Origin of the sequence: Roseovarius nitratireducens (assembly GCF_002925845.1) — a bacterium.
Taxonomy (GTDB): Bacteria; Pseudomonadota; Alphaproteobacteria; order Rhodobacterales; family Rhodobacteraceae; genus Roseovarius; species Roseovarius nitratireducens.
In genome coordinates, this window is the sequence record NZ_PDNI01000030.1 from 5,001 (window position 1) to 60,702 (window position 55,702).

Consider the following 55,702-nt stretch of genomic DNA (forward strand, 5'->3'; position numbering starts at 1 on the left):
GTAGCCGGGATCGAGCAGGCCGCGCACCGGCACCGGCACGAAATCGCTGTCGGCGAGGTAACGCCCCCGGTCGGCGAAGGCGAGGCGGCTGGCATCGCCGATGAGCCGCCACGCCTCCGGGCTATCGGGACCGAGCGCGGCGAGGTCGAACGGGGCGAGCAGGCCGAGTATCTGCCCCACGGTGACGCCGCCCGAGGAGGGCGGCCCCATGCCGCAGACATCGTAGCCACGATAGGGCACGCAGGCCGCGTCGCGCTCGCGCACCTGGTAGATGGCGAGATCGGTCGCACTCAACTGTCCGGGATTGCCCTTCGCCCCCTGCACTGCCGCCGCAATGTCCTCGGCGATGGCCCCGGTATAGAACGGCTCCGGCCCCTCCGTCGCCAGTATGCGCAGCGTGTCGGCATAGGCCGGGTTGCGCAGGCTGTCGCCCTCGCGCAGCGGCGTGCCGCCGGGGAAGAAATAGGCGCGGGTGGTGTCAAAGCGCGACAACCGGTCGGCATCGCGCGCCACCAGTCCCGCCAGCCGGGGGCTGACCGAGAACCCCTTCTCCGCCAGCCGGATCGCATCGTCGAAGAGCCCCGCCCAGTCCGCGCGGCCCCAGCGGCCATGCGCCTCTGCCATCAGCGCGGGCGTCCCCGGCACGCCCACCGAGCGCCCGCCCACCACCGCCTCGAAAAAGCCGAGCGGCTGGCCGTCCTCGTCCTGAAAGAGCGTTGGCGTGGCAGCGAGCGGCGCGGTCTCGCGCCCGTCCAGCGTGGTGATATCGCCGGTGGCCCCGTCATGCCAGACGAGGAACGCACCGCCGCCGAGGCCAGAGCTTTGCGGCTCGACCAGCCCCAGCACCGCCTGCGCCGCCACCATCGCATCCGCCGCCGTGCCGCCCAGCGAGAGCACTTTTGCCCCGGCCTCGACCGCGAGCGGGTGCGCAGCGGCGATCATCCAGTCCTCGGCCACCGCCGGGCGGCCCGCCGCCTTGGCCTCTGCCGCGCCATGCAGCATGGCCGGCACGTGCAGCGCCCCGGCCCCCGCGCCCTCGGGCGCGACCGTGTCGGCGGCCTGTTGCGCCGCCACGGGCAGCGCGAGGCAGAGAAGGGTTGCAAGGATCGTGCGCATCGCCGTCTCCTTTCGTCACAACGGGTCGGTGCGCCACAGCGTCACCTTGAGCCCACCATGCGCCACCGGCGGACCCGGAGGCAAGAACGGCAACCCGGTCGCGCGGGCCAGCCCGCCATCGCTCGTGACCAGCCCCACGCGCCAGCCGCGCATCTCGCGGCGCAAGACCTCGCCAAGGCTGCCATAGAGACCGAACAGCAGCTTGCGGTTGCCGATGCGCGCGCCGTAGGGCGGGTTGACCATCACGAGGCCCGGCGGCCCCGCGGGGCGGGAAAGCGCCGAGACCGGCTGGCACGCGAAGGACACAAGCCCCGCCACGCCCGCGCGCGCGGCATTCTCAGCCGCCATGCGCACCGCGCCTGCGTCGCGGTCGAAACCGGCGAATCGCACGCCCGTCTCGCAGGGCGCAATGCCGCCGCGCATCGCCTGCCACGCGGGCGCGTCGAACGTTGCCAGGTCCTCGAAGGCAAATCGCCGGTCGCGCCCCGGCGCGAGCCCCGCCGCGATCTCCGCCGCTTCGATCGGAAAGGTGCCCGAGCCGCACATCGGATCGAGCACCGGCTCGGTCCCGTCATAGCCGCATTGCCGCAGGAACAGCGCCGCCAGCGTCTCGCGCAAGGGGGCCTTGCCGGTGGCCAGCTTGTGGCCGCGCCGGTGCAGTGGCTCGCCCGAGGTATCGACGCTCAGACTCACGAGGTCGTCATCGATCCGGGCCATGACCCGGACGGCCCCCTCGCCCCCCTCCGGCGCGCCGAAGGTCTCGGTGATCGCGCGCGCGATTCGCTGCGACGCGGCCCCGGCGTGGTAGATTTTCGAGCGGCGGCAGGTGGCCTCGACCTTGACCGGCACGTCGGGGCGCAGCACCGATCCCCAGTCGAATTTCCGCGCCCGTTTGTCGAGCTGCGCGAGGTGCATCGCACGGAATTCGCCTATACGGGCAAGCACACGGTTCGCGCCGCGAACCGTGAGGTTCGCGCGCCAGACCTCGGGCCAGCCACCAGTGATCTCGACACCGCCGGGCATGGCCCGTGCCGGGCCGAGGCCCAGTGCCGCGACCTCCTCGGCGAGCGCCGCCTCCAGCCCCGGCGCGGTGGCAAGGAATATCGCGAAATCCACCGCCGCTCAGAGCATCGCTGGCACGACCTGGTCGGGCGGGCGGTGGCCGTCCTCGAAGGTCTTGATGTTGATGATGACCTTCTCGCCCATCTCGACCCGCGCCTCGCGCGTGGCCGACCCCATGTGCGGCAACAGCACCACATTTGGCAACTCGCGCAGGCGCGGGTTGATGTCGGCTCCGCGCTCGTAGACGTCCAGACCGGCGCCTGCGATCTCTCCGGCGCGCAGCATCCGGGTCAGCGCGTTCTCGTCGATCACCTCGCCGCGGCTGGTATTCACGATCACGGCGCCAGGCTTCATCAGCTTGAGCCGCCGGGCGTTCATCAGGTGAAAGGTCGAGGGTGTGTGCGGGCAGTTGATGCTCAGCACGTCCATGCGCGCCACCATCTGGTCGAGGCTCTCCCAGTAGGTCGCACCGCATTCCTCCTCGATCTCGGGGCGCAGGCGGCGACGGTTGTGGTAATGCACCTGCATCCCGAAGGCAGCGGCGCGATGCGCCACCGCCTGCCCGATCCGCCCCATGCCGAGAATCCCCAGCCGCCGACCTGCGATGCGCCCGCCCAGGAACGCCGTCGGCGACCAGCCGCGCCAGTCACCCGTCTGCATCACCGCCAGCCCCTCGGGCAGGCGGCGCGTCACCGCGAGCATGAGCGCCATGGTCATGTCGGCGGTGTCGTCGGTCAGCACGCCAGGCGTGTTCGAGACGAGGATGCCGCGCTGCCGCGCCGTCTCGACGTCGATGTGATCGACGCCCGCGCCATAATTGGCAATGAGCTTGAGCCGTTCACCCGCTTGCCCGATCATGCCCGCGTCGATCCGGTCGGTGATGACCGGCACCAGTACATCCGCCTCCTGCATCGCCGCCGCCAGCTCCTCGCGGCTCATCGGCGTGTCGTCTTCGCGCAGCCGCACATCGAACAGCTCCTGCATCCGCCGCTCGACCGGCTCGGGCAGGCGTCGCGTAACGACAACACTCAGGGTTTCTGACGGCATGGCGGCCCTCCTCCGGCTTTTCTTTCCCGCGCGGTGCTGGCAGAGTGGCGCAGGATAAGGCGGGGCACAAGAACCCTTGCCAGCGGACCGCGCAGAAATCGGAGAGCAAACATGCGGCGGCTTGTCATGGCCCTTCTCGTCGCGGCCCTCGGCGCGGGCGCAGGTGCCGCACAGGAGCGCGGGCCCGTGACCGGGCTGCCGATGCCGCGCTACGTCTCACTCAAGGCATCCAAGGCCAATGTCCGGCGCGGCCCCAGCCTCACCCACCGCATCGACTGGGTCTACAAGCGCCGCGGCATGCCCTTGCGCATCACCGCCGAGTTCGGCCACTGGCGGCGTGTCGAAGATGTCGACGGGGCCGGCGGATGGGTGCATTACTCGCTGCTGTCGGGGGTACGCACGGTCCTCGTCGCGCAGGACCTGCTGGACATGCGCGCACGCCCCGACCCCGGCTCGATGGTCACCGCGCGGCTTGAGGCCGGGGTGATCGCGCGGCTCTCGGAATGCGGCCCCGAGTGGTGCGCGCTCTCGACCGGGGGGCATGACGGCTGGGCGCAAAAGACCACGCTGTGGGGCGTGGGCGCCCAGGAAATCGTCGAGTAGACGGCCTGAGCCGACGTATCGTCGCGGCCCGCACATGGCGCTCACATTTTTTTCCGCTGCGCTCTTGATCCGGCCAAACCGCCGGAGTAATGACCGCAGCACGCTGGGGTGTAGCCAAGTGGTAAGGCAGCGGTTTTTGGTACCGTGTACCGTAGGTTCGAATCCTACCACCCCAGCCAGAGCTTCTAAATCCATATTTTTCAATGAGTTACGCGGGAACCGGTTTCCGCCTCCGGAACACTTTTCCGGATCACGGATATGTCTCATCTTCGGCTCTTTTCACATCGACGAGTCGATCAGGGCAGAAAGGTTGCAACGCCTGACCTTCAGAACGGTATAAACAGGACAGCACACCCCACCCTCACCATCACTGCAGCTTGTAGAATCGGCACAGGACCCTTCATCGTCTGGCTATGTGCGGACGTTTCATAGACCCCAACCTGCGCGGCACCGAGTTCGAGTTCTCCGAGCTCAAGGTCACGCCCTTCCCGCGCCGGTTCAACATCAAGCCGACGCAGGAGGTCTATGTGCTCGTGGGCCAGGAGCTGACCTGTGCGCGATGGGGCCTGATCCCGAGCTGGCACAAGGGCGATCTGAAGGACTGGCGCGCCAGCACGATCAACGCCCGGATTGAGGATGCGGCGACCAAGCCCAGTTTTCGCGGGGCATGGCGCTATGGCCGCTGCCTGATCCCTGCTGGCGGCTATTACGAGTGGACCGGCACCAAGAGCCCCAAGCAGCCGCATTTCTTCTCCAGCGTCGGCAACGAGGAGACACTGTGGTTCGCGGGCCTCCTGTCGGTCTGGAACGATCTGCGCACCAGCGCGATCCTGACGCGTGCGGCGAATGACACCGTAATCCCGATCCATGACCGCATGCCGGTGATCCTCGACAGCGCTGAGCGCGAAGACTGGCTGTCAGGGTCCGACCGGACCGATCTTGGTGAAGGCTACCGCGTCAAGCATCACGCGGTTGCGCGGTTCGGGATCAGGGATGAAGGAGAGGCGCTGATCGAGCCGATAAGTGGGATTTAAGTGGGATTTAAGTGGGATTTTAACTAAAGAACGTCCGCCAAGAATTCTGATACAGGTGTCACACCAGACATCCACAGGTGATCGCGAGCCCGGGACGCGGCAACGTAAAGCAGATGTCTTTCTGTATTCATGATCTCATCGAGCCGCGCCTCGTCGGTCGCGGATATCAGACGCTCCTCAAGCGGGACGATATCCTGATCGAGCGCCAGCACGGCGACAGCGCGGTGAGCCGGGAGAGGCTGTCGGCGATGCGGAAGGTCAAGGCTCACTGCGCTCTTTCATGGATTTAACTAAGTTGGCAAATGCTGTCCGGCGCTTCTCCTCCTCGTCTTTCAGCCGTGCGCGTTCACGGTCCTTTGACTGTTGCCGCGAGCGGGAAACCTTTTGCATAACCTTTCGACGCTCTTCGGTTGACAACACATGCAAACCTGGCGCGTCGTCGCCAAAAGCCGCCTTTTTCTTTTTCCTTTTGCCCCCAGGTTTCACTCCCGCCCTACGGTCGTCAATGACGTCTTCGATCCGATCACTTCGGCCTTTGGGAGAACTCTTCGAGCCCTTGCCCGCGCGAAACACTGTAGATCCGCCGCGATAGCCACCACCGCTCATGCGCTAAACCCCCATCACCTTCATCACTTCATCTCCCAAATGGTTGATCACCTTCACCGCGATCCGCCCTGATTTCGGACGCGCAAACGGGCGCGACACCGTCCGTTTCAGGCTGTCCCATGCCTCCTGATCGATCTCGCCTTTCAGGGTCGTCTTGAGCTGTTTATACGGCACTTCGGCACCCGGGAAATAGGCGTGGCGGACGAAGAATGACTCCTCGTTGTAGTCGGTGTCGATGAACCAGCAGGCGATGTCATCGGGTTCCGAGGCCACCACTTCGCCGGTGGCGGGGCGGAAAATATCCACGCCTTTCAGTTGGATACGATACATGCCGCCCTCTTCGCGCAGCTCGATATCGGGCTCGCCGAAGACCACGAAGAGGTTGCCGCCGCCCGCCTTCAGGTCGCTGGCCATGTGGAGGTCGGGGTTCATGCGGGCTTGGAGGATGGGGACCCGGCCGAGCTTGCGGAACTCTGCCGTATGGGCGTCGAAATTGAAGGCGCAGGCGATGACGATGTCGAAGCCTGCATCGGCCGCCTCGCGGGCGCAGGCGACGAGGTCGGCGCGTTGGACGGTGCCGTATTCGGGGCCGATGAAGATGGCGGCGCGGCGCTCGGCCTCGCCTTCCATGTAGCGGCCTTCGGCGCTGATCCATTCGCCGGGCCAGGGGGTCAAGCTGTTGAAAACGATGGCGTCTTCGCGCCCCGATTGCTGCACGCCGGCCTTGGAGAGGTTCTCCAGCATCGCCTCGCGGTAATTCGCGGCCTCTTGTGCACCGGGGTCGCGATTGCCGTGGGCGGCGTCGTGTTCGTCGATCAATTCTCCATATTCATCAACGGCTTGGGTTCGGTGGGGCGAGAGGCTCTCGACGGTAAACGGCCCGGCGACGCGGATGCGTTTCTTGTCCTCAAAAGGCTTGTCATAGAGGTATTCGTGATCGGCCTTGGCGGCGATGGAGGCGTCGATTTCGCGCTGCCGGTCGATGCGCGCCTGCCAGAATTGGGCGAGGGCCTCAACCGCCGCGTCGGGCCATTTTGGCACGTCGGTATTCTGTCGGTATTGCGTCGGTATCGCGTCGGTGGCGTCGGGGGCTTCGCGCGGGACCTCCCATTCCATGAAACCGTTCGCCGGGGCCATCTCTCCGCTTGGCAATTCGACCTCTCCGCGGGCGGTGAAGTCGATGACCTGCCCCTTGCGCCCGCCGCTCGTGACCTCGTATGGCACGGGGTGCCCGGCGAGGGCGGTGTTGAGCGCGGCGAGGGCGGCCTCGACGGAGGGTTGCCTTGCCTCCCAGATCTCGTCGATCTCGGTGTTGTTGGCGATGCTCTTGAGCGTGATATGCGGCACGCGGGCGTAGACGAAGCCGTGGCGGATGTCGTCATAGGTGGCGTGGGTGGCGGGGCTGCTGCGCGTGACCTCGGCCTCTTTGCGCTGCCCTTCCTCGGAATCCTTGAGCAGATACCAGGGGTATTTGGCGCCCATGATGCGGGCGCGGGCGAGGACGAGGGCCACGCGCGAGGTGTCGATTGTGATCCAGCGGCGGCCCCATTGCTCGGCCACGTAAGCGGTGGTGCCGGAGCCGCAGGTGGGATTAGCCGATGAAGCGTTGTTCACGGTGCCACGTCAGGAACTCTTTTGACGGCTGCCAAAGTTCATTGTCCGGCTTTCGCATTTCCTTGCCGTGCAACTTTCGGTACTCGTGCCCATTGTTAAAAATTGTCTTCACTTGCGGGCTGACTATAAATCGGCCCGCCTCATCAAAGGTGGCGAACCCGGCATCAAAAACGCTGTGGATGTCTTTGCGCAATAATATTCCGTTCTGTATGGAATGATCCCCGCCTTCGGAAAATGGCTTGATGTGGGCAGCGTCCAGAGCCGGTGCTACGCGCGTGCCGGAAATCGCACATTCGTTCTGGTAAGCGCGTGTCACATTGATCCGAAAGGTGCCTTGGCCAATGCGGGGCTTGATTGGAATGGGCAGACCGTACCCGCCTTGCGGTGTCGTCATGAGACCCGGAAAGTCATAGCGCGGGGCGACCGCTTCGGGAAATCCTCCGGCACGAGTTTCAAGTTCGTTCAAGAGGTGGGCGCCTGCCTGAGTGTCTGTTGAGTAAGTCTTGCCGGTTACGATGTTGTCTGCCCAGTCTGACGGCGGATCAAACCAAAGATTTTCGGGAAAAAAGACCTGATGAACCAGAACCCGCACGCCTATGAACGAATACTCGTTCACGTCCGGATTCTTTCGGATCGTCGCGATTTTTCTTACGAAAGTCGCGAGATCGGGCACTCCGTTTCCCTCTCCGAAGGCTTGCCATGCATGATACAACTGCGCGTCGGCGCTTACCGTCAGAACGCCGAAACCGGCGATCTTGCTGCGCGGGGCCTTGAGCTTGAAAGCGAAAATCCCACCTTCCCCAACCGCTTTGAAGGTTTGGGGTGTCGGTTTCCAAAAGTTGATTTCCGGCAAGTCAGGCCTGACCCTGAGGAAGTCGAACCAATCGTTGTCAGTTACGGCACAGTATATCTGTCTCATTGTTTCAGACTAGCCCTTACCGTAGGGCGGGTCGATATAGATCGCCTGCACGCTCCCCTTTAGCCCCTCGCGCTCGGCCAATGAGGCCATCACCTGTAGCCCGTCGCCCAGGATCATCCGGTTCGACCAGCGGGTGGCGTGGCGGTAGAACTCCACCTCGGCCTCGGCATCCTCGTCCGTCACCCCGAAATGATCGAAGAGATCCGCGCCCGCGCCCTCGCCATTGCGCTGCCCGCCGCGGCGCAGATCCTCGATGATCGCCTTGGGGTGCACCTGTTCCTGCAGGTAGATGGGGGGCGCGTCGGCGGTGACGTGGGTGGCGTCGATATCCTTGCCCCGCCAGATCAGTTGCGGATCGAGATCGGGGTTGCGCCGCGCATAGGCGGTGCGGATCGGGGCGGCGTCAGACGGGTCCATCATCGGGGCGAGTTCCGGCGTGGGAATGTTCACGCGGTCGTCGGGGTGGGTGATGGGGTCGATCGGGGTGCGCCCCTTTGGGACGACGGGGGTGCGTTTGTCGGTCATTGGTCGGTCTCCTTGGTGTCCGGCAGGCGCAGCACGTCTTGCGTGCCGGTCAGGAACTTCTGATTGAGTGTCACAAGGGCGTTCGGCTCCATCTCGTCGAGCAGCTGGAGCGTGTCGCGCACCAGTGCGATGCGGTTGCGCAGGTTTTCCAGCGCCATCGCCTCATGCTCCAGTTCCGATTTGCGGGCCTTGACGGCGCGATCCTGACGCAGGCTCTGGACCTCTTCGAGAAGTTTGAGGATTTCGGCCTCCAGCTTTTCATTCTCGAGCCCCTTGCGCCGCAGCCGCGCCTTGAGATCGTCGTAGAGCGTGGCCCCGAGCGAGGAGATTTCATCGCGCACGGTGCGCCCGCCCGGGTCGATCTCTGTCTGCATGAGGGTGTCGATCTGATCGAGGAGGCGGGATTTTAGCTGGGTGATCCGGGCCGCGATATCGGCCTTTGGCAGCAGGCGACCGGGATTGGCGATCTGCACGTTGTTGCGGCCTTGTGCGATCTGGACATAGACCTCGGTGAACAGGTCGATGATGAGGTCTGTCGCCTCGAGTGCCTTGGGCGATTTCAGAACCGTGGCCAGCCGGGCAACGCCCTTTTGTGTGTAGACCATCGGCGGCATCTGCGATCCGCCGCGCCCTTTCGGCTTCGGGATCACGCCCTGTGATCTGAGAAAGTCGCGCTGTTGCTTGCTCAGGCGAAAGGCGTGACGATCATCGAATTTCTCGGGGTTGCGCGAAACGGCCTGATTGATCACACGCACGTCTTCCTCGAAGGCGCGGGCGACCCATGTGTCGAGCAGGACCGGCGCGCCCTCGAACATGAGCACGCCGGGATGGTCTAGCGGATCGTCCTGCGTCATGCAGCGCCCCCGCTGTTCGAGATCACACTGTGTGATCTGGAAAGGCGTCTCATGCGGGCTCTCCTTGCAGCATGGCGGTGATCGCGGCGTCGAGGTCCGGGCCGAAATCATGCACGGAGCGCAGTTCGGCAAAGCCCCAGTGGCCGTAGGTGCCCAGACGGTTGACGGCGGGCACCCATTTGTTGCGGATGGTGTCGGCCTTGAGCATGGCGTCGTGGCCGCGGTAGCCCTTGACCTCGATGATGAGGGTCGTGGGCTCGGGCGTGTCCAGCCGGATCAGGAAATCGGGCAGGTAGGTGTGCGGCTCGCCCTCCACCAGGTAGGGGATTTCGAGCCCGAGATTGTGGTTCTTGGCGAAAGCGAGGACACGGGGGTGATCCTCGATCTGGGCGGCGAGTTTATCCTCCCAGTCGCTGTCGGTGATGATCCAGTTGATGTGGGATTTGTCGGGGCGCGGATGGTAGCGGGTGGCTTTCGAGGTGTTGAAGTTGACGCCCGAGGTGGAGCCGGTGGGGTTGTAGGGATCGAGCACGGCGCGCAGGATTTTCTCGCCGCCGGGCCGGTCGATCAGCGCGCCGAAGATGATGTCGCAGACCTCGTCGGCCAGTTCGCGGTAGAGAAGCTGGGCGGGGACGGTATCGCCCTTGCAGACGAGGTGGCCCTCGGTCAGCCATTGGTTGACGATGCGCTTGGCCGCCGGGAAGAGGTGCATGCGCGGGGCCTCGTTCGCATCACGCAGCTTCTCGAAGATCATGTGCTTGGCGATATGGGTGGCGATGGTGGAGAGGCGCTGCGCCTTGAGGTAGTCGAGCGTGAGTTTCTCTGACGCACCGACGATGCCCTGCATGGTGACGACGGTGGCGGAGACCTTTTCGGGGGTGAGCACGTAAGGCTCCAGCCCCGAGAAATCGGCGGTGAGCCGGTCGGGGGGCAGATCGGCGGTATAGCCCTGCACGCGGGGGAAGGTGATTTCCAGCGCGTCGCGCTCTGGGCTGATGGCGCGGACATTGACCACGTCGCGCGGCGGCTGCGGCGGGGCGACGCGCGGCCCGTCGGAGAAGTTTAGCCCGTCGATGCCGAGGATATCGGCATATTCGGTGCGGAACAGGCCGTCCTCATCGGTGTCATAGGACAGGCGGCGCAGGGCGCGACCGATGACCTGCTCGCAGATCAGCTTGGTACCGAAGGCGCGCAGGCCGAGGATATGGGTGACGTTGTTGGCGTCCCATCCCTCGGTCAGCATCGAGACCGAGACGACGCAGCGCACCTGCTCGCCGAGGCGGTCCTTCTTGCCCACGGTGTTCATCACCTCGCGCAGGATGTCGGCATCGGTCAGGTCGCTGGCGATGTTGCGCTCGGCCTGTTCGCGGCGGAATGCCTCGATCTCGTCGGCATTGGCATCGCGGAAGGATTTGTCGATATCGCCGCCCGCCTCGAGCGTGGCGCTGTCGATGAGGACGGTGCGCGGGCGCGGCAGCCGTTCGAGATCGGTCGAGAAGTTGGAGAAGAGAGGGCATTTGCCGGGGACGGTTTCGATATTGCCCTCGGCATCCTCGCGCTCATAGCCCGCCATGTAGTCGCGCAGAAGCTGGGAGTTGGCGGTGTTGTTGCACACCACGATGAAGACCGGCGGAATGCCCACCCGCTCGTCCTGCCACAGCTTGAAGGTCTTCTCGTAATGGCCGTAGAGCGCGTCGATGGCGGATTTCAACTCGATGGGGAGCTTCTGCGGATCGGGCGGCGTTCCCCTGGCCTTCTTGGGCATCTTCTTCCCGATGGCCTTCCACAGATTGCGATAGAGCGGTTCCGGCTGTCCCGGCACGTTGTCGGCCACCGGCACGCGCGGCAGCTTGACGATACCGCATTCGATGGCGTCCATCAGTGAGAAGTCGGAAACCACCCATGGAAAAAGCACGCCCTCGGGCCAACCCGAACCAGACAGGAAGAACGGCGTGGCCGATAGGTCATAGACGGCTTGCAGCCCGAGTTTGCGCTTGGCGGCCTCGATCCCGGAAATCCAGAGCCGGGCCGCCTCGCGGTTTTCCTCGGCCTCCTTGCGGTCGTCGCCCGTGAGCTTTTCAACCTCGGCGGCCGGTCTTTCGCGGTAGCAATGGTGGGCCTCGTCATTGATGACCATGATCCGGCCCAGCCCCATCAATTCGGGCATGACGCGCTGGATCATCTGTCCTTCGGTCTCGAGCGTGACGAGGTCCTCGCCATGGCCTTCCAGCGCGGCGCGCGTGCCCTTGGCAAGCTGCACCTTCTCGCGCAGCTTGAACGCGTGATAATTCGTCAGCACGATCTGGGCGCGCTGCATGTCCTGCATCAGATCGCCAGGGACCAGGTTGATCCGGCGGTAATAATTGTCTGCATCGTTGGGCAGCAGCACGCGCAGGCGGTCGCGGATCGTGATGCCTGGCGTGACGATCAGGAAGCCACGGGTGAAGGTCTTGGAGTTCGCGCTGCGCACGGCGTTGAGCGTCTGCCAAGCGATCAGCATGGCCATGACGGTCGTCTTGCCCGCGCCGGTAGCCAGTTTCAACGCGATGCGGAAGAGATCCGGATTGGCGGCATCGTTCGCCGCCTCCAGACGGGCCTTGAACCGCTTGCCGCGTGCGCCCAGCTTCGGCGCGACCTCGGCAAGCCAGATCGCCACCTCGACGGCTTCGAGCTGACAAAAGAACGGGCGGATGGTCTGGCTCTCGTCGGTTTGCAGGGCGCGCCAGTGCTGCAAGAGCCGCTGCGTTGTGGGCGAAACCTGCCATTGCGCCGGGTTCGGCAGCGAGCGCCAGACATCCACCTCGCGCCGGATTTCGTTGACGAACTCGGTGACGTTGAAGTCGATGCCAAGGCCGCCCAGTCCCTCGGTGCTCAGGTCCAGCTCATCCTGCTGGAGCCCCTTGCGGCTTTTCGATTGTGGCATCGCCGAGATGAGATCTGAGCGTCGGCGTGAGTCGATGACCCTGTCCGTCGGTCGCCCATCGTCATCCAGCTCCCAATGGCGGGTTGGCATGGCATAGGGGGTGTTGAGAACGGGTTTTTCGAAGAAAGACATGGGGGTATCCGATCTCTCAGTAGCCGTGAGTGACGGCTCGCGACACGGCAGCATTCGCTAAGGGTCCAAGCATGCGGTCGGCACGGTGGACCGTCGCAACCCTGATGGATCGCGGGAACAAAAGCCGCCACGAAACCTTGCCATATTCCGATTGCTTGAAGTCACCCCTGAGGAGTTCCGCGAGCGACCAGACGAAACTCCCGAGGTTCTTGATATCGTTAATGCTCATGACCGTCCCTGATTTTCCCGTTCAGGATGTGCGGTGAACGACCGGAGCGCAAGTGTCAGCGAATAAGTTGTCGTGACAGGTCAGGACTGCTCCCGCTGTTGCGCATTTCGACCAAAATCATCAGCGACCGGTCCTCAAGGGCTGAATATTTTCGAATAGGGTGCCCGCAAGAGAACAAGAAGTTACCTCCAGCTGCGCTAGAATTTCGACCTATCAAGCTTGCGTGCGACGTTCTACGCGGTCCGCGCGCAATTCGTCCAGCTGTGCCGCCAGATCGGTCAACCCGGCGCTGGCCTGGAACAACAGTTCGCCCAGGTCGCCCTTGCTGGCCAGTATGCTTTCACCGCCATCATCCAGAGTCTGGCGATTGAGCGAGAACATCGCCGCATAGGACGACCGGTCGAGCCCACGCAGCCCACCGTGCAGCAGCGCCTCGCCCAGTGGCGCGCCACTCCCGTCGAGCAGCGAGTTGTCGCGTTTCTTGATCCGGAGGAGATCATGCGTCTGGCCGTCGATGTCCAGCGCAGCCCCCAGCTGCATTGTCTGATAGGAGTGAATGAACGCCATTCTACTTTGCACGGGGATCTGGAACAACAAATCCAGCCAGCCTTCCAGCAGCGTGGATTTCCCGGCCTCGTTGGCACCATAAATCACATGCAGGTCGGGGGCGCCCGGCGCAGGGGCAGGAAAGCCAAGGCTCGCGTCGGTGAACTTGCCATAGCGGGTAAGGTCGAGCCGGTTCAGTCGCATCGCTCAGGCATCATTCTCTTCCAGGCGCGCAAGCACCTCCATGGCACCCTGCTGCATCGCCTCGGCGACAGCGGCGGCGGTCTGCTCTTCGCTCTCGCCCAGAAGCCCCCGCAACTCGCGCGGGAGATGCTTCAGCAGTCGCTCTACTTCGTCCTGAACGATGGGATCATCCGGGGGTAGGCTTGCCTCTTTGATGATCCGCGCCAGTTCCCCCACCGCGCCACCGGGAGACGCGATGGATCCAGTGTCTAACGCGACCTCGATCTTGTCTATCCAAAGCGTGCCGATCTGTTCGGCGACGTTCTGTGCCTCGGCGTGCAGCAGGTCGACATCACGACCCACCCTCCAGGCTAGCGACGTCGCTCCGGTCAGCACAGGCCGAACGATCAGGTGTTCGCCATTGTGTTCCCGTCGCGCCGTGCGAATGGCTTGCCTCAGTGCATCTACAAGTTCGCGCCAGTCGGACAGTTGACGGCATTCGACCGGGAGCCGTTCGAACTGCGCCACCGCGAGATGCCGTTCGTCCATTTCGACAGCATCATCATCGGCTACCGAAACAAGCGTGACCGACTTGGCTCCGGCTTCGCCTATGTCGCGCCCTTGCGGAATGCCCGGCATGACCACGGTCGTGGTGCCAGGATAAGCTGCGCGCTGGTGGATATGTCCGAGGGCCCAGTAGTCGAACCCGGTAGCCTGCAAATCGGACAATGTGCAGGGGGCGTATGGGTCATGGCCCTGAGCTCCACCCAGAGAGGTATGCAGCAACCCGATGTTGAATGCCCCCTGCACCGGGGGCTGGAAACGGTCCAGAAGAGTCTCGGGGGCGTGCGGGTCGCGAAACGAAATGCCGTGAACAGCGACCGCATGATCGCCCCAAGTTGTTTCGATGACGCTGGCCTTCCCGGTAAACACCGTAACACTGTCTGGCAGCGTCAATTCGCGCGTGATTCTTGAAGCGGCGTCGTGGTTTCCACGGATTACGAATGCCGGAATGTCTGCGGCAGCCAAGCGTTCCATCTCTTGCGCTAGAAAGCGGGCCGTCTTCATCGAGGTCTGACTGCCATCGTAAAGGTCGCCGGCGACCAGGAGGGCCTGCACATCCTCGGCCATGCAAAGATCAACTATCCGGGTAAATGTGGCACGGGTCGCATTGCCGACCAGTTCGGCCAGTCCCTCATCGCGCAGGGCAAGGGACTTCAATGGGGAGTCCAGGTGAATGTCCGCCGTGTGAACGAACTTGAATGCCACCCCGACCCCTCGTGCAGATTAAACCTATGGGAGAACTTGGGACTACGGTCCATTAACCGTCAAGGGAGAAATCTTGAGTCTGCCGCCGGACGTTCACGCGCTGTTCAAGTTCGCGGCGGATTACACAGATGTGAAGAAGCGTGCTCAGGCTTCGGGAGGTCCGGGGCGGTGTGCGGCGGACGAGAATGGATGGGCGCGAACCCGGTCCTCCCTTAGCCGTCCTTCTCCACATGGACCTCTCTCGGACATCATTGCGGTCACGGGCACGAACACGGCCCGGCCCGGTCTTGTCGCTCGCTCTCGCTGTCGCTTGTTTCTCTGCTCGTTGCCAGTCTATCTTCGGTATGTGCAGGGCATGTCGCTGTGCCTGGCTGTGTGCGTCACCTGATGCTGTCCGCGTTCTTTTCGCTGTCGGTGTTCATCTGGGTTGCTTGCGCGCATCAGGTGAGCTTCTGGGCGTCTTTTTCCTGCGGGGTGATATGCCGTTGTTTGCCCCCGTCTGTTCAAGCGTTACAGGTAAAAAAGGGTCTTTGGAGGGGTCACGCAAATCTAAGTGCCTGATTTTACGGAATCTGGATGTTTACATAGGGAAACATGGGCGTCTGAAAAATCGGCTGATGTAAACATTGTCACCGGCTCACAGCACGATCCAGATTCGATATGAGCAAATGCGCAGTCGTGCCATATGGGAGCTTGGGATCGGGGATGATGATGGCACCAGATCGCATCCCCATGGCCCAATCTCGATTTCCCTAGGACTTCGTATGCGCGCCGGGATCCGGCGGGCTGTGTGTTCCTAAAAAGCGAGCCATTCCTATCCCCGGCGGACACGTGGCCCGTCCCTTGGCATGCTAAAAGTATTCGATCTCACCGGCAGCCACGGGCCATGGATCGTCGATCTGCTCAAGGAAGGCAGACTGACCGTAAATTCAGGTGGCATACTTGGCGCGACGTATGCCTCAGGGCGCGGGAATGCCGCGCAATCCGCTGCTTGCCTCGATGAAGAGCCAGTGATCCGGCGGAAGGAAGGTGAAGAGGCTGTAGGCGAGTATCTGCAGGCCCAGAAGCCCGAGACCCGCACGCAGGACGATTCCACGTAGAAACGCACCCTGGGCCAGCAAAGCGGCGGACAGGGTTTGTCCGATCAGGATAGCAGCAACGAATGTGCCGATATCGAGCGCAAGGACGTTGTGGCCGAGGATCGTGACATAGGCGGTAAAGACCACGACGATCAGGACCGCCGTGATGAGCAATCCAGGCCCCTTCACCGCCAGCACGTCGCGGCGGCGCAGCCCGGCCGGGAGCGGTGCGGTGGCGGCCCAGAACAGCCCTGGCCAGAAGGCGAGTTTCAGGTGCTCCCAGATCGACTCGTTGACCGCAGCGATCAGCGCAAGCGGCGGCCATCCCCCGGCAAACTCGAACAGGAAGTGCAACGCCGAGCCGACCACGACCATGAACACGGCGCCGCCAAGCTCGAAGAGGAAGATGCTGCGAGTACTGCTGCTCATACCCTGATGTCTATCGCACTTCCCGCTCCTCGCGTAGCCAATGATCGCATCGGTCTGAGAAATATGCGGTATCAATGGCTTTCAGGTTTTCTCATCCCGCCACGCATCCCCAAGCATCTGTTTTCTATAATGAAAGCAAGCAGCGTGTGCTGCGACACAGATGAGAGAAGCAGAGATGACCAAGAAACCGTATCAGGACACCGTGCTGGCCCAGTATCTGGAACGCCGCATTCTGGAGCTGAAGCCGCGCAAGACGCAGTCCAAGATTGCCGCGCAGGCGGGCTTTGTGAACCCGAACATGATCACGATGATCAAGCAGGGAAAGTCCAAGGCGGCGCTCGATCGCGTCCCGGCACTTGCGCGTGCCCTGGAGGTGGACCTGGCTTACCTGATGCGCCTCGCCCTGGAGCAGGCGGTCGGGAGGACGGCGGCAGCGGCGATTGTCGAGATATTCGGCACGCCGGTCACCGCGAACGAGCTGGGCTGGATCGAGGCGATCCGCGCGGCCTCGGGCAACAGCGATCCGCGTCTGACCAGCCGCGCACAGGCGTCGGTCAACTTGATCTTCGGGAAGTGAGAGAGATGGAGCAGGTGGAGGATATCACCTCTGTCAAACCTGCTGAAAACCTTTAGGCCGCTATGAAGCAAATTTACGCTGCATGGCAAAGGGGCTTAGGCCCAACCATTTTTGCATGGTTTCGGCTACGTCACGGCGGCCATCAAGCTCGAACTTGCCGGACGAGGCCGCAACTGTCGTCAGTCCCATCCAAACTGATGTCATCGTCCGGAGGTCTGTGGAGATGAACAGGTCAACATCAAAGCCGGGATCGGTCAGGCAAAGGTCGGTCTTTCCAGAGGGCTCGACCACCAGCCACCAGTCTCCTTGAGACTTTGGGAGGTCGTGGAAATGCAACTGCAGAACTACACGTTCGTCTGGTAGCGGGCTCGGGTCAATATTACGCCGCATGTCCCACATCAGCAGCGACACGTCCAGATTCTCGAGTGATGGGTTAGTTTCAACCCATTTCTGCCCCCACAGACCGAACGCCTCGACCACCGGGAACAGGTCGCGCCCGGCCTGGGTGAGCACATAATCGACATTTTGCGACCCGGCGACGGGACGGCGCTCGACAATGCCAGCGGCCTCAAGCTCCCGCAGCCGCTGTGCAAGCAGTGTCCGGGACATTTTCGGAACACCGCGCCGCAGGTCATTGAATCGTGTCGATCCGGCGACGAGCTCTCGTATGAGCACCATCGTCCACCTTGTGCAAAGTATCTCTGCCGCCATAGCGACCGGGCAGAACTGGCGGTAGCTGGCATTGGTCATGCACATGTCCCTGATTATATTGCTCTCGCGCATGATAGCGCCCAAGAGCCCTACGCATCCAGTCCATTTTCTGAACTGCCCTGGTCCAGTCTGAACACTAGATGCGACAGAAGAGAATCAGCATCCTGATCCATAGGACCCGGCACACCACCGAACGTCCACAAGCTTACAAATGTCGGCAGGCAATTTCGCCGTGCCGTCAGTAATGACATGGAGGATAACATGGGATCCGTGATTGAACTCAAACGTCTGAATGGCCGCACAAAGACGATCGAATCGGAAACGCGCGAATTGCTTGACAGTGCGCTGCGAGGATACACCGCCACCCGGGGTGAAGACGGCTTTGAAGAGGCCCGCACCATTTGGAACGGAATGATCGACAGGAGTCCGGGCCTTGTCGTCAGAGCCCTCGGCACCAGCGACATCTGCGCGGCCGTCAACTTTGCCCGCGACAATGGCATCCTGATGTCGGTGCGCGCCGGCGGTCACCAGATCGCGGGACTTGCCGTGGAAGACGGCGCGATGATGCTGGACCTATCGCTGATGCGCTCGGTCCATGTCGATCCGGTTGCTCAAACCGCCCGAGTGGAGGCCGGCGCCCTGCTGGCCGACGTAGACCGTGAAACGCAGCTTCACGGACTGGCTCTTCCGGTCGGTGTGAATTCCACCACCGGAATTGCCGGCCTGACGCTCGGTGGCGGTTTCGGCTGGATCACGCGAAAATACGGGATGACGATCGACAACCTCGTCTCCGCCGATGTTGTCACTGCCGACGGAAGCGTCGTCCGTGCAAGTGAGGCTGAGCACCCGGATCTCTTTTGGGCGATCCGGGGCGGCGGGGGTAACTTCGGAGTCGTTTCATCATTCGAGTTCCGCCTCCATCCGGTGGGACCGGAGGTGCTGTCGGGTCTCATTGTTCATCCGATCGCCGAGGCCCCTGCCTTGCTCAAGGAATTCCGCGCGATCTGTGATGCAGCCCCCGATGAACTCACGGTCTGGTCGGTCATACGCAAGGCCCCGCCTCTGCCGTTTCTACCCGAGGAATGGCACGGCGAGAAGGTGCTGATCTTTGCTGCCTGCTATTCCGGCGACATGAAAGAGGGCGAGGCCGCAATGGCTGGGCTTCGCGAACTCGGCTCGCCAATCGTTGACGTGATTGGCCCGCATCCCTTCGTCGGCTGGCAGGCCGCGTTCGACCCGCTGCTGACGCCTGGAGAACGCAACTACTGGAAAAGCCGCGACTTCATCGAACTGACAGATCGCACCATTGACGCGATCCTCAAATCGATCGATGCCTTGCCCGATCCGCAGTGCGAAGTCTTCATCGCGCATGTGGGGGGTGCGATGGCACGCGTTGCCAGTGATGCGACAGCTTTCCCGCAGCGCGCGGCACATTTCACAATGAATGTGCACACGCGGTGGAGCGAGGCACCCAATGACAAGGCCTGCATCGGATGGGCGCGTGATCTGTTCGACAAGACTGCGGCAGACTCAGCCCCCAGCGTCTATGTCAACTTCATGCCCGACGACGAGGAAGGCCGTCTTGGCGACGCTTACGGCGGAAACCTTGAAAGGCTCCGCAAGATAAAAGCGAACTACGACCCGGAGAACTTGTTTCGGCTGAATCATAACATCATGCCTGAAAAAGCCGCTCAGGCTGCGCAATAGTGCCAAGGGACGGAGCCGCGTCCGGCTCCGTCCACCGTCCTAAGAAGGGCGACTATGGCCATCAGGATGTCTGGGTTCGCGGCTATGTCGATCAGGTCGTGATCGGCTGCCGGGGAGACGTGATCGCCCGGCATCCGCGGTGCTACGCACGCGAAGATGTCGTCTTCGACCCGATCCACTACCTTCCCTTGATCGAACGCAAGATCAATGCCCTGGATCAGGCTGCGCATTTGGCGGAGTGGGATCTGCCCGAACAGTTCCAGACCCTGCGCCGCCTCATGGAGGCACACATGCTGAAGATGGGTCGGCGTGAGTATGTGCAGGTCCTGCGTCTGCTGGAGACATTCGGCCTCGATGAGGCGGGCTTCCAGATCGTCGTGCCTTCGCGCTTCGGCTATCCGCGCAACGCCCTTCCCGAGGGATCAGTCCGTCGCGGACCTCAAGAATTCGATCATCGTTGGCGGAAACTCGGTTCGGCACTTGTGAATTCGAGCTTCGAGGGTGTGCGGGAGCACCTATGGCCATTATTTGATCGGAAGCAGAGAGATATTTTGCTCAGGCCATTGTCGAATCCCTGGTGACGCATCATCTCCATATTGTTGGCGCTCCGGTATGGCGAGCGCCAAAGCGCTTCCGGACATCGCCATGCTCCCCTGGAAATCCGAATAAGGAGCGTTTCCGTGCCGTTCACACCCCTTCATGACCAAGTTCTCGTCCGCCGCATCGAAGGCGATGAGAAAACCGGTGGTGGTCTCATCATTCCAGAGACCGCAAAGGAAAAGCCACAGGAAGGCGATGTCATTTCCGTCGGCGCCGGGGAAAGGACTGAAAATGGCGATCTTATCGGCATGCAGGTCAAGTCCGGCGACAGGATCCTGTTCGGCAAGTGGTCCGGCTCCGAGATCCGTCTCGACGGCGAGGATCTCCTGATCATGAAGGAGAGCGACATTCTCGGCATCATGGCCTGAGCCCGACGCCTACGCCGAACCCCCATTTCAGGAGCAACCGAAATGTCTTCCAAGGATGTCAGATTCAGCACCGACGCACGCAACCGCATGCTGAAAGGTGTGGATACACTCGCCAAAGCGGTCCGGATCACCCTCGGCCCCAAGGGACGCAATGTCATTCTCGACCGGCCTTACGGCGCGCCGCGCATCACCAAGGACGGAGTGACCGTCGCCCGCGAAATCGAACTTTCCGACCACTTCGAGAACATGGGCGCGCAGATGGTGAAGGAAGTCGCCAGCCGCACCAATGACGAAGCCGGTGACGGGACCACGACCGCCACGGTTCTGGCACATGCGCTCGTCAAGGAAGGCATGAAGGCGGTTGCCGCCGGCATGAACCCGATGGACCTCAAGCGTGGCATCGACAAGGCCGTCGATGCCGTCGTCGCCGAGATCCGCGCGATGTCACGCCCCGTGGGCGACAGTGACGAGATCGCCAAGGTCGGCTCCATCTCTGCCAATGGCGAGACCGCGATCGGTCGGCAGATCGCCGATGCGATGGCAAGGGTCGGCAACGAGGGCGTCATCACCGTCGAGGAGGCCAAGGGCCTCGAGACCGAGACCGAGGTGGTCGAGGGCATGCAGTTCGACCGTGGTTATCTCAGTCCCTATTTCATCACTAACGTGCAGAAGATGAGTGTGGAACTCGAGGATTGCGTCGTCCTGCTGCACGAAAGGAAGCTGTCATCGCTGCAACAGATGGTGCCCCTGCTAGAGGCGGTTATTCAGGCCGACAAGCCGCTTCTGATCATTGCCGAGGACATCGAGGGCGAAGCGCTGGCCGCCTTGGTGGTCAACAAGCTGCGCGGCGGTCTGAAAGTCGCGGCAGTCAAGGCCCCGGGTTTCGGCGATCGCCGCAAGGCGATGCTTGAGGACCTGGCCATCCTGACGGGCGGACAGGTGATCTCCCCCGATCTCGGCATCAAGCTGGAGACGGTCACCATGGACATGCTCGGGTCTGCGCGAAAAGTGACGATCACCAAGGATGACACAACTGTCATCGATGGTGCGGGCGACAAGGATGCGATCGCGTCGCGTGTCACCCAGATACGCGCCCAGATCGAAGACACGACCTCGGACTACGACAAGGAGAAGCTGCAGGAACGGCTTGCAAAGCTGTCCGGCGGCATCGCCGTGATAAAGGTCGGGGGTGCCACGGAGACCGAGGTAAAAGAGCGCAAGGACCGGGTCGATGATGCGCTGAACGCCACCCGTGCGGCGGTTCAGGAGGGTATCGTGCCGGGTGGTGGCGTGGCCCTTGTGCAAGGCGGCAAGGTCCTGGCCGATCTCAAGGGTGCGAATGCCGACGAGACTGCCGGCATCAGGATCGTCGCTCGCGCGGTCCAGGCACCGCTGCGCCAGATCGCCGAGAATGCCGGTGTCGACGGATCGGTCGTTGTCGGCAAGGTCTCTGAGAACACGAGCCCCGGCTTCGGCTTCGACGCACAGACGGAAACCTACGGCGACATGCTGAAGGCCGGTATCATCGATCCGAGCAAAGTCGTGCGCGTCGCGTTGGGGAACGCGGCCTCGATTGCGGGACTGCTGATCACGACCGAAGCGATGATCGCCGAGAAAGCGCAACAATCCAAAGCAGGCCGCGGCATGTCCGACATGGAAGACATGGGCGGCATGGGTGGCATGATGTAGACGAATGACACACCGGTCCGGAAGGTCGGCATTCGCGCCGTCAACCGGGTCAACCGAAGAGCTGTAAGTTGATCGAAATGACTGAAAACCATCCATCCAAGGAGATACGAAATGTCAAAGGGCGACAAGCAACGCGGCAACCGGGAAGCCAAGAAACCGAAGAAGGCCAAGGAAAAGATCCTGGCAACAGCGGATTCCATCAAGGGCAAGGCACCGCTCAATATCGGTGAGACCAAAAAGAAGTAGCCGTTCCAACGCTTCAAGGCGCGCGATGATCCGCCCACCCCGCCCGCGATCCACACGCGCACCCCCCACCGGGAAGGCAATCATCGGCCCTCCAGCACCGGAATGAGCGGCACCAATTCCTCCGGGTCCACCGACGAAGGGACAAGAAGCCGCCGCCCATTCCTCAGCACGTTCTCGAGCCGGGCGTCACGGGGGGTGTGCGGCGCTACCGGCGCAGCCGCAGGCATGAGCGTGGACGCCTTCGGCGGGAGCGTCAGCGGGATGAACGTGGGCGATGTCTCGTCACCAAGTTCACCGCTCCGATATTGCCGCCGCCATATCGTCAGCAGGGAGTGCGACACGCCATGCCGCCGAGCCGTCGCTGTCACCTGGCGATGCCCCAGGAAGCTCTCCTTAACAATCCGGATCTTGTCCGCATCGCTCCAGTGCCGCCGGTAAGGCACGTCCGCGGCAGACAGAACTTCGATCTCGGGTCTGAACGTATGGTCGGCCATAAGGTCGGACTTGTCACCAACGCCGAAATCCCGTCAGACGGCCTCCGCCGGAGGGATACCCTAATGCGGTCACCCTTACTGAATTGATCTGTGTCATCGCATTAGGGCTACCCAGACCGCTAGGGAGACGGGATGGTTTGGCACACGCGCGCTGATGGGGCGCAGTGAACCGCCGGTGGAGGTCATCGACATCGAAAACCCCTTTGGCCCGGGTCGCTATCTCGTCGGGAACGGCGGGTCCAATGCTGTGGTGAATGCACATGTGAAGACGCTGGATGCCAGCATTGAACGTTTCCGGCCCTGGCGTGGCCAATCCTACGCGGTGGATTTCTTCGGACTGGGGCCTTTCGGCCTGCGCGCGAAGGGGTGGCGGCCGACTGAGCCTTCGGCCTATGCAATCCTCGGTGCTGCCCTGCATGCGCCCTGTGCGGGCGAAGTGGTCGCGGCGGAGGGGGGAATGCCGGATTTCCTGGTGCCGGAGCAAGATCAGGTCAATCGTCTTGGCAATCATGTCATTCTTCGCTGTGACGATGTCGAAATCGTCTTCGCGCACTTGCAGAAGGGAAGCGTGAGAGTTTCGTCGGGTGACTCCGTTGCCACCGGGGATCGGCTGGGCGAGATTGGAAACTCCGGTGCCTCGACCGAGCCGCACCTACATATCCATGCGCAACGCCCCGCACCGGCAGGTGCGCCGCCGATCTCCGGAGAGCCGCTCGCGCTTCGAATCGACGGGCGCTTTCTTGTGCGAGGTGACCGATTGACTGGACATAACTGGTAAAGCAGGCGTGAACCATTGGCACCCTGACCACTGGCCTCTTCTGCCGCGCACGGACGATGGGAAGCGTGAGCGACAGTATCGGCGGCTGGCTGGCAGATCGCGGCAGTCTTCAGGCATGCCCTGGTGGCGCTGATTGTTGCCTGGGGCGGCAACAGCTCAAGCTGCTTTCCTTTGTCCTGGCCGCTGGGGCGCGCCCGTAGCCTTTCAACGGGTCTTGGTCATGGGTCCGACACCCTCAGGATCAGTTTGCCCGCCACCGCTCCAGCTTCGATACGTTTATGCGCATCGCGCACCTGCTCCAAGGGGACCACCTCCGCGACAACTGGGGCTATCCTGCCTTCTGCAAGCATCGAAAAAAGATTTGCGAGATCCTCGCGGAACCATTCGGGGTGTTTCCGTCGCATCGCGCCGATGGAATAGAAGGCGGTGGCGTGACCGTTTGGCAGCCAGTCCCACAGCTTGAGCTTCACGAAATCCAGGGGGATCGACCCGCCGCGCCCCAGCACCTCGTTCTGGAAACCGAAGGCGACAAGCTTCCCGCCCGGCTTCAGCGCATGGAGCGAACGCGACAGACTCTCGCCACCGAGAGGGTCGAAGACAGCATCGACACCGTCACCCACTGCCTCTTCAAGCACCGCTTCCGGCGCATCCGCCTCGATCGGCGTGGCCCCAAGGCCACGGATCAGGTCGTGCTTTGCTGTGATATCGGTGCCGAGCGCGGTGATCCCCGCATCCCGCGCCAGCTGCAGCATCGCCGTGCCGACCGCTCCGCCCGCCCCGTGGATCAGAAGGCTTTGCCCCCTCTGCATCTTGGCCACACGGTGCAGCATCTGGAAGGGCGTCACTGCGGACAGGATCATGCCTAGGGCGTCGACCTCTGAGACGCCTTCGGGCACGGATGTCAAACTGTCCTCGGGCAGGCAAACATACTCGGAATAGGCGCCGATGGTGGTCAGGTCCGCGACCCGGTCTCCAGGACGAAACCGGGTCGCCTCGGGACCTGTTGCATCCACCACACCGACAAGGTCGTAGCCGGGGGTGAAGGGCGGCTTGTCCTTCACGTCCGGATACAGGCCCTTGCAGATCATCAGGTCGGTAAACGCAGCACTTGTCACCAGGACGCGGATGCGCACATCGGACCCTTCTGGTTCGGGGAGCGCGTCGACGGTCTGGACTTCCAGCTGTTCCGGTCCGCCGAACTCTGTTAGCATAATCCTTTTCCAACTCATTTGATTACCTCCATTTCTTGTCAGTGACTCCTTGCGAAATCAGCGATCTCGCGGGCGACGTCGGTGTCATGTCCCAGCCAGATATGTCCGCCTTCCGGCCAGACCCTCAGTGTCGCATTCGGTATGCGATCGGCCAGGTGCCGCGCGGTCTCGGCGGTTCGGAAGAGATCGTCTTCGCAGGACATGATCAGGGTCGGCACCGTAATATCCTGGTAGGCAGTCAGGGAGGGTGTCCCAGCCCAGACGCCATCTGTTCGCAACCCGTCCGTCTTGCGGCTGATGGGCAGAAGCCCATCGAGGATCAGGCTTGCGCGCCGCTGTTCCTCCGGTGAGACGCGCGAAAGGAGAGCAGGGTCCGTTGCAAGCAAAGTTCGGATCATCCGGCCGGGTGCCAGGGTGGCAAGTGCCCAGAAGGCGAGGTTCGATCCAAGCACGGCATTGAGCGTTGTTCGCTGCAGGGCACTGAATTCCACCGGGTCCTTGCCGGTCAGGTTGGCCGCCGGCGCCAGCAGGACGAGATGCGAACACCTTTCGGGATGTCGCAGCGCGAACTCGGCGGCTGTCAGGGCACCGGCCGAACCACCGATGATGGGCAGGCGCTCTATTCCCAGGTGGTCGAGGAGTTCCACGAGGATGTCGGCCTGATGCCAAGGCGAAGCATCAAGGGGAAAGGCGCTGCGAAGGTAACCGAACCGCGAGGGCGAGACGATTCGAAAGCCTTTCTCGCGGAGCGCGTGGGCGAAGAGAAGGCCCTGGTCGAAACCGCCGCCGGTGCCGTGGATCATCATCGCCGGCGGTCCGCTGCCGGCCACGGCGTATTCAAACGCCCCGGCGGTTGTCTCGATCAGGCTGCTTTTCCGGACCAGCCTCGCATCCGCCGCCGCTATCGCGCTCCGGTAGGCGCCGGTCGCATAGGCGCCGCTTGCCAACACAAGGCCGCCCAGACCTGTCAGAACCGCGCGACGGGAGATCATTCCAGCCCCTCGATAGCCAGCCGTGCCAGCGCGGTCTCAAGCTCTGCGACGTGGTCGGAACCTCCATCAATCACGCCCGCGTCGCTGTTGATCTGGAAAGCCACCGTAACCCTGTGATCGGCGTAGTGGCGCAGGCTCGAGACATAGGCCGGAATCCAGCCGCCGTGACCGTAGACGGGACCGAGCGGTGTCTGAGCGGAGATCGCGACTCCGGCACCGTAGAGGATGTCAGGCGTAGCCGGCGACACCGGCACACCGTCGAGCAGCCTGTCGAGATACGGGGCCTTCATCGCCTGACCGGCGAATAGTGCATGCCCCCAGCGCGCGAGATCAGACGAGGTGGACACGAATCCGCCGCCAGTCCATTCTACGGTCGGGTCCCAGACGAGCCGACCGTCGGCTTCTGCCGTGCGCACCGGAAGACCGTAGGCGTTGTCGGGGATCGTGTAGCCCACCGCGAGGCCGGGAAGATGGGGCCGGTCAGCTGGGATCGTATCGCTCAGGTCAAGGGGGGTGAGGAACGTCTCACCGACGACATCGTAGTAGCGCCGTCCCGTCACTTCCTCGATCACGAGGCCGAGAAGGACATAACCCGTGTCGCTGTAAGCCCATGAGGTGCCCGCCTTGAACAGCGGCCTTCGTCCAGTCACGAAAGCGAGCAACTCTTCAGGGGTGATCGCTCGCACACCTGAGGCGATCTGCGCTGCGGCTGCCTTCTGGAACTCCACCAGATGCGTGTGATCCGGCAACCCGGACTGATGGTGCAGAAGGTGCTTGATCGTGATGGTCCTGACATTGGGCAAGTCAGCAAACCAGGCACGATCTCCGAGAAATTCGGCCAGAAGGTCACTCTGCGACAACAGTCCCTCGCTTTCGAGCGAAAGAATGGTCGCTGCCACGAAGGTCTTGCCGATGCTCGCGGCCAGCATCCGTGTCCCGGGCGTCATGGCCCGGTTCTCCTCGATATCCGCAAGGCCCGTCGCGGCGGTTGCGACGGTTCCGTCCGGCAGCACGATCGCGGCTGTCGCCCCGGGGAAACCGTGACGGTCGCGGAAGCCTTCAAGCGTGTCGGCGAGCCGGGTTGGCAGACTCGTCTTGCCATCCGCCAATGCCGGACCTGCAACCGCAAGCGACAGAACCGTAGCAAGCTTTGCCAGTGCAGCCCACATGGCGCTCACCCCGCCGCCTGCTGAGGGCCGCGCGACGGGACCGTGAGGATCTCCGTGACGGCACCGTCGCGGGTGAACATCGTCTTGCGATTCCACAAGACGACGACAACAGCGACACCGGCGAGGATCCACGTGTCCCAGGGCTGAGCGTCGGGCCAGAACGGGTTGATCAGTTGCCAGTGGAACAGCATCGGCCATAGCAAGTTGCCACCGGTGCGGTTGAAAACTGGTGTCACCAGAACAGCCAGCACCACGTTGCCAAGGAAGAAGGGCAGAAAATTCCAACCGCCGAAGACCGTTCCTGCAAGGTAGAAGGCGGGAAGATGCCAGAAACCCCAGGTGGCACCGATCAGCAAACCGGCCCGAATCGGGGCCATGTGGCGTTGAAGCAGCGGTTGCAAGACCCCGCGCCATCCGAATTCCTCAATGGGTCCGAGGAACAGCATCATGACCATCACGGCCAGCACCGGCCGCGCGCCTTCTGGCGGCAGCGGTGCCAGGATCGGGCCACCCTTGATCAGCGATCCCGCGACGAATACTAGCGGCAGACCGAGCAGGATGAACGCCGTCCAACCTGCCGTGCTGCGCCAGAGCAGAAGCCGCGCCAGGAAGCGCCGGAGCCCCGTAGTGCCACCATGCCAGAGAACCACGACGAACGCGGCAATCGCAGGTGCCCAAGTCGCAAGGAAGAACAGCGGATGCGCCCCACTGATCTTGCCGAACCACGCTGCGGCGCGCTCGGGCAGAGCGATGTAGAGCCCGATTACCCCCCACGTGATTAGGAACGTGATCGCAAGGAAAGGGCCTACTGAAAAGGAGGGGATACCCCGAGGCCGCGTGACAGCCGGGTATCCATGCATCGGACCTCTCCCTGTCGAACGAGCGTGTGAAGTTACACCTAGTCGTTAGGCAAATTTCCCGCTGTCTGCGATGATATAGGTCAACCTCGGAAGTCTAAGGGAAACTTGGGCTTCAAGAATTGATCACCTAGCGCCGACTGATAGACCAGTTCGGAGTAACCGCGTGCCTGCAAATCTGGCGTTGCGTTCTGGAGTTTGGGGTGATCGTGGGTCGACAGAATTGGCTGGCTCGATCCAATCTATTGCCCCATCCCTCTTTCACAGCCGTCTCTTGAACCTTTGTCCGAGCTGAAACCTCTCACAACGGCACTGGCTTTCCTCTCAGCCGATGGCTCGGGCAGCCATGACCCCGCCCCAGGCCGCCACCGCAGTGAGTGTTGCACCCCAGGCCATGTCGACGGCCACCATCAACGGGTGCCAGTCGCGCATCACCGTCCAGCTGGTCAGCTCGTAAGTGCCATAGGCGACAAAGCCCAGTATGGCGCCGTTGACAAACGCCGTTGCAGGCGTTCCGTCGCGCAGCGCCGGCCAACCCGCGAACCAGACGACGCCCCCCATATAGACGAGGTAGAAAAGTGCGGCCGGGAGGAGACGTATCCCCTCGCGAAGCGTCTCTGCCAAGTGCTGCGCGAAGATCGGCCTGATGACTTTCGATAGCATGACGGCGTCAGCGACAAGGAATATCAAGCCGGTGACTACCACGAGGGCGAGTAGGGACATGCGTTTCTCCTCTGCTCCCGTTGAGATAGCCTGGTGCGGCTGTTCATCTACGCATGGGGAGTCCAACGCCGCAGATTGTCTTGCCCGTGTATGGTCAGTTCGCTTTGAAATTGGTCGCAGCAACGTATTCTCATATGCTCGTTAAACTGTTCGCCAGGACTTCGCTTGCCCATCGGGATCCGCCGCGATGCGTCTTCCTAAAAGGCGAGCCATTTCTATCGCAGGTGCGCCAATTACGTTGCCCAAGCGGTGCCTCGCATACGTGATGGCTTTTGCTCTTGGCAAGTTGGCGCACCATGACCTCGCGAAAGGGGGCGGGGATGATCCCCGCCCGTGATATTGATGCCCTCTACAAGCTACCGAATGCACCCGCACGGAATTCGGCAATGGCGTGACGGATTTCGGCCTCGGTGTTCATCACGAACGGGCCATAAGCCGCTACGGGTTCGTTGATGGGCGCGCCCGAGAGCAGCAGCACTTTCGCCCCCGTCTCGGCCGCGACCGAAAACGTCCCCTCGCCCTCCAGGCGGGCGACGGCGGGGCCGGTGATTGGCGCTCCGTCGTTGATCGCGACCGCCCCGCTCAGCACTACCACGTTCACATCCTGCCCGTCGGGGGGGGCCAGGTCAGCCCGCTTGCCCGCATTGAGGCGCAGGTCCCAGACCTCCATCGGCGTGAATGTCCGCGCCGGGCCCACATGCCCATCGAAGGTGCCCGCGATCACCCGAAGACGCCCGGCACCTTCGTCCAGATCGACCGCCGGGATCTGCGCATCCGTGATCGCCTGATAGCCCGGCGGGGCCGATTTGTCCCTTGCTGGCAGGTTGACCCAGAGCTGCACCATCTCGAACGGGCCGCCGCGCGCGGTGAAGTCGTGGCTGTGGAACTCCTTGTGCAGGATGCCATCGCCTGCGGTCATCCACTGCACATCCCCTTCGCGGATCACGCCGCCCTTGCCGGTCGAGTCGCCGTGCTCGACCTCGCCCTGATAGACGATGGTGACGGTCTCGAACCCCTTGTGAGGGTGCACATCGACGCCCCTCGGCCGTGACGCCGGCTCGAAGTGATGCGGACCGGCATAGTCCAGCATCAGGAACGGATCGTGGCTGTTTTCGCCGCTCATGTGTGAAAACAGCGACCGCACCGGAAAACCGTCTCCGACCCAATGGCCCGACGCGGCAGTGCTCATGGAACTCACATGTCTCATTTCGGATTCTCCCACTCGTGCGGTCTTGCCGCGTTCGAGGGTCAACTGTGCACCGCTCCGGAGCCGATCAATGGTCTTGCCGTTCTGTTTTCGAGAACGCGGGCTTCTTCTGGCTGGCGTTCCCTTGAGATCACGACTTTGCCACGCGCCACGCTCGCAAATTGCGCCGGACCAATCCTTGCCGTAATCAATTGGAATGCGCTGGACGATCAACGAGATCGAGACCTTTCTCGCGGTCATCGACGCGGGCTCCATCTCGGGGGCCGCGATTCGCGCGGATGTCTCGAAATCCGTGATCAGCAAGCGGATCAGCGACTTCGAGGCGGCGCTCGGAACGGCTCTATTCACACGCCATGCCGGGCGCATCACGCCGACGGATGCGGCACTGACACTTGCAGAGCGTCTGCGTCCAGCGCTGGCGCAGTTGGTTAACACGACTGAGGCCGCCGCGTCCGGTGGCATGGAACTGCGCGGCCGCCTGAGCGTATCGGCACCCATGAGCTTCGGCATCCATCACCTCGGCCCGATCATCGCCGGTTTCGCGCGGGCACATCCCGGTCTGGAGATGGTTCTCGACTATGACGACGCCATGATCGATCTCGCGCGCAAGGGACACGATGTCGGCATCCGGCTGGGAGAGATGTCCGACAGCACGCTCCTGTCGCGCAAGCTCTGCGAGGATCGGCGCGCCATCGTGGCCAGCCCCGATTACCTTGCGCGTCATGGTCCGCTGACCGAGCCGGGCCATCTGTCGGAGCATGCCACCATCAGCTATCTGAACCGGCGCATCGGCGATATCTGGCGGTTCGATCCGCCTGCCCGGCCTCCTACGCCTTCGCACCTCGTCACCAATAACGGGGAGGCCATGCGCGACATGGTCTGCGCCGGGCTCGGCATCGCGCTCCTGCCAATGTTCATCGTGCACCGCGATCTCGAAGAGGGCCGTCTGGTCCAGGTTCTGCCGGATCTGCGGCCGCATGCCCTGCCCATTCATGTCGTCTGGCCGCCGGTCAGGCCAATGCCGCGAAAGCTCCGCCTCTTCATCGACCACCTCGTGGAGCATCTTGGCGACACGCCCCCTTGGCTGCGATCCTAGGGCCGGTTTCCGTCCGCTGCCCTTCTCCGCCCGTTCTCGAATCGTGAACCCGACATTCGCACGGCGCCCGATGGCGGCGAACAGCACGCCCGGTATGCTGTGCGCGTTGCGCTTCGTTTCGTCCAGCCACATCCGGGCAGCCAAGCCGCGCAGCGCCAGAACGCTCCGAGGCCGCCATGCCGGCCGCCAGACCAGAAGGAAACGCGAATGTCATTTACTTACAAGCGCCTGAACAAGGACGACGCGGCGGTCCTGCTCGTCGATCATCAGGCCGGGCTGCTCTCCCTGGTCCGCGATATCGACCCGGACAAGTTCAAGAACAACGTTCTGGCCCTTGCCGACGCGGCCAGCTATTTCGGCCTGCCGACCATCCTGACGACGAGTTTCGAGGATGGGCCGAACGGCCCCATCGTGCCCGAGCTCAAGGAGACGTTCCCCGACGCTCCATTCATCGCGCGGCCCGGACAAATCAACGCTTGGGACAACGAAGACTTCGTGGCCACGGGGAAGAAGCAGTTGATCGTCGCCGGGGTGGTGACGGAGGTCTGCGTCGCCTTCCCCGTGCTCTCCGCCATCGAGGAGGGCTACGAGGTATTCGTGATCACCGACGCCTCGGGCACGTTCAACCCGATGACCCGGGACGCGGCCTGGGACCGGATGTCGGCAGCGGGCGCGCAGCTCATGACGTGGTTCGGCGCCGCATGCGAGCTGCACCGCGACTGGCGCAACGATATCGAAGGGCTGGGCGAGCTCTTCTCGAACCACATTCCCGACTACAGGAACCTGTTTTCCAGCTACCTTGTCAGGCGCAGCTGAACGCGATCAAGCTGTGTGGCATGTCTTGGACAATGGCAGTGATCATGGCGATCTGCTCATGGTCGCTCGCCATTCGTTGCGCGAGAACCTGTCATCTGGAAATCGGGTTCGGAAGGCATGTGCACCGTTCAGTATCTACGACATTGAGGATCCCGAGGATGTAAGTCACGCGCCCGTCTCAGTGGTATACGATGTGAGCATTTCGGCAGACAGTCTTTGGCTGCATAGTCATGGTATAGGAGGTTCCGGGAACACGACGTCGGTGGCACCAGAAGGCATCCCCGAATCACGATTTCGATTTTCCCAGGTGTACGGGCCTTCATTCGAAATTGGTGAGGTCGATGATCGCGCGACCAATAACGGTGATGGCGACGAGATGATATTCGGGGACGGCACGTTCACCTACATGGTGGAGACAGGTGAAGACGCGACCAACAGGGCGGAGTGGAACATCGACTGGGCTGCGACTGTGACTGAAGCTGGCGACGACAGCGTGGATGATTTCGAATTCAAGTTCTATGTGGATATTGACCCCACGATAGAAGAGGAGTTCATCGATCTCTCTGAGAGCGGGACAGAGTATTACGATGGAACGTTCGGAACTGTATTGGACTGGAACGAAACCGACTTGCAGAACTCATGGAACAACGGCTTTTTCGGTCCAGAGCTTTTTGATCCGGATACCGAAGGTCAGTACGCCGCTAAACTCGAAGCCTATGATGACGGGGAGCTGATCGCAGAGCAGACTATTTATGTCGAAACGATGGGCTTTACTCCGCCAGAAGACTTCATTTGATATCTCGCACCAACATCCCGGTGTTGGTAAGATAAAATAAGGTGCGTCGCCTTTTCGCAGGTGAGCTTGGTAACCACGCCGTACTCCGGTGAGCACTGGGTGGAACAGTGGACCATGTTCTACTGGGCGTGGGGGCTTAACGGTCCATCTCGGCCGTGATGAAGGTGAAACCTGAAATGGAAGATCAAGGCAGTTCGGATCTTCCACACGAAATTACCGATCGCATCACCAGGCCCTTTGCACGGTTGCTCAAGATTAAGGCCGCCACTGGTGGCCTGTTGTTCGTTGCAGCATTTGCTGCCCTGATCTTGTCTAACTCGCCGTGGTCCGTGCCTTTCCTCGCGTTCTGGGAGACACCGATCGGGCTCCACTTTGGTTCGGTGGATTTTACCCGTTCGCTACGGTTCTGGATCAACGACGGCTTGATGACGCTCTTCTTCTTTCTGGTGTCCCTGGAACTAAAGCGGGCGCTTATTCTGGGTGAGTTGCGGAGCCTGCGCCTGGCAGCACTTCCATTATTTGGAGCTCTTGGCGGCATGCTCGTTCCCGCAAGCCTCTATCTTGTGCTCATGCACGGCCAGCCTGGAAGCAATGGCTGGGGAACCGTGATGGCCACGGATACGGCGTTCGTCATAGGATGCCTCGCGCTGCTTGGCGGCCGTATTCCGCCGAGCCTCCGCCTGTTTCTCTTGTCTTTGGCCATCTTTGATGACGTGGGAGCGATCTTGGTTGTTGCCGTCATCGGCTATGAAAATTCCCTGAACTGGACGGCGCTTGCTTTTGCGTCTCTCGGCCTCGCCGCCGTCGTAGGGGCCAGAGGCTTGGGAATCAGAAGCGCCCCGATCTATTTCGTGCTTGGGGGGGTAATCTGGTTCTGCTTTGACGCATCGGGGATTCATCCGACGCTCGCTGGCGTTATTCTGGGCCTGATGACGTCGACGCACGGATGGGTCAGCGATCAACGACTGCGTTCTATTCTTGGACGTGTCCTGTCCTATCCGAAGGGCGACCATTGGAGTGGAGACACGACTGATCGCGACGACCTTAGGCGAGCGCGCATTGCGGCAACGGAAGCTCTCTCTCCCGAAGAACGGCTGGAGATAGCGCTTCACCCTTGGGTGGGTTTTGTTGTTATGCCGCTCTTCGCGCTGGCTAATGCCGGGGTCATGATTTCCGGTGCCGACCTCGTCCAGCCTGTCTCCGTGGCGATTATGGCAGGTCTTGTTATCGGCAAGCCGGGCGGCGTTCTAATCTTCAGTTGGGTCGCTGTGCGCCTTGGTCTCGCAATTCGGGCAACGAGTTTAAGTTGGCCCCTCCTGATCGCTGGCGCTCTCCTGACCGGCATCGGCTTCACCATGTCGCTGCTCATTGCCAGTCTGGTCTACGACCCGATAACGCTCAGTGCGGCCAAGCTCGGGATTTTCACCGGCTCCGTTTTTTCCACCGCAGCCGGGCTTTTGATGTTGCTCTGGCTGACGTCCGGGAAACGAACTGTTCGAGACACGGCACGTTAAACTCGAGGGCTGGGTCGATGGCTTTCACGGATCAGGTCGCGCGACCAGACAGGACAAGGGGCGGTGCTGTGAGTGGTCCGAGCCCGAACCTTCTACCGCCCTTGGCGAAAGTTTTCCGGCTTCGATCAGGGTGACAGGCTGCGGGCCTATTGGTTTCATCAGATGTGTGTAACGGGGGCGTTCGCCGAGCATAACTTCGCCCTTTCAAACGTCCAACTCCTCCACAAACCGCGCATTCTCAGAGATATACTGGAACCGCAGTTCCGGCTTCTTCCCCATCAGACGCTCCACGAGGTCGCTGGTCTGGCCCGGTTCGTCCTCGTCTATTGTGACGCGGATGAGCTTGCGGGTGGCCGGGTCCATCGTCGTTTCCTTCAAATCCTTGGCGTCCATCTCGCCCAGACCCTTGAAGCGCGAGACGTCGATCTTGCCCTTGCCGCCGAGACCCTTTTCCAGCCAGGCATCGCGCTCGGCCTCGTCGAGGCAGTAGACCCGTTTCGCCCCCTGCGTCAGCCGGTAGAGCGGCGGGCAGGCGAGGTAGAGATGCCCCGCATCGATCATCGGACGCATCTGGGTGAAGAAGAAGGTCATGAGAAGCGAGGCGATATGCGCACCGTCCACGTCGGCGTCGGTCATGATGATGATCTTGTCATAGCGCAGGTCGTCGAGGTTGAATTTCGTACCGAGCCCAGCGCCGAGCGCCTGGGTCAGGTCGTTGATTTCCTGATTGCTGCCGAGTTTCGAGCTTGCTGCGCCCAGCACGTTCAATATCTTTCCCCTGAGCGGCAGGAGCGCCTGTGTCTTGCGGTCGCGCCCCATCTTGGCCGAGCCACCCGCGCTGTCGCCCTCGACGATGAACAGTTCCGTGCCGTCGCGTGCATTCGACGTGCAATCCACGAGCTTGCCCGGCAGGCGCAGCTTCTTGGTCGCCGTCTTGCGCGCGGTCTCCTTCTCCTGTCGCCGGCGCAGCCGTTCCTCGGCCCTGAGCACGAGGAAATCGAGGATCGCGCCCGCGGATTTCGTATCGGCCGCCAGCCAGTTGTCGAAGTGGTCGCGCACCGCGCCCTCGATCATGCGCTGCGCGTCGACCGTGGCCAGCCGGTCCTTGGTCTGGCCGACGAATTCCGGCTCGCGGATGAAGCACGAGACCAGCGCGCAGCCCCCCGAGACCAGGTCCTCGCGGGTGATCTGCGCGGCCTTGCGGTTGTTCGCGAGTTCCCCGTAGGCCTTGATCCCCTTGAGGATCGCGGCCCAGAACCCGGCCTCGTGGGTGCCGCCCTCGGGCGTGGGAACGGTGTTGCAATAGGACTGGATGAAGCCGTCGCGCGCCGGCGTCCAGTTGATTGCCCATTCCACCTTGCCCGGCACGCCATACTTGTCGGCGAACTCCACCGTTCCGGCAAACGGGCGCTCGGCATAGGTGGTGGCGCCGGCCAACGTCTCGCCAAGGTAATCGGCGAGGCCACCGGGAAACTTGAAGGTCGCCTCCTGCGGCGTCTCGCCATCGGCGATGGCGGTCTTCCAGCGGATTTCCACGCCCGAGAAGAGATAGGCCTTGGAGCGTGCCATCTTGAAGAGCCGGGCGGGCTTCAGGCTGAGCGAGCCGAAAATCTCGGGATCGGGGTGAAAGGTGACGGAAGTGCCGCGCCGGTTCGGCGCTGCGCCCACCTTTTCCAGCGGTCCCTGCGGCAGCCCGCGCGAAAACTCCATGCGGTAAAGCTCGCGGTTGCGGGCGACTTCGACGCTGAGGTGATCGGAAAGGGCATTCACCACCGAGGAGCCGACGCCATGCAGCCCGCCCGAGGTCTGGTAGCTGTCGCCCGAAAACTTGCCGCCCGCGTTGAGCGTGCAGAAGATGATTTCCAGCGCGGTCTTGCTCGGGTCCTTGGGGTGGGGATCAATCGGGATGCCGCGCCCGTTGTCGCGCACGCTGACATGGCCGTTCTCGTGCAGTTCCACCTCGATCCAGGTGGCGTGCCCCGCCACCGCCTCGTCCATCGAGTTGTCGACGATCTCGGCCACCATGTGATGCAGCGCGCGATCATCCTTGCCGCCGATATACATGCCCGGGCGCAGGCGGACATGCTCCATATCCTCCAGAACCTGGATGGAAGAGGCGTCATAATCGGATTTCGGGGTGGGCGAGAGAAGATCGTTCATGCCGCTGCTCTTTGTTTTATGGGTTGGGCGGCAGTATGGCAGAGCGCGCGGGGCGGGGGAAGTGGCCGTGGATGGTGCCACAAGGAACCGGCCCGTGGTTCACCACGGGCCGTTGGCGCAATGCTTCGCCGCGGTTTTCCGCGACAAGCCCATCAGCGGCGTGCTCAACACCTGGTCCGAACTCAACACCCGCCATTCGCATTTCCGCGAGCGCGTCTAGGACGTGAAGCGCGGCGCGGCGCAAGGGCCAACTCACCTGCACCCTGCACATGGATGACGGCGATACCGACGCGGCGGGCGTAGCGGTATCGGCCGGGCCATCGCGAGGCTCCTGAGCAAGCCAATGCCGTGTGGTCAACGGCCTGCATCGCCGTTACGTTTCCGCCATGGCACAGCTTCTCATTGTCTATCACTCGCGCACCGGTGGCAGCCAGCAGATGGCAGAGGCGGCCTTTGATGCCGCCCGTGACGAGACGGAGACATCGCTCAAACCAGCCGATCAGGCCGGGCCGGATGACCTTCTGGCTGCCGATGGCTATCTCTTCTGCGCCCCGGAAAACCTGGCCGCTCTCTCCGGCGTGATGAAGGACTTCTTCGATCGCTGCTATTACCCGGTTCTGGGCCGGATCGAGGGGCGTGCCTATGCCCAGATGGTCTGCGCCGGGTCGGACGGGGAAAACGCCGCTCGCCAGACGGCCCGCATCGCGCAGGGCTGGCGGCTTCGCCCGGTTCAGGACCCGCTGATCATCTGCACGCACGCCCAGACCCCCGAGGCAATCCTTGCGCCCAAGACCATCCCGGAGAACGAGCTCGCACAATGCCGCGATATCGGTCAGGCGCTGGCCGCCGGTCTGGCAATGGGGATGTTTTGAGCGGGAATGGCGTTGACTGGAGACGCTGACCGCCTCTGGAAATCATCCCTGCTGTTTCTCGACAAAATGGGATCAGGCAGGGGGCGGCTGAATCGGTACGTCCTTGAAACCATGTAACTGTCAGATGTGAGCCAACTCTGAAGAACAGCCAAGCGCAACACGCAATCCCCCCTGCCCGTGCGCCACCAAAGGCGCGCGGGCAGGGTTCGAATCGATGTAGCCGACTATGCGTCGGACCGTTTCACCGCGTTGCCGCGCAAAAACGGGGCGTCCGCACACAGAGCACTAATGTGCCGACCACGTTCGCGAAAAGCGTCCGGGTTGGCAGCCTCGTTGACGCCAAGCGATCACACGATCAAGCTGTGGAACTTTAGAACTATACTAGCTCGACCTGCTGTCCGCGGAACCGGCAGCCGCTCAGTCTCTACCTTGGAAAAATCCGGGCGCTCACAGCCGGATCGCCGAAATGAGCCGCCCGTAATCTGCCTCGCCCGCGTGGGTGGCGCGGCGGTAGGAGTAGAAGCGATTTGGGTCGGCATAGGTGCAGTGGCGGGTCCATTCTGCGTGCCCTGCCCCGGCCCGGCGCAAGCGCCAGAGCCCGTAGCCCGGCAGGTCGAAGAGATAGCGGTCGCCTTCGCCATTGGCGAAGAAGCGCGCGCTCTCGGGATCGTCGGCCATGAAATCCTCGAGCAGGTCGGGGCCGACCTCGTAATTGCGCTGGCTGATCGACGGGCCGATGACCGCGGCGATGCGGCCCCGCTCCGCGCCCAGCGCCTCCATCGCGTCGAGCGTCGCCTCCAGCACGCCGTCGCGCGCCCCGCGCCAGCCCGCATGGGCGGCCCCGATCACGCCTGCCTCAGCGTCGGCGAACAGCACAGGCTGGCAATCCGCGGTCAGGACGGCGAGCGCGAGGCCGGGGGTGGCGGTGACGATGGCATCGGCGCGCGGACGCAGGCCGAGCGGGGCAGCGACGCTCACCACATCGGCGGAATGCACCTGGTGAACGGTCACGAGATGGTCCGGCGCGACCTGCATAGCGTCGGCCACGCGGGCGCGGTTGATGGTGACGATCTCGCTTTGGTCCGACGAGCCGGGGCCACAGTTGAGGCCCGAGAATATCCCCGAGGACGCCCCGCCCCGCCGGGTAAAGAACCCGTGATGCAGGGGGGCGAGTGCGTCGGCGGTGATGATCTCCAGTGTCATGGGTCCAGTCCGGGTGGCGGCGCCGCGCCGGGCGGCATGAGGCCCAGCACCTTGAAGAGCGTCCCCATTTCATCCGCGCCGGTCAAGCGGCGAAATGCGGCCATGTGGCTGTCGAGTGCCCCGCCCGAAAGCCCCTGCGCCAGCGCCTCGGCCCGCGCGCCGATGCCGAGCCGCGCGAGGAACGTGCCCTGCGGGCAGAGGCGGGAGTACGCGGCCGGGGTGGCGGCCAGCGCCAGCGCCTCGAAATCCACATGCGCGGTGAGGTCGGCCTCGCCGGGGGCGGCGAGAGGATCGGTGGGCGCATGGCCCGCCACCGCCTGAAACGTATCGCCCAGCGAGCGCCAGTCGCCGTAATCCACGATCAGCGCCGCGCCGCCCCTGTCCGCGACCCGCGCGCCGATCTCCGCGGCGATGACGGTGCCGGGCGCGCAGGTCTCGACGATATCGCCCTCGGACGTATCCCCGAGGCGATGATCGAGTTCCGGGCGCGGAGCCTCGGGCCCGAGGCCGAGCGAAAGGCCGTCTCCTTCCAGCCCGACCACCCTCTCGCGCCAGCCGGTGCCGGACCGCTGAAACTGCCGGATCGGCAGGGCGTCGAAGAATTCGTTGGCGACGAGATAGAGGGGCATGTCCGGCAGATCCTCAACCCTGTCGCACCAGGTCACATCGCCACGTCCGAGAGTCGCCGCCTGCGCCGTGCGCAGGGTCGGCGAGGTCTCGACAAGGTGCAGGCGCAGCGCATCGTGAAAGCCGGGCACGCCGCGCGTCGCGCGCAGCAGGTCGGCCATCAGCGTGCCGCGACCGGGGCCAAGCTCTGCCAGCACGAAGGGCGCGGGCGCGCCCTGGTCCAGCCAGCATTGCGCGAGGCAGAGGCCCACAAGTTCGCCGAACATCTGGCTGATTTCCGGCGCGGTGACGAAATCCCCGCTCGCACCGAACGGATCGCGACTGGCGTAATAGCCGTGCTCAGGATGCATCAGGCAGGCGGCCATGTATTCGCCTAGGCTCATCGGCCCGGTGGCCGCGATCTGCGTGGCAAGCTGCGCGGCAAGCGGCGTCATGTTGGTCGTGTCCGCCCGCGCCGCCGCGCCCAAAGCACCATGCCAAGCCCGAAGGCGATCATCGGAAGCGACAGCGCCTGCCCCATCGTCAGCCCGTAGCCATCCACATGAAAGGCCAGCCCCAGCGGATTGCCGGGCGAGACAAATTGCGCGTCCGGCTGGCGCACGAACTCGACGAGAAAGCGCGCGGCCCCGTAGCCCGCAAAGAACACACCCGTGAGCGTGCCGGGCAGGCGCAGCGCACCCCGGCGCCAGCCCAGCCACAGCAGCACCGCCCCGAGGATCAGCCCCTCGAGCGCCGCCTCGTAAAGTTGCGAGGGGTGGCGCGCACAAAGCCCCACGACGCCCGCGCAATCCTGCGCCGCCGCACCCGGAAATATCACGCCCCAGGGCAGGTCGGTGGCCCGCCCCCACAACTCGGCATTGATGAAATTCGCGATCCGGCCCAGCAGGAGGCCCACCGGCGTCACCATGCACAGCGCATCCGCCACCGACACCCAGTTGATGCCACGCGACCGCGAGAACAGCACCACCGCGAGAACGACACCCAATAGCCCGCCGTGAAACGCCATGCCCCCCTGCCAGACCTGCAGGATCTGGGCAGGGTTCGCGAGGTAATACCCCGGCTGATAGAACAGCACGTATCCAAGCCGCCCGCCCAGGATCACGCCCAGGATCACCCAGGTGAGCAGGTCCTCCACATCCTTTGGCTCCATCGGCGCGCGGTCACCGGGCCACAGCACCGGTCGGCGCGTCGATGCCACCACGATCCGCCAGCCGATGACGATGCCCGCGATATAGGCCAGCGCATACCAGCGCAGTGCAAATTCCATGCCGAAGAGCGTGATCGACACGATCTCGGGGCTGATATCGGGGAATGGTATCGCGGCCTGCATATGCGTCTCTGTGCCTCTCGCCCGCGGGGAAAGTCAACCTTGTGATCCGGGGTATGGGGGCCATATACACGGAGGAGTGAAAACGCCGGAGGCAAGCGATGCAGACGCGAAACAAGGTGCTCGACGATCTGAGCCAGTTGATGACCAACGCGATGGGCGTGGCGCAAGGCGCGCGGACCGAGGCCGAGACGGCGATGAAGTCGCTGATCGACCGGTGGCTGGCCGAGCGCGACTTCGTCACCCGCGAGGAATTCGACGCGGTGCGCGCGATGGCACAGAAAGCGCGCGAGGAGAACGAGGCGCTCAAGGCGCGCATCGAGGCGCTGGAAAAGCGCGACGCTTAACAACGGCACCTTTGTGATCACAAGCGCGCGCCACTTGCGGCATTGCCCGTGGGCGATACGGCGATTCCAATGACTTGCCCAAACAATGAGTCGCCACGCGATGCGCGGCAAATTGTGATCACACGGGATTTTACGTGATCACAAACAGCTATTTTTTGCGACGAATCGACCGTATCGGGCTAATTCCTCTTTGTAACAGGTGACAGCGGCGGCAAAACCCTGCAAAACGGGAACAGCCAGAGCAGGCCCCGTGCCGCCGCCGAACATCAAGGAGGTCCCCCATGGCCGAGTCCACAGAGGTTGAACGCCCGCTTTCCCCTCATCTGCAAATCTACCGTCCACAAATGACCTCGATCAGCTCGATCCTCACGCGGATCACCGGCAACGCACTGATCGTGGCGGCGGCGCTGATCATCTGGTGGCTCCTCGCCGCCGCAACCTCCGAGAGTTATTTCGCCACCGCCGACGCGGTACTGACCTCGTGGTTCGGTGACCTTGTGCTGACGCTGTCGCTCTGGGCGGTGTGGTATCACTACCTTGCAGGGCTGCGGCATCTCTATTTCGACGCGGGCAAGGGGCTCGAGATCGAAACGGCGGAGCGCCTCGGCTGGGCCTGCGTCATCGGCTCGGTCGTGCTCACCGTAATCACGTTGCTTCTGGTCTGAGGAGGGAAACATGCGCTATCTCACCGCACGCAAACGCGCCGAAGGCAAGGGCGCGTCAGGCACCGGAACCGAGCATTTCTGGTACATGAAGATGAGCGGCGTGGGCCTCGCGCTCATCATCCCCGTCTTCCTCGTGGCCTTCGGGCGTGCCGTCGGCGGCACCCGCGAGGAGGTGCTCGCCACCTTCACGCATCCCGCGATGGCCCTCCTGACCGGCCTTGTGATCTTCTTCGGGCTTCGCCATTTCGCGGGCGGGGCACAGACCATGATCGAGGATTACACCCACGGCAGCACCCGCCGCGCGCTAATCATCTTTACCACCATCCTGAGTTACGGGCTGATCGCCACCGGGCTCTTCGCCCTTGCCAAGATCGCGCTGTGAGGAACTGACATTATGGCCGCATACGAATACGAGACGCATGATTACGACGTGGTAGTTGTGGGCGCCGGCGGTGCCGGGCTGCGCGCGACGCTGGGGATGGCCGAACAGGGGCTGCGAACCGCCTGCGTGACCAAGGTGTTCCCGACCCGCTCGCACACCGTGGCCGCACAAGGTGGCATCGCCGCGAGCCTGGGCAACATGGGCCCGGATAGCTGGCAGTGGCACATGTACGACACCGTCAAGGGATCGGACTGGCTGGGCGATACCGACGCGATGGAATATCTCGCGCGCGAGGCCCCCAAGGCGGTCTATGAGCTGGAGCATTACGGCGTGCCGTTTTCCCGCACCGAGGAGGGCAAGATCTATCAGCGCCCCTTCGGCGGCCACACGACCGAGTTCGGCGAGGGCCCCCCGGTGCAGCGCACCTGCGCCGCCGCCGACCGCACCGGCCACGCCATCCTGCACACGCTCTACGGTCAGAGCCTCAAGGAAAAGGCCGAGTTCTACATCGAGTATTTCGCCATCGACCTGATCATGACCGACGGCGCCTGCACCGGCGTGGTGTGCTGGAAGCTCGATGACGGCACGATGCATGTGTTCAACGCCAAGATGGTGGTGCTGGCCACCGGCGGCTATGGCCGGGCCTATTTCAACTGCACCTCGGCGCATACCTGCACCGGCGACGGCAACGGCATGGTGGCGCGCGCCGGGCTGCCGCTTCAGGATATGGAGTTCGTGCAGTTCCATCCCACCGGGGTTTATGGACCGGGGATGCTGATCACCGAGGGCGCGCGCGGCGAGGGCGGGTATCTCACCAATTCCGAGGGCGAGCGTTTCATGGAGCGCTATGCGCCCAATTACAAGGATCTGGCGCCGCGCGACTATGTCAGCCGCTGCATGACGATGGAAATCCGCGAGGGGCGCGGCGTGGGCAAGGAGAGCGATCATATCCACCTCAACCTGAGCCACCTGCCGCCCGAGGCGCTGCAACTGCGGCTGCCGGGGATTTCGGAAACGGCGAAGATTTTCGCCGATGTCGATGTCACCAAGGAACCGATCCCGGTGCTGCCCACCGTGCATTACAACATGGGCGGCATCCCGGCGAATTACTGGGGCGAGGTGATCAACCCGACCAAGGACGACCCGCATGCCGTGGTCCCCGGCCTGATGGCCGTGGGCGAGGCCGCCTGCGCAAGCGTGCATGGCGCGAACCGCCTGGGCTCCAACTCTCTGATTGACCTCGTGGTGTTCGGTCGCGCCGCCGCCATCCGCGCGGGCAAGGTGGTGGACGCCGAAAGCGCCGTGCCGGCAACCAACAAGGCCGAGGTCGACCGCGCGCTCGACCGTTTCGACAAGCTGCGCCATGCCGATGGCGCGGTGCCGACCGCCGATCTGCGGCTGGAGATGCAGCGCACCATGCAGGCCGACGCCGCCGTCTTCCGCACCTCCGAGACGCTGGCCAACGGTGTCGAGAAGATGAAGGGTGTGGCCGCCAAGGTGGCCGATCTCAAGGTCACCGACCGCAGCCTCGTCTGGAACTCGGACCTGATGGAGACGCTGGAGCTGACCAACCTGATGCCCTGCGCGCTCTCCACGATCTTCGGTGCCGAGGCCCGGCACGAGAGCCGTGGCGCCCACGCGCACGAGGATCACCCCAAGCGCGACGACAAGAAATGGCGCGTGCACACGATCGCGCGGATCGGCGAGACGGATGTGGACCTCAGCTATCGCCCGATCATCGAGGACCCGATCACCCCCGAGGACGCCGGCGGCATCAGCCTCAAGAAGATCGCGCCCAAAGAGCGCACGTTCTAAGGAGACGGATCATGGTTCAATTCACCCTGCCCAAGAATTCCAAGATCACCACCGGCAAGACGTGGCCCAAGCCCGAGGGCGCGAGCAATGCACGCAAGTTCCAGATCTACCGCTGGAATCCGGATGACGGGCAGAACCCGCGGGTGGACACCTATTTCGTCGATCTCGACGATTGCGGGCCGATGGTTCTGGATGCGCTCATCTACATCAAGAACAAGATCGACCCGACGCTGACCTTTCGCCGCTCCTGCCGCGAGGGGATTTGCGGGTCGTGCGCGATGAATATCGACGGGATCAACACGCTGGCCTGCATCTACGGCATGGACGAGATCAAGGGCGACGTGAAGATCTATCCCCTACCGCATATGCCGGTGGTCAAGGACCTGCTCCCCGACCTCACGCATTTCTACGCGCAGCACGAGAGCATCATGCCGTGGCTGGAGACCAAGACCAATCGGCCCGCGAAGGAGTGGAAACAGTCGATCGAAGATCGCGAAAAGCTCGACGGGCTATACGAATGCGTGATGTGCGCCTGCTGCTCGACCTCGTGCCCGTCCTACTGGTGGAATGGCGACAAGTATCTTGGACCCGCCGCCCTCCTGCATGCCTATCGCTGGATCATCGACAGCCGCGACGAGGCCACCGGCGAGCGGCTGGATGACCTGGAAGACCCGTTCAAGCTCTACCGCTGCCACACGATCATGAACTGCACCAAGACCTGCCCCAAGGGCCTCAACCCCGCCAAGGCGATTGCAGAGATCAAGAAGATGATGGTCGACCGGCACGTGTGAATGGAGCCCGGCAGGCGGGACAAGCAGACAAGAAGACCCCGGGACACGCGCCCCGGGGTCTTCTTGTATCGCGGCCGCGCATCGTCGCGATTGTCGCTTGTCGGCATTTCTGAAATGCTATGCACATTGATGAATGGCGTGATGGACCCTGCATGAAGATCGAACGGACCCCGCTTGATGGCGTTCTGGTGCTCACGCCCAAGCGGTTTGGCGACAGCCGCGGCTTCTTTTCAGAATCGTGGAGCCGCAGGCGCATGGCCGAGTCGGGCCTTGATATCGATTTCGTGCAGGACAACCATTCGCTCTCTGCAGAGGTGGGCACCGTGCGGGGCTTGCACTACCAATCCCCGCCCCACGCGCAGGCCAAGCTGGTGCGCTGCGGGCGCGGGCGGCTTTTCGACGTGGCGGTGGACATCCGCCGCGGCAGCCCCACTTTCGGGCAATGGTTCGGGGCAGAGCTGAGCTTCGGGAACGGGCGGCAGATGCTGATCCCCGAAGGTTTCCTGCACGGCTTCGTCACCCGCGAGCCGGAGACCGAGATCATCTACAAGTGCAGCGATTACTACGCGCCCGAGTGCGACGGCGCGGTGCGCTTCGACGATCCCGATATCGGGATCGACTGGGGCTTGGGTGACGTGGCCCCGATCCTGTCGGACAAGGACGCCGCCGCCCCCGCCTTCGCCGAATTCGACTCGCCGTTCGAGTGGAAGGGATAAACCATGCGGCTCCTTGTCACCGGCGGTTGCGGCTTCATCGGATCGGCGGTGGTGCGACTGGCCGTGGCGCGCGGGCACGAGGTGGTCAACCTCGACGCGCTCACCTACGCCGCCTGCCCCGACAACGTCGCCGAGGTGGCAGACAGCCCGCTCTATACCTTCGAGCACGCCGATATCCGCGACCGCGCGGCGCTCGACCGTATCTTTGCCACCCACGCGCCGGACGCCGTGATGCACCTCGCCGCCGAGAGCCACGTTGACCGCTCCATCGACGGGCCCGGCACCTTTGTCGAGACCAACATCACCGGCACCTACAACATGCTCGAGACCGCGCGCGCGCATTGGACGAAGGCGGGCAAGCCCGGGGCATACCGGTTTCACCATATCTCCACCGACGAGGTTTACGGCTCGCTCGGGGCCGAGGGGCAGTTCACCGAAGCCACGCCCTATGACCCGCGCAGCCCTTATTCCGCGTCCAAGGCGGCCTCCGATCACCTGGTGCGGGCGTGGCACGAAACCTATGGCCTGCCGGTGGTCCTGACCAACTGCTCCAACAATTACGGCCCCTACCATTTCCCCGAAAAGCTCATCCCGGTGGTGATCCTGAATGCGCTCGCGGGCAAGCCGCTGCCCATCTACGGCGATGGCAGACAGGTGCGCGACTGGCTTTACGTCGAGGACCACGCCGACGCACTTCTGCTGGTGGTGGAAAAGGGCACGGTGGGGCGCAGCTACAATATCGGCGGCGAGAACGAGCGCAGCAACCTCGAACTGGTGCGCACGCTCTGCGGCATTCTTGACGAATTGCAGCCCAGGGAGAGCGGCTCCTACGCCGATCAGATCACATTTGTCGCGGATCGTCCGGGCCACGACGCGCGCTACGCCATCGACCCGGCGCGTATCCGCGAAGAGCTTGGCTGGCGGCCCTCGGTGACCCTTGAAGAAGGGCTGAAACGCACGGTTCTGTGGTTTCTCGACAACGAGCCGTGGTGGCGCGCGCTTCTGGATCGCGAGGGCGTGGGCACACGGCTGGGGGTGACGGCATGAGGGTGCTGGTGTTCGGCCGCACCGGGCAGCTTGCCACCGAGATCGCGCGCAGGGCGCAGGGCGGCGTGACGCTCGACATGGCTGGGCGCGACCGCGCCGATCTCGAAACGCCCGACGCCTGCGCCACGCTCATCCGTGAAACCGCCCTCGACGCCGTCATCAACGCCGCCGCCTATACCGCCGTGGACCGCGCCGAGGAGGAAGAGGACCGCGCCACCCTGGTCAACGCCGCCGCCCCCGGCGCGATGGCCGCCGAATGTGCGGCGCTCGGCATCCCGCTGGTGCATGTATCGACCGACTATGTCTTTGACGGCTCCGGCACGGCCCCGTGGCAGCCGGGTGACGCCGCCGCCCCCCTCGGAGCCTACGGGCGCAGCAAGCTCGCGGGCGAGGTGGCGGTTCGCGAGAGCGCCGCGCCGCATGTGATCCTGCGCACGTCCTGGGTGGTCTCGGCGCATGGCGCGAATTTCGTGCGCACCATGCTGCGTCTGGGGCGCGAACGCGATCGCCTGCGCATCGTTGCCGATCAGGTAGGCGGGCCAATGCCCGCTGCCGCGCTGGCCGATGCCTGCCTGCACATCGCCGGGGCGCTCTGCGCCGATCCCGGCAAGACCGGAACCTATCACTTCGCGGGCACGCCTGAAACGTCCTGGGCCGGGTTCGCCCGCGCCATATTCGAGATGGCCGGGATCGCCTGCCCGGTCGAGGACATCTCCACCGCCGACTACCCCACCCCGGCCCAACGTCCGCTCAATTCGCGGCTCGACTGCCGCTCCACGCGCGACACCTTCGGCCTCGAACAGCCCGACTGGCGAGACGGGCTGCGCGACATCCTGACAGAGCTTGGAGAAATTTCACGATGACGAAACGCAAGGGCATCATCCTCGCCGGCGGCTCCGGCACGCGGCTTTACCCCGTGACCATCGCCGTTTCGAAACAGCTCCTGCCCCTCTATGACAAGCCGATGATCTATTACCCGCTCTCGGTGCTGATGCTGGCGGGTATCCGCGAAATCGCGATCATCACCACGCCACAGGACCGCGAACAATTCACGCGGCTCATGGGCGATGGCAGTCAATGGGGTCTCGATTTCACCTACATCGAACAACCCTCGCCCGACGGCCTCGCGCAGGCCTACTTGCTGGCAGAGGACTTTCTCGATGGCGCGCCCTCGGCAATGGTCCTCGGTGACAACGTCTTTTTCGGTCACGGCCTGCCCGAGGTGCTTGCCGCCGCGGATCGACGTACAGAGGGAGGCACCGTCTTCGGCTACCGCGTCTCCGATCCCGAACGCTATGGCGTGGTGGATTTCGACGCCGATGGCCGGGCGCGCGCGATCATCGAAAAACCGGCGGTGCCTCCCTCGAATTACGCTGTGACCGGGCTCTACTTTCTCGACAGCGCGGCCCCCGAACGCGCCCGTGCCATCACCCCCTCGGATCGCGGCGAAATGGAGATCACGACGCTCCTGCAAAGCTACCTGCGCGAGGGCGCGCTCGATGTTGAGCAGATGGGTCGCGGCTTTGCCTGGCTGGATACCGGAACGCATGGCAGCCTGCTGGATGCAGGCAATTTCGTGCGCACCCTGACCGAGCGGCAGGGGCTTCAGGTGGGCTCGCCCGACGAGGTCGCCTTTCGCGCGGGCTGGATCGACGCGGCGGCGCTGCGTGCCCGGGCCGAGGCCTTTTCCAAGAACGCCTACGGCACTTACCTCGCCACCCTCGCGGGCTAGGAGCCATCAAGACAGGGGCGAAGCCCGAGGATCGCGCGGGCCTGCGCCGGGCTGGCGACGGGCCGCTCGTACCGTTCGCAGATATCGGCGGCGCGCTGCACCAGCGCGGCGTTGGATGGGGCGAGCGTGGCGCGGTCGAGGCGCACATTGTCCTCCAGCCCGGTTCGCGTGTGCCCGCCCGCGGCGATGGCCCACTCATTGACGACGATCTGGTTCGGCCCGATCCCGGCGGCGCACCAGTTGGCCTCGGGTGCGCGGGTGCGCATGATCCGGACATAGAAATCGAACACCTCACGGTCGGCGGGCATCGCGTTCTTCACGCCCATCACGAATTGTACGTAGAGCCGCCCGTAGAGCGCGCCCTCCTCGTGCAACCGGATCGCGTGCAGGATGTGGCTGAGATCGAACGCCTCGATCTCGGGCACGATCTCGTGGGTGCGCATCTCGGCAGCCAGCCACGTAATCAGGTCGGGCGGGTTCTCGTAAACCCGGGTGGGGAAATTGTTGGACCCCACCGAGAGCGAGGCCATGTCGGGCCGCAGCGGCAGCATCCCGCCGCGCGCCTGCCCCGCGCCCGAGCGCCCGCCGGTAGAGAACTGCACGATCATCCCCGGACAGTGCCGCGCGATCCCCTCGCCCAACCGGGCAAAGCGCTCGGGATCGGAGGTCGGCGTGCCGTCCTCGGCGCGCACATGGCAATGCGCGATGGCGGCCCCGGCTTCGAACGCGGCGTGGGTGGACTCGATCTGTTCGGACAGGGTAATGGGCACGGCAGGATTGTCGGCCTTGGTCGGCACCGATCCGGTGATCGCCACACACAGGATGCAGGGGTTTCCCGCGACATCGGTTCGTGTTGCCAAGGCTTCACCTTTCCTCTTGCCACGCATTGGCCTAACGATATCGCGCATCCTCCCGCCGGGCCATGATTTTCCGAAAGGGCCGACCGACATGACCGATCCGCTTGCCTTGCTGCGCAGCCTCTTTGACGCCGCCGTGGCCGTTGCCGATCCGATGCGCAGCCTTGCCGCCCACCTGCCGCCGCGGCCCGCGGGGCGCTGCGTGATCGTCGGCGCGGGCAAGGCAAGCGCGCGCATGGCCGAGGCGGTCGAGGCGGAATGGGGCCCGTGCGAAGGGCTGGTCATCACGCGCTACGGCTACGGGCGGCCCTGCGCGGGAATCGAGATCGTCGAGGCCGCGCACCCGGTGCCGGACGAGGCCGGGTGCGCGGCGACCGCGCGGATGCTGCGGCTGCTCGACGGGCTGGGAGAGGACGACACGGTGCTGGCGCTCATTTCTGGCGGAGCGTCGTCGCTGCTGGTGCAGCCCGCGGGCGAGATGACGCTGGCGGAGAAACAGGCGGTCAACGCGGGTCTGCTGGCCTCGGGCGCGCCCATCGGCCACATGAACCTGATCCGCAAGCACCTGTCCTCGGTCAAGGGCGGGCAGCTTGCCGCTGCCGCCCATCCGGCGCGGATGCTGGCGCTTATGATCTCGGACGTGCCTGGCGACGATCCGGCGATGATCGGCTCGGGCCCGACGGTGGGCGAGCCGGGCACGGCGGCGCAGGCACGCGCACTGGTGGCGCGCTACGGGATCGACCTGCCCGCCTCGGCGCTGTCCGTTCTGGACGGGGAAAGCGGCGTCGTCCCGCCCGGCGACCCGCGGCTGTCACGGGTCGAGAATGTGGTTTTTGCCGCGCCTTCTCAATCACTTGACGCCGCCGCAGACCTGGCACAGCGTGAAGGCATCCGCGTGAAAACGCTCGGTGACGACCTCGAAGGCGAAGCCCGCGACGTAGCCCGGGCGCACGCGGCGCTGGCGCGCGAGATGCAGGAACGGCTGGCCCCCGGGGCTGCGCCGGTGTTGCTGATGTCGGGGGGGGAGCTCACGGTCACCCGCAGGGGAGACGGGGTAGGCGGACCGAACGCGGAATATGCGCTGGCGCTGGCACTATATCTGGGGAGAGCGGCGGGAATTCATGCCATCGCTTGCGATACCGACGGGGTGGACGGCGCCGCCGAGGTGGCCGGAGCGACCATCGCGCCCGACACGCTGGCGCGCGCCGAGGCGGCAGGCATTGATGCCGAGGCGGCACTGGCGCGCAACGATGCGCATAGCTTTTTTGCGGCACTCGGCGATCAGGTGATCACGGGTCCGACGCTGACCAATGTCAACGATTTCCGCGCCATCCTGATTGCCCCCGCATGACGCCGCGTTCCCACGCGCATGGGTCGCGCTGACCGCGGTTTTCTGCCATACTACTCTCTCGCAAGTGGGAGATTTCAGTATGAAACGTCGTGTTTTCATGGGCTTGCTTCTGTCGCTACCTGCCCTCGGGACGGCGGTGGCGCAGGCCGTACAGGAAAAGCTGACAGCCCCGGAGATCGAGGCCCTGCTTAGCGGCAACACCATTGTCGGCACCTGGTCGGGCACGCCCTACCGGCAGTATTACGGGCCGGATGGCACCACGATCAATGTACCCGAGGGCGGGCGTGCGGACGAGGGGCGGTGGCGTACCAACCCCGAAACCGAAGAATACGAGAGCTGGTGGCGCAGCACCGGCTGGACGCCCTACGCGCTAGTACGCACCGAGGATGGCGGGCACGCTTGGATCAACGGCGACCGGCTGGAGCCGTTCAGCGTGGTGCCCGGACGGCAGATCGAGTAACCCCGAACCTGCAGGTTCAGCGCGCGAACCGCACGGTTCGAGGTGCTCACTTGCGCCTCCGGGGCCGGTCTTGCCACTTGGCTGGGCCAGGCCCCTCTCACTGGCGAATACAGATGGCCCAATAGCCAATCAGACCCGCGCGGATCGGTCTGCCGCCGCCGGATCTCAGATACGGCCCATCCCGATGAAAAGCTGCCGGTCGGCGTCCTTGATGGCGCGGCGACCGTGCATGACGCGGGTGTTGTCGATCACCGCGATATCGCCGTCTTGCCAGTTGATCTCCACCGTGCAGCTTTCGGCAAGCTCGCGCAGCGCCTCGATCTCGACCGGCGACACGGTCGAGCCGTCCTCCAGCGTGTATTCCGGTTTCTCGTAATTGTGCGAAGGGCCGAGGATGGCGTTGGCGAACGCCTGCCCGTTGGTCAGGGACGAGGGCCTGACCGGCGAGACCGTCAGTTCGTAGTCGATGGAACCGTCGTCGCGCAGCGCGAAATCCTGTCCCGGTATGGCGGCCTTGAACTGGATGATATGTTCCTCGGTCACCTCGTCCGGGTGGCTAATGGCAGGGTGTTCGTTGGCGAGGTAGCGCTTCCAGAGCTCTTCGGGGAGGTTGCGTTTGACCTTCATCTTCTGGCTCCAGCGGGCCTTCTGGCCGGTGTCGAACTTCTCGAAGACTGCCCGCCCGTCGCAGATCGTGGTTTGGGACCCCTCGAAGGCGGCACGCGTGCAGTAGAAGGCGACGATATCGGGGCAGATCGGTGTGTTGCCGTTCTCGATATGCAGGCCGACCGGGCCGAGACCAGCATCGACCTTCTGCGTGTTCTTCTCTGAGTACTCGCGCGCCGGATCGAAGGTGATCGTGGTGCAGAGTTGCGCGGTCAGGTCGCTGAAGCCGTTCATGTCCGACTTGAAGCCACGCAGGAGGGCCCAGCCGTCAGTCTCTAGACAGGTGCGGGTTTGCGCGATGACCTCTTGGGTGATGTCGGTCGCGCCCGTTTCTTCTGCGCGGATCACGTTGTAGTGCATTCTCGGAGTCCTTTGTTGATGTCCTGTCAGGTGGTTAGCGGCACGGGCTTACGCCTTGCTTACAGGCTCCAACGCCCTGAGCGTGCGGGTGTCGCGGGCCTGAGCACCGACCGATCTATCGACGAGCGAGGGGAACAGGCGCTGAACCTTGACGAAAAGCCGTTCCTTGCCGCGCGGGAAACTTTCGCGGCGGCCCGCCTTTATGGCGGCCCAGGCTTCTGCGGCGACCTGCTCGGCGCTGTCGAGGGTCATGGCGAGCGGTTCAACCAACGCTGCGAACTCGGCCTCGGCGGCGGTTCGGGTGGCCCGCGGCGCGATGTAGGTCACGCCCACCCCCGAGCCCGAAAGCTCGCGCCGCAGCGCGTCGGAAAAGCCGCGCAGGCCGAACTTGGTGGCGGAATAGGCGGCGAAGAACGGGTAGGCGATATCGCCAAAGACCGAGCCGATGTTGGCAACGCGGCCCTGCGCCTGCCTGAGCGCGGGCAACAGGTCGCGGGTGACGGCCATCGGGGCCACGAGGTTGGTGGCGCACATCTGTTCCAGCGCGGCATCGTCAGTATCGCGCAGGTGGCCGACGCTCAGGGTGCCCGCGTTGTTGATCAGCACGTCGAGCCGGTGCCCCGCGGCCTCGACGATGGCATGGCGGCCTTCGGCGGTCGTGACATCGGCAACGACGATCCGGGCCTGCACGTCGGGGACAAGAGCCTGCGTTTCCAACAGGCTGGACTTCGTGCGGCCAACGAGGATCGGGGTATATCCGCGTCGCGCGGCCTCGATAGCGAGCGCGCGGCCGATGCCGGAGCCAGCACCGGTGATGAGGGCGGTCATGGTATGCGTCATGAGGCGAGTCTTTCGGTCTGAAGGGGATTTGGCAGAGGCTCCGCCGCCCTGCCGTTGACAATGGCGGCGGCAACGCGGCGATCCGGGGTGCCGGCTGGGAAAAGCAGGCCTGGTTCCGACGGGTCGGTGAAGATCACGGCTTCAGGGCGGGCATAGCCAGGCAGATCCCGGAGCCGCGCGGCGATCTCTTGCGCGCTCATGGGCGCGGCGAGCACGGCGATCAGCACCAGTACGCCATCGGGGTCCCGAAGGCAGAGCGCGGAGCTCATCACGCGCGGATCGGCATTTACCCGCGCTTCGATCCATTCGGGCGAGATGTTGCGCCCGGCGGGCGTCACCAGCAGAGCATCCTTGCGCCCCTCGACCACCAGCCGACCGTCTTCGATGCGCCCGAGATCGCCGGTGTGCCAACGCGTGGGTGCCGGGGCCCCGCCAAGGTAGCCTTCCATGACGGTTGGCCCGGCCACGGTGATTTCGCCATCGACGATCTGCACGTCGGAGCAAGCCAGAACGGGGCCGACCGTCCCCGGCACGTTGCGGCCCGGGCGGTTCATGGCAACCACCGAGCAACATTCCGACAGCCCGTACCCCTCATGCACCGGGATGCCCGCTGCCTCGGCGGCGCGGACAAGAGCGGGCGAGGACGCCGCACCGCCGACGGCGACGAAACGCAGGCTGGACGGAACGGACGAGCCCGCGTGTTCGATCGCGGCCACCCACCGGCCCAAGAGACCCGGGGCGAGCAGGCTGGTCGTGGGCTGGCATTGGTCCATCGCGCGGATCAATCCCTCGATCGGGCCACCCAGAAGTGCGCGGGTGGCATCGAAGCGCATCACGCACTCCGCGCCGGCGAGGATGGGAAGAAATATCCCGCAAATCTGTTCGAGCAGTTGCGGAAGGGGCAGAACGGACAGGTGGCGGTCCCGCGGACCCGCACCGATCACGTCGCTCAGGGCAGCGAGCGAGGCGTCGAGTTGGCGATCGCCTATGATAACGCCCTTGGGGTGGCCGGAGGAACCGGAGGTGTAGATGACTCGCTCGGCACCGCCGGGGTAGGCAGGCAGCGGCCCGGCGGGCGCGGCCTGCGGGGAGATGACCTGAAAGGGCGATCCGGCGAAGACGTCGCTGTCGGTCGTGATGACCGCCTCGGCATCGCATTCCTGCAGGATATGGTCTGTCTGACCGGGGCTGAAGAAGAACGGGAGGGGCACCTGCCGCTTGCCCGCGAGGGTCAGGGCAAGATCGGCCACCACGTAATCTATCCCGCCCGGAACAGCGATGGCGACCGTCCGCGGCGCGGCCTCGAGCCGCTGCGCAAGGCCGGCGACGCGGCCTGACAGGTCATGCCACGTCACGGCGCCGGTATCGTCGCGAAACGCGGTCGCGTCGGGGTGCGCGCTCGCGTGGCGCGTGAGGGCATCGAACACCCTCCGCATCACGACGCCTCGCAATGCAGGCCCGCCGCGCGGGTGCGCGGAGAGATCGCAACGGGCGAGACGAGCCGGTCCGTGCAGGCGCAGACCCAGGGATCATGCGCGTAGTAGCTTCCCCAGCTTTCCGGTTCGGGAACGCGGGATGGGTCGGCGGGGGCGAGCCTGGCAAAGTCGAGCCCGGTACGCTCCAGCAGGCGGCGCAGCTTGGCGGTGACGGTAAAGACGCCGCACGTCATGCCCTGAGCGCGGCCCCAGTCGACCATCACGTCGAGCATCGCCAGAACCGGGAAGGGCGTCTTCGATGCGAGCGAGACCACTTCCATGATCTGCGTGGGCGGCACCGGTTGCCCACCGGGATCGCGCAGGCACCTTGCGAATCCGCCGTCAAGATAGGTGTCGCAGAAGAACCCGTCCTGCGCGGTGCGAAGGCCCGCGGCGCAGAGAATCCGGCCAGCGGGGTCCTGTACCGTCACGAGGCGCGGCGCGAACCGGGTGATCCGCGCGCCGTAGACCTCGCGGTAGACGTCATGGATATGCTGCTCGGCCGCCGCGCGCGCGGGGCTCTGCTCTGTCAGGAAGTCGATTCTCATGGCTGGCCAATCTGGTCGTTGAACTCTCGGATGGCCACGTGTCTGGCGCGGCAGACTTACGCCAGGCTTACAGGCAGCGGCGGATCGGCGGCGCGCTACGACTTGGGGAAAAGGAAGGAAAAGACGCTGCCGCCGCCTGGCCGGTCGGCGACCGATACGGTCGCCCCGTGCGCCTCGGCCACGGATTTGACGATGGCGAGCCCGATCCCGGTACCGTCGCGCCCACCCGTTTCTCCGCGCACGAAGCGCTGGAAAAGCTGCGCCTTCTGCGCGTCCGGGATACCCGGGCCGCGATCCAGCACATGCCAGCCGGCGGGGGTATCGCTGATCTCGATCTCGATCTCGCCGCTGCCGTCGGCGTAGTTGATGGCGTTGCGCAATAGGTTACCGAGCGCAATGGCCAGAAGCCCGGCGTGCCCGTGTACCTTGGCGCTTTCGGCACCGGTGACGGCAAGCCGCTTGCCATCGCGCATGGCCGCAACGCCCATCTCCTGCGCCACGCGAAGCGCGACCTCGTGCAGGTCCACCTCTTCGAATGCCGTCACGCCAAGTGCCTCGGCGCGGGCAAGGTTGACGAGCTGCTCGAACATCTGCTCTAGCCGATGCACATCGTTTCGCAGGTCATGCTTGAACGGCCCATCGTCCATTCGGTCGATCGCGGAACGCAGGATGGCCAGCGGCGTGCGCACCTCGTGGGCCACGTTCGAGGAGAAATCCCGCTGCGCCCGGTAGCCCCGGTCGAGCCGGTCGAACGCCTCGTTCACGGCAGTCACCAGCGGTACGATCTCGGCGGGCAGATGCGCGGTCGAAAGCCGCCTGTCCGTCGTGCCGGGCCCAATCGCCCCGGCCTCGCCCGAGACCCGCCGGAGCGGTGCCAGTGACCGACGGGTGGCAAGTATGGCAGACAAGAGGATGGCCGCGATCCCGATGGCCAGCCAATGGACCTCCTCGCTGACCTCGTGCATCAGTTCAGCCAGGTCGCTCTCTTTCGAATGCCCCGCCGCAGTGGAGGCCAGAACCACGAACCGCCGCCCGTCACGCTCTACTGTGAGCGCAGCCCCGTTGCGGGTATCTCCCAGCTTCAGGAAGCGCGGCTCGCCCATCGCGGCGTCCGAGACACGGTTCGCCAGCCCTACAACCGCCTCGCCGCCGATGACCGGCCGCATCGCCTCGTCGAAGACGGTGTACCGATAGAGCCCCCCATCGCCCCGAAATCTCAGCGCCCCGGCGTCGAGTCCAAGTTCGGGCGCACCGGGAGATATCTGTCCGGCGATTTCGGCGGCTTCGCGCGCCAGCGCCTCGTTGCGGTTCTCGGCAAGGTGTTCGTAGAATTCATAGGTGAGGATCACCGAGGCCAGCGCGAAGCAGAAGCCCACCGCCAGCAGGATGTTGACGATCAGTCGCCGCCGAAGCGAGGTTGCCTCGCCAAAGAGTGCAGCCAGCCCGGTCACGCGCCGTCGTCATCCAGAAAGTAGCCGATGCCCCGAAGGGTGTGGATCGCCACGCTTGCGCCCATATCGGCGAGTTTCCTGCGGAGCCGGTGCGTGGCCACTTCGATGGCATTGGGTGTAGGGGGCTCGTCGAACCCGTAAAGCGCGTTCTCGATGGTGTCCCTCGACAAGATTCGCCCCTTGCGGCGCATGAAGAGTTCCAGAAGATCGCGCTCTCGCCGCGACAGGTGCGCCGGGGTGCCGCCAATCTCCACGCTGCGGCACGAGGTATCGAAGGTGATATTGCCTG

57 protein-coding genes, 1 tRNA gene and 1 pseudogene (2 of these 59 only partly in view) are annotated in these 55,702 nt (G+C 63.8%); 27 read left to right on the forward strand and 32 right to left on the reverse strand.

Annotated features, from left to right (window positions below; genetic code table 11):
* The 3 genes in view from ggt to CRJ03_RS05730 are tightly spaced (at most 15 nt apart) and all read right to left on the reverse strand, a layout consistent with a single transcriptional unit that may run on beyond the window.
* Positions 1–1,116, reverse strand: the 5' portion of a protein-coding gene (ggt, locus tag CRJ03_RS05720) for a gamma-glutamyltransferase (protein WP_104017951.1). Its footprint begins 654 nt before the window's first position; 1,116 of the gene's 1,770 nt are visible here — the first part of the coding sequence; the start codon lies at positions 1,114–1,116; its stop codon lies beyond the left edge, outside the window.
* Between the two features lie 15 nt (positions 1,117–1,131).
* Positions 1,132–2,232 carry a THUMP domain-containing class I SAM-dependent RNA methyltransferase gene (locus CRJ03_RS05725; RefSeq protein ID WP_240611571.1) on the reverse strand — a complete coding sequence of 367 codons (1,101 nt, stop codon included), beginning with the start codon at positions 2,230–2,232 and terminating at the stop codon, positions 1,132–1,134.
* Between the two features lie 6 nt (positions 2,233–2,238).
* Positions 2,239–3,225 (reverse strand): 2-hydroxyacid dehydrogenase, encoded by a 987-nt coding sequence (locus tag CRJ03_RS05730; RefSeq protein ID WP_104017952.1) that lies wholly within the window; start codon positions 3,223–3,225, stop codon positions 2,239–2,241.
* Positions 3,226–3,336: 111 nt separating this feature from the next.
* Between CRJ03_RS05730 and CRJ03_RS05735 the strand changes: the two genes are divergently transcribed.
* The 3 genes from CRJ03_RS05735 (at position 3,337) to CRJ03_RS05745 (ending at position 4,862) form a co-directional block, all read left to right on the forward strand.
* A complete protein-coding gene (locus CRJ03_RS05735; RefSeq protein ID WP_104017953.1) occupies positions 3,337–3,828 on the forward strand; it encodes an SH3 domain-containing protein in 492 nt (163 codons plus the stop codon).
* A 104-nt stretch (positions 3,829–3,932) separates the two neighbouring features.
* Positions 3,933–4,007 (forward strand) — tRNA-Gln (locus CRJ03_RS05740).
* 234 nt (positions 4,008–4,241) lie between these two features.
* Positions 4,242–4,862 (forward strand): SOS response-associated peptidase, encoded by a 621-nt coding sequence (locus CRJ03_RS05745; protein ID WP_104017954.1) that lies wholly within the window; start codon positions 4,242–4,244, stop codon positions 4,860–4,862.
* 23 nt (positions 4,863–4,885) lie between these two features.
* Here CRJ03_RS05745 and CRJ03_RS20090 read toward each other — a convergent pair whose 3' ends face one another.
* The 10 genes from CRJ03_RS20090 to CRJ03_RS05795 form a co-directional block, all read right to left on the reverse strand.
* Entirely contained in the window at positions 4,886–5,074 is a 189-nt protein-coding gene (locus CRJ03_RS20090) for a hypothetical protein (RefSeq protein WP_206018313.1), read from the reverse strand.
* 46 nt (positions 5,075–5,120) lie between these two features.
* Positions 5,121–5,468 (reverse strand): hypothetical protein, encoded by a 348-nt coding sequence (locus CRJ03_RS19635; RefSeq protein WP_129590250.1) that lies wholly within the window; start codon positions 5,466–5,468, stop codon positions 5,121–5,123.
* 3 nt (positions 5,469–5,471) lie between these two features.
* Positions 5,472–7,082, reverse strand: coding sequence for a hypothetical protein (locus CRJ03_RS05755; RefSeq protein WP_206018314.1), 1,611 nt, complete (start codon positions 7,080–7,082; stop codon positions 5,472–5,474).
* The gene (locus CRJ03_RS05760) at positions 7,060–8,001 is read right to left on the reverse strand and encodes an HNH endonuclease (RefSeq protein ID WP_104017955.1); all 942 of its coding nucleotides are present in this window, start codon (positions 7,999–8,001) and stop codon (positions 7,060–7,062) included. The genes CRJ03_RS05755 and CRJ03_RS05760 overlap by 23 nt, the downstream gene beginning before the upstream one ends.
* 9 nt (positions 8,002–8,010) lie before the next feature.
* Positions 8,011–8,526: a hypothetical protein gene (locus tag CRJ03_RS05765; protein ID WP_206018315.1), complete on the reverse strand. Its 516-nt coding sequence runs from the start codon at positions 8,524–8,526 to the stop codon at positions 8,011–8,013.
* The gene (locus tag CRJ03_RS05770) at positions 8,523–9,380 is read right to left on the reverse strand and encodes an ORF6N domain-containing protein (RefSeq protein ID WP_165375255.1); all 858 of its coding nucleotides are present in this window, start codon (positions 9,378–9,380) and stop codon (positions 8,523–8,525) included. The genes CRJ03_RS05765 and CRJ03_RS05770 overlap by 4 nt, the downstream gene beginning before the upstream one ends.
* Positions 9,381–9,429: 49 nt before the next feature.
* Entirely contained in the window at positions 9,430–12,435 is a 3,006-nt protein-coding gene (locus CRJ03_RS05775) for a BPTD_3080 family restriction endonuclease (RefSeq protein WP_369126386.1), read from the reverse strand.
* Positions 12,436–12,877: 442 nt separating this feature from the next.
* Positions 12,878–13,414 carry an ATP-binding protein gene (locus tag CRJ03_RS05785; RefSeq protein WP_104017958.1) on the reverse strand — a complete coding sequence of 179 codons (537 nt, stop codon included), beginning with the start codon at positions 13,412–13,414 and terminating at the stop codon, positions 12,878–12,880.
* 3 nt (positions 13,415–13,417) lie between these two features.
* A complete protein-coding gene (locus tag CRJ03_RS05790) occupies positions 13,418–14,662 on the reverse strand; it encodes a metallophosphoesterase family protein (RefSeq protein ID WP_104017959.1) in 1,245 nt (414 codons plus the stop codon).
* 959 nt (positions 14,663–15,621) lie between these two features.
* Complete coding sequence (locus CRJ03_RS05795; protein ID WP_104017960.1) at positions 15,622–16,170, reverse strand: DUF6512 family protein; 549 nt, start codon at positions 16,168–16,170, stop codon at positions 15,622–15,624.
* Between the two features lie 175 nt (positions 16,171–16,345).
* Between CRJ03_RS05795 and CRJ03_RS05800 the strand changes: the two genes are divergently transcribed.
* On the forward strand, positions 16,346–16,747 hold the full coding sequence (locus CRJ03_RS05800; protein ID WP_104017961.1) for a helix-turn-helix domain-containing protein: 402 nt from the start codon (positions 16,346–16,348) through the stop codon (positions 16,745–16,747).
* 60 nt (positions 16,748–16,807) lie between these two features.
* On the opposite strand, the gene CRJ03_RS05805 is transcribed toward CRJ03_RS05800, so the two are convergent.
* Positions 16,808–17,497: a winged helix-turn-helix transcriptional regulator gene (locus CRJ03_RS05805; RefSeq protein ID WP_104018000.1), complete on the reverse strand. Its 690-nt coding sequence runs from the start codon at positions 17,495–17,497 to the stop codon at positions 16,808–16,810.
* 222 nt (positions 17,498–17,719) lie between these two features.
* Here CRJ03_RS05805 and CRJ03_RS05810 point away from each other — a divergent pair, with 222 nt between their 5' ends.
* From CRJ03_RS05810 to CRJ03_RS20425, 5 genes and pseudogenes are all read left to right on the forward strand, one after another.
* Positions 17,720–19,165, forward strand: a complete 1,446-nt coding sequence (locus CRJ03_RS05810; protein ID WP_104018001.1) for an FAD-binding oxidoreductase — start codon at positions 17,720–17,722, stop codon at positions 19,163–19,165.
* A gap of 17 nt (positions 19,166–19,182) precedes the next feature.
* Positions 19,183–19,518: pseudogene (locus CRJ03_RS05815) on the forward strand (Mu transposase domain-containing protein); the annotation flags it as partial.
* Positions 19,519–19,845: 327 nt separating this feature from the next.
* Entirely contained in the window at positions 19,846–20,133 is a 288-nt protein-coding gene (locus CRJ03_RS05820; RefSeq protein ID WP_104017962.1) for a co-chaperone GroES, read from the forward strand.
* Positions 20,134–20,175: 42 nt separating this feature from the next.
* On the forward strand, positions 20,176–21,822 hold the full coding sequence (gene groL, locus CRJ03_RS05825; RefSeq protein WP_104017963.1) for a chaperonin GroEL: 1,647 nt from the start codon (positions 20,176–20,178) through the stop codon (positions 21,820–21,822).
* Positions 21,823–21,933: 111 nt separating this feature from the next.
* Positions 21,934–22,068, forward strand: coding sequence for a hypothetical protein (locus CRJ03_RS20425; RefSeq protein WP_276308222.1), 135 nt, complete (start codon positions 21,934–21,936; stop codon positions 22,066–22,068).
* Between the two features lie 80 nt (positions 22,069–22,148).
* Here the strand turns inward: CRJ03_RS20425 and tnpA are convergent, their stop codons facing one another.
* Entirely contained in the window at positions 22,149–22,562 is a 414-nt protein-coding gene (gene tnpA / locus CRJ03_RS05830; protein ID WP_104017964.1) for an IS66-like element accessory protein TnpA, read from the reverse strand.
* A gap of 175 nt (positions 22,563–22,737) precedes the next feature.
* Here tnpA and CRJ03_RS05835 point away from each other — a divergent pair, with 175 nt between their 5' ends.
* Positions 22,738–23,340: a M23 family metallopeptidase gene (locus tag CRJ03_RS05835; protein WP_165375256.1), complete on the forward strand. Its 603-nt coding sequence runs from the start codon at positions 22,738–22,740 to the stop codon at positions 23,338–23,340.
* Positions 23,341–23,558: 218 nt separating this feature from the next.
* On the opposite strand, the gene CRJ03_RS05840 is transcribed toward CRJ03_RS05835, so the two are convergent.
* From CRJ03_RS05840 to CRJ03_RS05865, 6 genes are all read right to left on the reverse strand, one after another.
* A complete protein-coding gene (locus tag CRJ03_RS05840) occupies positions 23,559–24,569 on the reverse strand; it encodes a medium chain dehydrogenase/reductase family protein (protein WP_104017966.1) in 1,011 nt (336 codons plus the stop codon).
* 20 nt (positions 24,570–24,589) lie between these two features.
* Positions 24,590–25,543: an alpha/beta fold hydrolase gene (locus tag CRJ03_RS05845; RefSeq protein ID WP_104017967.1), complete on the reverse strand. Its 954-nt coding sequence runs from the start codon at positions 25,541–25,543 to the stop codon at positions 24,590–24,592.
* Positions 25,540–26,712, reverse strand: coding sequence for a serine hydrolase domain-containing protein (locus tag CRJ03_RS05850; RefSeq protein WP_104018002.1), 1,173 nt, complete (start codon positions 26,710–26,712; stop codon positions 25,540–25,542). The genes CRJ03_RS05845 and CRJ03_RS05850 overlap by 4 nt, the downstream gene beginning before the upstream one ends.
* Positions 26,713–26,717: 5 nt before the next feature.
* Positions 26,718–27,572 (reverse strand): CPBP family intramembrane glutamic endopeptidase, encoded by an 855-nt coding sequence (locus CRJ03_RS05855; protein ID WP_104017968.1) that lies wholly within the window; start codon positions 27,570–27,572, stop codon positions 26,718–26,720.
* Between the two features lie 321 nt (positions 27,573–27,893).
* On the reverse strand, positions 27,894–28,292 hold the full coding sequence (locus CRJ03_RS05860) for a DUF2177 family protein (RefSeq protein WP_104017969.1): 399 nt from the start codon (positions 28,290–28,292) through the stop codon (positions 27,894–27,896).
* A gap of 349 nt (positions 28,293–28,641) precedes the next feature.
* Positions 28,642–29,739, reverse strand: coding sequence for a pirin family protein (locus tag CRJ03_RS05865; RefSeq protein ID WP_206018316.1), 1,098 nt, complete (start codon positions 29,737–29,739; stop codon positions 28,642–28,644).
* Here CRJ03_RS05865 and CRJ03_RS05870 point away from each other — a divergent pair.
* From CRJ03_RS05870 to nhaA, 4 genes are all read left to right on the forward strand, one after another.
* Positions 29,696–30,595: a LysR family transcriptional regulator gene (locus CRJ03_RS05870; protein WP_104017971.1), complete on the forward strand. Its 900-nt coding sequence runs from the start codon at positions 29,696–29,698 to the stop codon at positions 30,593–30,595. The genes CRJ03_RS05865 and CRJ03_RS05870 overlap by 44 nt on opposite strands.
* 207 nt (positions 30,596–30,802) lie before the next feature.
* Positions 30,803–31,411: an isochorismate family cysteine hydrolase YcaC gene (gene ycaC, locus CRJ03_RS05875; RefSeq protein WP_104017972.1), complete on the forward strand. Its 609-nt coding sequence runs from the start codon at positions 30,803–30,805 to the stop codon at positions 31,409–31,411.
* Between the two features lie 25 nt (positions 31,412–31,436).
* On the forward strand, positions 31,437–32,207 hold the full coding sequence (locus CRJ03_RS19640; RefSeq protein WP_165375257.1) for a hypothetical protein: 771 nt from the start codon (positions 31,437–31,439) through the stop codon (positions 32,205–32,207).
* Positions 32,208–32,383: 176 nt separating this feature from the next.
* Positions 32,384–33,721 (forward strand): Na+/H+ antiporter NhaA, encoded by a 1,338-nt coding sequence (gene nhaA, locus CRJ03_RS05885; protein ID WP_104018003.1) that lies wholly within the window; start codon positions 32,384–32,386, stop codon positions 33,719–33,721.
* 204 nt (positions 33,722–33,925) lie between these two features.
* Here nhaA and parE read toward each other — a convergent pair whose 3' ends face one another.
* Positions 33,926–35,881, reverse strand: coding sequence for a DNA topoisomerase IV subunit B (parE, locus tag CRJ03_RS05890; RefSeq protein WP_104017974.1), 1,956 nt, complete (start codon positions 35,879–35,881; stop codon positions 33,926–33,928).
* Between parE and CRJ03_RS19650 the strand changes: the two genes are divergently transcribed.
* Positions 35,880–36,101, forward strand: a complete 222-nt coding sequence (locus CRJ03_RS19650; protein WP_129590252.1) for a hypothetical protein — start codon at positions 35,880–35,882, stop codon at positions 36,099–36,101. The genes parE and CRJ03_RS19650 overlap by 2 nt on opposite strands.
* Positions 36,102–36,267: 166 nt before the next feature.
* Entirely contained in the window at positions 36,268–36,753 is a 486-nt protein-coding gene (locus CRJ03_RS05895) for a flavodoxin family protein (RefSeq protein WP_104017975.1), read from the forward strand.
* A gap of 447 nt (positions 36,754–37,200) precedes the next feature.
* Here CRJ03_RS05895 and pgeF read toward each other — a convergent pair whose 3' ends face one another.
* The 3 genes from pgeF to lgt are packed head-to-tail and all read right to left on the reverse strand — an operon-like array spanning position 37,201 to position 39,913.
* Entirely contained in the window at positions 37,201–37,956 is a 756-nt protein-coding gene (gene pgeF / locus CRJ03_RS05900; RefSeq protein ID WP_104017976.1) for a peptidoglycan editing factor PgeF, read from the reverse strand.
* Positions 37,953–39,017, reverse strand: a complete 1,065-nt coding sequence (locus CRJ03_RS05905) for a class I SAM-dependent methyltransferase (protein ID WP_104018004.1) — start codon at positions 39,015–39,017, stop codon at positions 37,953–37,955. The genes pgeF and CRJ03_RS05905 overlap by 4 nt, the downstream gene beginning before the upstream one ends.
* The gene (lgt, locus tag CRJ03_RS05910) at positions 39,014–39,913 is read right to left on the reverse strand and encodes a prolipoprotein diacylglyceryl transferase (RefSeq protein ID WP_104017977.1); all 900 of its coding nucleotides are present in this window, start codon (positions 39,911–39,913) and stop codon (positions 39,014–39,016) included. Before lgt ends, CRJ03_RS05905 begins: the two co-directional genes overlap by 4 nt.
* A 98-nt stretch (positions 39,914–40,011) precedes the next feature.
* Here lgt and CRJ03_RS05915 point away from each other — a divergent pair, with 98 nt between their 5' ends.
* The 9 genes from CRJ03_RS05915 (at position 40,012) to rfbA (ending at position 47,405) form a co-directional block, all read left to right on the forward strand.
* Positions 40,012–40,257 (forward strand): accessory factor UbiK family protein, encoded by a 246-nt coding sequence (locus tag CRJ03_RS05915; RefSeq protein WP_104017978.1) that lies wholly within the window; start codon positions 40,012–40,014, stop codon positions 40,255–40,257.
* Positions 40,258–40,538: 281 nt separating this feature from the next.
* Positions 40,539–40,922, forward strand: a complete 384-nt coding sequence (sdhC, locus tag CRJ03_RS05920) for a succinate dehydrogenase, cytochrome b556 subunit (RefSeq protein ID WP_104017979.1) — start codon at positions 40,539–40,541, stop codon at positions 40,920–40,922.
* A 10-nt stretch (positions 40,923–40,932) separates the two neighbouring features.
* Positions 40,933–41,304 (forward strand): succinate dehydrogenase, hydrophobic membrane anchor protein, encoded by a 372-nt coding sequence (gene sdhD, locus CRJ03_RS05925; RefSeq protein ID WP_104017980.1) that lies wholly within the window; start codon positions 40,933–40,935, stop codon positions 41,302–41,304.
* A 12-nt stretch (positions 41,305–41,316) separates the two neighbouring features.
* The gene (gene sdhA / locus CRJ03_RS05930; protein ID WP_104017981.1) at positions 41,317–43,119 is read left to right on the forward strand and encodes a succinate dehydrogenase flavoprotein subunit; all 1,803 of its coding nucleotides are present in this window, start codon (positions 41,317–41,319) and stop codon (positions 43,117–43,119) included.
* Between the two features lie 11 nt (positions 43,120–43,130).
* Positions 43,131–43,910, forward strand: coding sequence for a succinate dehydrogenase iron-sulfur subunit (locus CRJ03_RS05935; protein WP_104017982.1), 780 nt, complete (start codon positions 43,131–43,133; stop codon positions 43,908–43,910).
* 152 nt (positions 43,911–44,062) lie between these two features.
* Positions 44,063–44,626 (forward strand): dTDP-4-dehydrorhamnose 3,5-epimerase, encoded by a 564-nt coding sequence (gene rfbC, locus CRJ03_RS05940; RefSeq protein WP_104017983.1) that lies wholly within the window; start codon positions 44,063–44,065, stop codon positions 44,624–44,626.
* A gap of 3 nt (positions 44,627–44,629) precedes the next feature.
* Positions 44,630–45,673, forward strand: coding sequence for a dTDP-glucose 4,6-dehydratase (gene rfbB / locus CRJ03_RS05945; protein WP_104017984.1), 1,044 nt, complete (start codon positions 44,630–44,632; stop codon positions 45,671–45,673).
* Entirely contained in the window at positions 45,670–46,536 is an 867-nt protein-coding gene (gene rfbD / locus CRJ03_RS05950) for a dTDP-4-dehydrorhamnose reductase (RefSeq protein ID WP_104017985.1), read from the forward strand. Before rfbB ends, rfbD begins: the two co-directional genes overlap by 4 nt.
* Positions 46,533–47,405 (forward strand): glucose-1-phosphate thymidylyltransferase RfbA, encoded by an 873-nt coding sequence (rfbA, locus tag CRJ03_RS05955; protein WP_104017986.1) that lies wholly within the window; start codon positions 46,533–46,535, stop codon positions 47,403–47,405. Before rfbD ends, rfbA begins: the two co-directional genes overlap by 4 nt.
* Here rfbA and CRJ03_RS05960 read toward each other — a convergent pair.
* A complete protein-coding gene (locus CRJ03_RS05960) occupies positions 47,402–48,265 on the reverse strand; it encodes a 3-oxoadipate:acetyl-CoA acetyltransferase (RefSeq protein ID WP_240611573.1) in 864 nt (287 codons plus the stop codon). The two genes, rfbA and CRJ03_RS05960, sit on opposite strands and share 4 nt — an antisense overlap.
* 88 nt (positions 48,266–48,353) lie before the next feature.
* Here CRJ03_RS05960 and CRJ03_RS05965 point away from each other — a divergent pair, with 88 nt between their 5' ends.
* Positions 48,354–49,613 (forward strand): glycerate kinase type-2 family protein, encoded by a 1,260-nt coding sequence (locus CRJ03_RS05965; protein WP_104017988.1) that lies wholly within the window; start codon positions 48,354–48,356, stop codon positions 49,611–49,613.
* A gap of 79 nt (positions 49,614–49,692) precedes the next feature.
* Positions 49,693–50,073, forward strand: a complete 381-nt coding sequence (locus CRJ03_RS05970) for a hypothetical protein (protein ID WP_104017989.1) — start codon at positions 49,693–49,695, stop codon at positions 50,071–50,073.
* A 165-nt stretch (positions 50,074–50,238) separates the two neighbouring features.
* Here the strand turns inward: CRJ03_RS05970 and CRJ03_RS05975 are convergent, their stop codons facing one another.
* The 6 genes from CRJ03_RS05975 to CRJ03_RS06000 form a co-directional block, all read right to left on the reverse strand.
* On the reverse strand, positions 50,239–51,099 hold the full coding sequence (locus CRJ03_RS05975) for a TauD/TfdA family dioxygenase (RefSeq protein ID WP_104017990.1): 861 nt from the start codon (positions 51,097–51,099) through the stop codon (positions 50,239–50,241).
* Between the two features lie 48 nt (positions 51,100–51,147).
* Positions 51,148–51,939, reverse strand: a complete 792-nt coding sequence (locus tag CRJ03_RS05980) for an SDR family NAD(P)-dependent oxidoreductase (protein WP_104017991.1) — start codon at positions 51,937–51,939, stop codon at positions 51,148–51,150.
* The gene (locus tag CRJ03_RS05985; RefSeq protein WP_104017992.1) at positions 51,936–53,375 is read right to left on the reverse strand and encodes an AMP-binding protein; all 1,440 of its coding nucleotides are present in this window, start codon (positions 53,373–53,375) and stop codon (positions 51,936–51,938) included. The genes CRJ03_RS05980 and CRJ03_RS05985 overlap by 4 nt, the downstream gene beginning before the upstream one ends.
* The gene (locus CRJ03_RS05990) at positions 53,375–53,962 is read right to left on the reverse strand and encodes a thermostable hemolysin (RefSeq protein ID WP_104017993.1); all 588 of its coding nucleotides are present in this window, start codon (positions 53,960–53,962) and stop codon (positions 53,375–53,377) included. Before CRJ03_RS05990 ends, CRJ03_RS05985 begins: the two co-directional genes overlap by 1 nt.
* A gap of 95 nt (positions 53,963–54,057) precedes the next feature.
* Positions 54,058–55,413, reverse strand: coding sequence for a sensor histidine kinase (locus CRJ03_RS05995; protein ID WP_104017994.1), 1,356 nt, complete (start codon positions 55,411–55,413; stop codon positions 54,058–54,060).
* Positions 55,410–55,702, reverse strand: partial view of a response regulator transcription factor gene (locus CRJ03_RS06000; protein WP_240611574.1) — the 3' portion only. The gene runs 370 nt beyond the window's last position; only the last 293 of its 663 coding nucleotides appear in the window; the start codon falls outside the window, past its right edge — the gene reads right to left on this strand; its stop codon occupies positions 55,410–55,412. The genes CRJ03_RS05995 and CRJ03_RS06000 overlap by 4 nt, the downstream gene beginning before the upstream one ends.

Coding starts and splice junctions, on each gene's coding strand:
- CRJ03_RS05730 (WP_104017952.1), bottom strand. CDS start 3,225: ATGCCGTCAGAAACCCTGAGTGTTGTCGTTACGCGACGCCTGCCCGAG.
- CRJ03_RS05735 (WP_104017953.1), top strand. CDS start 3,337: ATGCGGCGGCTTGTCATGGCCCTTCTCGTCGCGGCCCTCGGCGCGGGC.
- CRJ03_RS05745 (WP_104017954.1), top strand. CDS start 4,242: ATGTGCGGACGTTTCATAGACCCCAACCTGCGCGGCACCGAGTTCGAG.
- CRJ03_RS19635 (WP_129590250.1), bottom strand. CDS start 5,468: ATGAGCGGTGGTGGCTATCGCGGCGGATCTACAGTGTTTCGCGCGGGC.
- CRJ03_RS05760 (WP_104017955.1), bottom strand. CDS start 8,001: ATGAGACAGATATACTGTGCCGTAACTGACAACGATTGGTTCGACTTC.
- CRJ03_RS05765 (WP_206018315.1), bottom strand. CDS start 8,526: ATGACCGACAAACGCACCCCCGTCGTCCCAAAGGGGCGCACCCCGATC.
- CRJ03_RS05770 (WP_165375255.1), bottom strand. CDS start 9,380: ATGACGCAGGACGATCCGCTAGACCATCCCGGCGTGCTCATGTTCGAG.
- CRJ03_RS05775 (WP_369126386.1), bottom strand. CDS start 12,435: ATGTCTTTCTTCGAAAAACCCGTTCTCAACACCCCCTATGCCATGCCA.
- CRJ03_RS05785 (WP_104017958.1), bottom strand. CDS start 13,414: ATGCGACTGAACCGGCTCGACCTTACCCGCTATGGCAAGTTCACCGAC.
- CRJ03_RS05795 (WP_104017960.1), bottom strand. CDS start 16,170: ATGAGCAGCAGTACTCGCAGCATCTTCCTCTTCGAGCTTGGCGGCGCC.
- CRJ03_RS05800 (WP_104017961.1), top strand. CDS start 16,346: ATGACCAAGAAACCGTATCAGGACACCGTGCTGGCCCAGTATCTGGAA.
- CRJ03_RS05805 (WP_104018000.1), bottom strand. CDS start 17,497: ATGACCAATGCCAGCTACCGCCAGTTCTGCCCGGTCGCTATGGCGGCA.
- CRJ03_RS05810 (WP_104018001.1), top strand. CDS start 17,720: ATGGGATCCGTGATTGAACTCAAACGTCTGAATGGCCGCACAAAGACG.
- groL (WP_104017963.1), top strand. CDS start 20,176: ATGTCTTCCAAGGATGTCAGATTCAGCACCGACGCACGCAACCGCATG.
- CRJ03_RS20425 (WP_276308222.1), top strand. CDS start 21,934: ATGTCAAAGGGCGACAAGCAACGCGGCAACCGGGAAGCCAAGAAACCG.
- tnpA (WP_104017964.1), bottom strand. CDS start 22,562: ATGGCCGACCATACGTTCAGACCCGAGATCGAAGTTCTGTCTGCCGCG.
- CRJ03_RS05840 (WP_104017966.1), bottom strand. CDS start 24,569: ATGAGTTGGAAAAGGATTATGCTAACAGAGTTCGGCGGACCGGAACAG.
- CRJ03_RS05845 (WP_104017967.1), bottom strand. CDS start 25,543: ATGATCTCCCGTCGCGCGGTTCTGACAGGTCTGGGCGGCCTTGTGTTG.
- CRJ03_RS05850 (WP_104018002.1), bottom strand. CDS start 26,712: ATGTGGGCTGCACTGGCAAAGCTTGCTACGGTTCTGTCGCTTGCGGTT.
- CRJ03_RS05855 (WP_104017968.1), bottom strand. CDS start 27,572: ATGCATGGATACCCGGCTGTCACGCGGCCTCGGGGTATCCCCTCCTTT.
- CRJ03_RS05860 (WP_104017969.1), bottom strand. CDS start 28,292: ATGTCCCTACTCGCCCTCGTGGTAGTCACCGGCTTGATATTCCTTGTC.
- CRJ03_RS05870 (WP_104017971.1), top strand. CDS start 29,696: ATGCGCTGGACGATCAACGAGATCGAGACCTTTCTCGCGGTCATCGAC.
- CRJ03_RS05865 (WP_206018316.1), bottom strand. CDS start 29,739: ATGACCGCGAGAAAGGTCTCGATCTCGTTGATCGTCCAGCGCATTCCA.
- ycaC (WP_104017972.1), top strand. CDS start 30,803: ATGTCATTTACTTACAAGCGCCTGAACAAGGACGACGCGGCGGTCCTG.
- nhaA (WP_104018003.1), top strand. CDS start 32,384: ATGGAAGATCAAGGCAGTTCGGATCTTCCACACGAAATTACCGATCGC.
- CRJ03_RS19650 (WP_129590252.1), top strand. CDS start 35,880: ATGCCGCTGCTCTTTGTTTTATGGGTTGGGCGGCAGTATGGCAGAGCG.
- parE (WP_104017974.1), bottom strand. CDS start 35,881: ATGAACGATCTTCTCTCGCCCACCCCGAAATCCGATTATGACGCCTCT.
- CRJ03_RS05895 (WP_104017975.1), top strand. CDS start 36,268: ATGGCACAGCTTCTCATTGTCTATCACTCGCGCACCGGTGGCAGCCAG.
- pgeF (WP_104017976.1), bottom strand. CDS start 37,956: ATGACACTGGAGATCATCACCGCCGACGCACTCGCCCCCCTGCATCAC.
- CRJ03_RS05905 (WP_104018004.1), bottom strand. CDS start 39,017: ATGACGCCGCTTGCCGCGCAGCTTGCCACGCAGATCGCGGCCACCGGG.
- lgt (WP_104017977.1), bottom strand. CDS start 39,913: ATGCAGGCCGCGATACCATTCCCCGATATCAGCCCCGAGATCGTGTCG.
- CRJ03_RS05915 (WP_104017978.1), top strand. CDS start 40,012: ATGCAGACGCGAAACAAGGTGCTCGACGATCTGAGCCAGTTGATGACC.
- sdhC (WP_104017979.1), top strand. CDS start 40,539: ATGGCCGAGTCCACAGAGGTTGAACGCCCGCTTTCCCCTCATCTGCAA.
- sdhD (WP_104017980.1), top strand. CDS start 40,933: ATGCGCTATCTCACCGCACGCAAACGCGCCGAAGGCAAGGGCGCGTCA.
- sdhA (WP_104017981.1), top strand. CDS start 41,317: ATGGCCGCATACGAATACGAGACGCATGATTACGACGTGGTAGTTGTG.
- CRJ03_RS05935 (WP_104017982.1), top strand. CDS start 43,131: ATGGTTCAATTCACCCTGCCCAAGAATTCCAAGATCACCACCGGCAAG.
- rfbC (WP_104017983.1), top strand. CDS start 44,063: ATGAAGATCGAACGGACCCCGCTTGATGGCGTTCTGGTGCTCACGCCC.
- rfbB (WP_104017984.1), top strand. CDS start 44,630: ATGCGGCTCCTTGTCACCGGCGGTTGCGGCTTCATCGGATCGGCGGTG.
- rfbD (WP_104017985.1), top strand. CDS start 45,670: ATGAGGGTGCTGGTGTTCGGCCGCACCGGGCAGCTTGCCACCGAGATC.
- rfbA (WP_104017986.1), top strand. CDS start 46,533: ATGACGAAACGCAAGGGCATCATCCTCGCCGGCGGCTCCGGCACGCGG.
- CRJ03_RS05965 (WP_104017988.1), top strand. CDS start 48,354: ATGACCGATCCGCTTGCCTTGCTGCGCAGCCTCTTTGACGCCGCCGTG.
- CRJ03_RS05970 (WP_104017989.1), top strand. CDS start 49,693: ATGAAACGTCGTGTTTTCATGGGCTTGCTTCTGTCGCTACCTGCCCTC.
- CRJ03_RS05975 (WP_104017990.1), bottom strand. CDS start 51,099: ATGCACTACAACGTGATCCGCGCAGAAGAAACGGGCGCGACCGACATC.
- CRJ03_RS05980 (WP_104017991.1), bottom strand. CDS start 51,939: ATGACGCATACCATGACCGCCCTCATCACCGGTGCTGGCTCCGGCATC.
- CRJ03_RS05985 (WP_104017992.1), bottom strand. CDS start 53,375: ATGCGGAGGGTGTTCGATGCCCTCACGCGCCACGCGAGCGCGCACCCC.
- CRJ03_RS05990 (WP_104017993.1), bottom strand. CDS start 53,962: ATGAGAATCGACTTCCTGACAGAGCAGAGCCCCGCGCGCGCGGCGGCC.